A 54,054-nucleotide genomic window follows, 5' to 3' on the forward strand; every position below is an offset into this window, starting at 1 on the left:
TCCCCTTCCTCTACAACGTGTGGAAGACGGCCAAGTACGGCAAGCCGGTCGGCGTCGACGACCCGTGGGGCTACGGCCGTTCGCTGGAGTGGGCGACCTCCTGCCCGCCGCCGCGGCACAACTTCCTCACCCTGCCGCGCATCCGCAGTGAATCCCCGGCGTTCGACCTGCACCACCCCGACATCGCGATGGCCGAGGCCGCGGCGCACGGACCCCGGCAGGCCGACACGAGGGCACAGTGAACGGCCTGCCGGGACAGGCGGCCGACAGCCAGCCGGGCGACCTCGCCAACGAGGTCGAGGGGTACCTCCTGTGGCAGGCCCGGGTGGCGGAGGCCGAGGCACGCGCGCGGGCCTTCGCCGAGGAGCTCGACTGGCTGACGACGGGACAACGCGAGCAGGTCGAGCAGCACTACGTCACCGACAGCCTCCACCGGGCCCGGGACGACCTGGAGCGCATCGTGGCCCGGTGCCACTCGCTGCGCGCCGAGTACGAGCACCGGTACCGCAGGCTGCGCCGGCGCTGTGTGGGGTGGGTGCTGGCGATCTGCGCCGGCGTGACCACGGTGACCGGTCTCTACCTGCTCCTGTGACCCGCGCGGGCGGCCCGGGAGCCCGGCGCCCCCTCAGGGCACCAGCACGATCCGTCCGCGCACCCCTCCCGCGGCGAGGCGTGCGTGGGCCTCGGCCGCGTCGTCGAGGGCGTACGTCCCGGCGACCCGCAGGGTCAGCGCGCCCTCGTCCACCAGCCGGACCAGCTCCGCCAGCCGGGCCCCGTCCGCGGCGACCTCGACCGCCGAGGTGCGCACCCCGCGGGCCGGGGCGGGCTGGGCCTGCGGGATGACACCGGCGTACGCGCCGCCGTCCCGCACCCACCGCAGGGCCCGCTCGCCGAGCACGGCCGCGTCCAGCACGGCGTCGAAGCCGCCCGTCGGCGGCTCACCTGCGGCCGGCGTGGCGCCCAGGGAGCGTACGAACTCCTCGTCGGCCGCCCGGGCCAGGCCCGTCACGGCCACCCCGCGCCGGGCGGCGAGCTCGGCGGCGAAACCGCCGACCGCCCCCGCCGCGCCCGTGACCAGCAGTGACCGGCCCTCCTCCAGCTCCAGCAGGTCGAGGGCCTGGGCGGCGGTCAGCGCGTTCAGCGGGAGCGTGGCCGCGTGCACGGCGTCCACCGTCGTCGGCGCCAGCGCGACCGCGTCGGCGTCGACCACGGCGTACTCCGCGTGCGTGCCCAGGGCCTTCACCATGCCGTGGTCGAGCGCCACGACCCGGTCGCCCGGGCTCCACGCGGTGGCCACGCCGGTCGCGTCCACGGTTCCGGCGACGTCCCAGCCGAGCCCGATCTGCTTGCCCGCACCGCCGAACGCCCCGGTGCGCACCCCGGCGTCGACCGGGTTGAGCGCCGCCGCGGCCACCTTGATCCGCACCTGGCGGGCGCCCGGCTCGGGCAGCTCGCTCTCCACGACCTCCACCGACTCCGGTCCGCCGAAGGACCGCACCACGGCAGCACGCATCACAACTCCTCTGAGACATAGGGGATTCGGGGCGACGGCCGCTCCTGCGGCGGCCGTCCCGGACTGCTCACGACCCTACGAAGACGTACTATCTGCGGGTAAGTAGTTACCCGAAGGTGCGTACGTCCCCCGGAGGTGAGTGCCATGGCCACCCTGACCGCGGCCCAGAGGCGCGAGCGGGCCCGCGTCGAGTACGACGCCTTCATCCGGAGCTGTCCCACCAACCAGCTCCTGGACCGCATCAGCGACAAGTGGGTCAGCCTCGTGGTCTCCGCGCTCGCCGGCGGCCCCATGCGCTACAGCGACCTCGCCCGCAAGATCGCCGGGGTCAGCCCCAAGATGCTCACCCAGACGCTGCGCTCCCTGGAGCGGGACGGGCTCCTGACGCGGACGGTGACGCCGTCCGTCCCCGTGCGCGTCGACTACGAGCTGACCCGCCTCGGCCACAGCCTGGCCCACCTGCTGACGGCGGTGAAGGACTGGGCGGAGACCCATTTCGACGAGGTCCACGCTGCCCGGGAACGGTACGACGCGGTCGCCGACGAGTGACCGTCCGGGTGACGTGAGGGGCCCGTTCGGGGCGGCCGCATCCGTGCGCGGCGTGACGGGGGAAGTATCCGCCGTCCTCACCGGACAGCGCCGTCACCCGGAGGAGAGTCGAAGCCATGCACGTCTCGGTCGTCCTGTTCACCGCCGATCTGCGGCTGCACGACCATCCGCCGCTGCGGGCCGCGCTGGACGCCTCGGACGCGGTGGTGCCGTTCTTCGTGCGCGACCGCGCCGTGACGGCGGCCGGCTTCGACCCGCCCAACCGGCGCGCGTTCCTCGCCGACTGCCTGGCCGACCTCGACGCCTCGCTGCGCGAGCGCGGCGGTCGGCTCGTGGTGCGCTCGGGCGACCTGGTCGAGGAGGTGTGCCGGGTGGTGACCGAGGCGGACGCCGACGAGATCCACATGGCCGCCGGGCAGACCGCCTTCGCCGCCCGCCGCGAGGAGCGGCTGCGGCGCGCGCTGGAGGCGGACGGCCGCCGTCTGTTCGTGCACGACACCGTCACCGTGGCGGTGCCGCCGGGCACGGTGACGCCCGCCTCCGCGGACCACTTCGCCGTGTTCACGCCCTACTTCCGCCAATGGGACCGGCTGGTGCTGCGCCCGGTGGCCCCGGCGCCGCGCCGGGTGCGGGTCTCCGAGCACGTGGCGGGCGAGGCGCTGCCCGCCCGCGGTGACGTCACCGGTGTCTCGCCCGCCCTCGCGGCCGGCGGGGAGGGCGCGGCCCGCAGGCGGGTGGCGGCCTACTGGCGCAGGGGGCTGGACGCCTACGACGACACGCGCGACGCCCTGGCCGCCGACGCCACCTCGCGGTTCTCCCCGCACCTGCACTTCGGCACGCTGTCCCCGGTGGAGCTGGTCCACCGGGCCCGCCGGCAGGGCGGCCCGGGCGCCGACGCCCTCGTCCGGCAGCTCGCCTGGCGCGACTTCCACCGCCAGGTCCTGGCCGCCCGCCCCGGTGCGGCACGCGCGGACTACCGCACCAAACGGGACTGCTGGCGCACGCGGCGCACCGCCGCGGCCGACATCGAGGCGTGGGAGACGGGCCGGACCGGCTATCCGGTGATCGACGCCGCGATGCGGCAGCTCCGCCACGAGGGCTGGATGCACAACCGGGCCCGGCTGCTCACCGCGAGCTTCCTCGCCAAGACCCTGTACGTCGACTGGCGCATCGGCGCCGCCCACTTCCTGCACTGGCTGGTCGACGGGGACGTGGCGAACAACCAGCTCAACTGGCAGTGGGTGGCCGGCACGGGCACCGACACCCGGCCCAACCGGGTCCTCAACCCGGTCACCCAGGCCAAGCGGTACGACCCCGACGGCGCGTACGTGCGCCGGTGGGTGCCGGAGCTGGCCGGGGTCGGCGCGCCGGCCGTCCACGAGCCGTGGAAGCTGCCCGGCCCGGACCGGGCGGCGCTGGACTACCCGGACCCGGTGGTGGAGCTGTCGGCGGGACTGTACCGGTTCCGGCAGGCCCGCGAGCGGGCCCGCTGAGGCGCTCCTGACGGGGGCCGGGAGGCGGGTGCCGGAGGCCGGGTGCCGCTCGGACGCCCGGCCTCCGCGGCCTTCTCAGGCGCCTCCCGCCGCGCCGGCCGCCCACCGCAGCAGTGCCGTACGGCCGCCGTCCGGCACGGTCCACAGCGGGTGCCCGCGCAGGCCCCAGCCGTTCAGGAGGGCGTTGGCGGCGAGGAAGCCACTGGTGGCCGCCCGTTCCATGAGGGCCACGGGCAGTCCGGTGCGGACGGCGTCACCGGCGAGGACGAGGCCGGGGGTCGGGGTGCGCACGGCGGGCCGATCCTCGTAGCCGCCGACGGGGAACAGCGGGCAGTCCGCGCGCCACTCGTGGCGGACGTCCACCACCCGGGCGGGCCCGGTCTCGGGGTAGACGCGGTGCAGTTCGGCGACGAGCTCCTTCTGCCAGGTCTCCCGGTCGCCGGAGTCGGGCAGGGCGTAGGCGTGCAGTTCGAGGACCGAGCCGCCGGTGCGGGCGGCCCAGCGGGCGGCCTCGCCCTCCCAGCGGTCCAGGACGCTGACGTTGTCCAGGGGGCCGTAGCCACTGGTGCCGAGGAAGCCGGGCCGGTCGGCGCGGACCGGCCGGTCCAGCCACAGGCGGGTGACGAGGAACGGCGGCGCGGTGCGCAGCCGGGCCAGGCGCTCGCGCCACGCCGGGTCGCCGAGGCCGGCGGAGCGGTGCACGAGGTCGCGCAGGGCGCCCGGGTCCAGGGCGAGGACGACGGCGTCGTGGTGGTGCTCGGTGGTGGCGGTGGCCACGGTGAAACCCGCGGACCCGGCTCCGGGGCGGTCCGGTGTGACGGCCTCGACCGGGGCCGACGTCAGCAGGCGCGCCCCGAGGCCGGTCAGGTGGGCGGCCAGCGGGTCCCACAGGGCCTGCGGGAAGGGCTCGGACGGCACGTCGAACAGCAGGCCCTCGGCCGAGCCGAGGAAGTAGATGTGGAACATCAGCGCCATCTCGGCGGCCGACAGCAGGCGCGGGTCGGCGAAGAAGCTGCGCGAGAAGACCTCGAACGCCAGGTGCCGTGCCGCCGGGGGGAAGCGGATCGCCTCCAGGAAGTCGTGGGCGCTGGTGGCGTCCAGCCGTTCGTACACGCCGGGCACGCGCACGTCGAGCAGGGGCAGCGCCGCGCGGGCGTTCATCCGGGTCAGGTCGCGCAGCCCGAACGACGGGCTCAGCGCGACGAAGCCGAGGGCGCTCAGCGGTGGCGTGCGGGGCACGTGCCGGAAGCTGTCCTGTCCGCCGGCGGAGTGCCGCAGCGGGTAGTCGGGCAGGCCGGTCAGGCGGGAGAGGCCGGGGTCGGTGCGGCGCAGCAGGGCGCGCAGGTTGTAGTACTGCCGGAAGAACGCGTGGAAGCCGCGGCTCATGGTCGCCGTGCTGCCGTCGGCGAGCCGGGTGGGCCAGCCGGCCAGCCGCCCGCCGAGCACCGCCTCGCTCTCGTACAGCGTGACGCGCACGCCGCGCTCGGCCAGCGCGGTGGCGGCCGTCAGCCCGGCGATGCCGCCGCCGACGACGGCGACGTCCGGGGCGGTGAGCGGGTCGGCGCGGTCGGCGCCGGGTGCGGCGGGCAGCAGCCGGGCCAGCCGGTCGCGGCCGGGGCGGGAGGGGGCGGGCCGCGAGGGCTCGGGGTGGGAGGTCATCGCCGGCCGGCTCCCGTCCGGCGGGTGCCGTCCGCGCGGCGGGCCACCATGGTGTGGGTGATCCCGGTCTGCCAGCCCGGCAGGGGCAGCACGCGCACCCGTTCGAACCCGGCCTCCGTCACCCGGCGGGCGAGGGCGCCGGCGGTGTCGAAGGCGAGCACGCTGTGCCACAGGTGCCGGTAGAGGGGGCCGTCGCCGAGCAACGTGGCGACGGGCAGGACCATCCCGCCGCACACCGCGTTCCACACGGCCCGGTGCGCGGGGTGCCCGCTGAGCGCGTACTCGTGCAGGGCGAGCCGCCCGTGCGGGGCGAGCAGGCGGTGGGCGGCGGCCAGCACGGCGTCCGGGTCGGCGGTGTTGCGCAGCAGGTACGCGGCGAAGACGGCGTCGAAGGGGCCGCTGACCCCCGCCTCCGCCAGGCGCTCCACGGGGGCGTGGACGAAGCGCACCGACGCCGACCAAGGGCGGAGCGCGGCACGGCGCAGCATGCCCTCGCTGGCGTCGACCGCAGTGATCCGCGCGGCGGGCAGGACGGCGGCCAGGGCGGCGGTGGACGCCCCGGTGCCGCAGCCCAGGTCGAGGACGCGCAGCTTGGTGCCGTGCCGCGGCAGGCCGAGCCGCCGGACGGAGCGGCGCAGGTGGGCGTGGTAGCCGGGGTTGGCCGCCACGAGGATGTCGTAGCCGCGGGCGGCGTGGTCGAAGGCGTCGGCGAGACGGGCGTCGCGCAGGAGCGGCATGGGTTCGGGCTCCGGGGTCAGGCGGCCGGACGGGTCCGGCGCGGGGTGAAGGGCAGGCGGAGGGCGGAGCTGAGCATCGCGGCGGTGGGCACGTGCGCGCCGACGGCGAGGTCCTCGGGCAGGCTGGTGGCGCCGTCGAGGAAGCGCAGCAGCCGCACGGGCGGCACGCGCGCGAACAGCCGGCCGAAGAAAGCGGGGCCGTCGACCCGCCCGCTGTCCAGGGCGTGCAGCAGGACGGCGTCCATCAGCCGGGCCCGCGCGGAGTGCGGGCGGGGCGGCAGTGGCCGGCGGCCGGCGTGCAGGGCGGCGGCCACGGCGCGGGTCTGCCGCTGCACGGCGCTGAAGGTGTAGCCGGTCGAGGGCCGGGTGGCCCCGGCCGAGGCGCCGATCCGGAAGACGTGGGGTGCGCACTGCCGGGGGAAGTCGGCGTCCGTCATGGGGATCACGCCGTGCTCGGTGGCGCTCACCCGGTAGTCGTCCAGGCCGATCACGTCGTCGACGTACCGGCGCAGGAGGCGGTCGTACTGCCCGCCGGGCAGGACCTGCCGGGAGAACTCCGTGTACTCGACCAGCGCCTCGCACGGGCCGACCGGCAGCACGTACCCGAAGGACAGCCCGTGCGCGGGCTGCGGGGTGCGGAAGTCCATCAGTTCCACGGCGTGCGGGTCGAAGACGGGCGTCCGGGTCCGTACGAACCAGCCGCGGAAGTGCTGCAGCAAGGTGGTGCGCGCGGGTGGCAGGGACGGCAGCGGGCGGGAGTCGAAGACCCAGCGGGCGCGGACCGTGACGCGCCCGCCGTCGGGCAGCCGTCCGTGCACCCGGGCGCCGTCCGGCACCGGCTCGATCCGCTCGACGGCCGCCTCCACGCGCCGCGCGCGGCCGCCGACCGCGATCTCGTCGGCGACCAGGCTCTCGAACGCGTCGGACGACAGCATCTTGTACGTCAGCGGCGCGATCCGGCGGGTGACGGCCGTGCCGTCCGGGGTGCGCACGCGCAGGTGCTGCCAGCGCGCCGTCAGCGCCTCGTCGTAGGGGCCCGCACCCCGCTCCCAGAAGCACCAGGTGCGCGGCGCGGCGCGCGCCGGGCCGGGCGGGGCGGCCAGCAGCACCGTGTCCAGGGGCCGCGCCCCCGCCGGTGGCCGCGCCAGGCCGAGCACCAGCGACAGTCCCGCGGCGCCCGCCCCGACCACGGCGACGTCGGTCTCCAGATCCACGCCCGCAGCTCCCTCGCCCAGCTCTCGCCCCCGCCGACGGCGGGCTTCCCGGAATACGGCTCTTCGACCGGCGCCGTCCCGTGCGGGGGCGTCGTGCCGTCCAGTGTTTCCGGCCGACCGTGCCGCGCGGATGCACCGCGGGGCGTGTCGTCCGGTCCGTCCGGCGGGTGACCGGCCCGCCCGACAGCACCGCATGTGCCCGAACGGCGCATCCGCTCATGCCTTCCGCGCGGAATGACTCGTACGACACGGCGTGCGGCCCGCACGGACCCGACAGCCGTACCCGGACCACGGACACACCCACCACGGGCGAGAGGATCCGCGATGCGTTTCACCCAGGCGACCGTCCGGCACACGGCCCGGCCGGACGAACCGCCCGGCGCCGGAGCCGCTCCGCAGCAGACCCGCCAGCCCGCGCACCCGTCCCCCGGGTTCGCCGCGCCGGCCGGCGCGGGCGGGTCCTTCGACGGCCCGCTGTACGACGACCCCGGGGCGGTGGACGCGGACGTGGCCGGCGCGGTCGGCGCGCGTCTCGCCCGGCTCCTCGCCACCCGGGTGGACGACACCCGGGTGCTGGACCCGCTGTTCGCCCGGGACGTCGCCGAGCGCGTCGCGGACTTCACCCTGCGCGGCGGTCGCCGGCTGCGGCCCCGGCTGCTGTGGTGGTCGCTGCGCGCCTGCGGCGGCGGGGACGGGGCGCAGGTCCGGGCGGCCCTGCGCGCCGCGGCGGCCCTCGAACTGCTCCAGACGTGCGCCCTCGTCCACGACGACGTGATGGACGCGGCGGCCACCCGGCGGGGCAGGCCCGCGCTGCACACGGCCGTCGCCGCGCAGTACGGCGACAGCGCGCCCGCCACCGCGCGGCGGCTCGGGGAGTCCGCCGCCGTGCTGGCCGGCGACCTGGCCCTGGCCTGGGCCGACGACACGATGACGGAGCTGCTGACGGACGGCGCGGACCTGCCGCCGGGTGCCGCGCGGCGCGTGCACGAGGTGTGGCGCACGACGCGCACCGAGATGGTCGCCGGGCAGTACCTGGACGTGCAGGGGCAGGCGACCGCCCGGCACACCGTCGCCCGCGCGGTCCGCGCCGCCTGCCTCAAGAGCGCGCTGTACACGGTCGAGCGGCCCCTGGAGCTGGGCGCCGTCCTCGCCGGCGCCGAGACGTCCGTGGTGCGGGCGCTGTGCCGGGCCGGGCGCTGCGCCGGGCTCGCCTTCCAGCTCCGGGACGACCTGGACGACCTGTTCACCGACCCGGGCGTGACCGGCAAGCCGTCCGGCGGCGACGTGCGGGAGGGCAAGCCGACGTACCTGATGGCCCTCACCCGGGCCCGGGCCGTCGGCACCGGGGACCGGCCCGCGCTGGAGGTGCTGGACACCGCCGTGGGCCGGGCGGACCTGACCGGGGCCGGGCTCGACCGGGTGCGGGAGGTGGTGGTCGCCACCGGGGCGCGGGACGCCGTCGAGACGCGGATCGCGCGGCTGTCGCGGCGCGCCCTGCGGCACGTCGCCCTGGCCGAGCTGCCGCAGCCGCGGGCGGCGGCCGCCCTGCGCGAGCTGCTGGCCGGGATCAGCGGGCCGCGGGACGGCGCGGCGGCACCGGGACACCGCCCGGCGCCCGCGCCGTCACCACCGGTGGCAGTCGCGGCCGCCGACGCCCTGCCTGTCGCCGTGCCGGAGGTGGCGCGATGACCCGCACCGTCCAGGGCCCCACCGATCACGTCGTGGTCGTCGGCGCGGGTCTGGCCGGGCTGTCGGCCGCCCTGCACCTGCTCGGCGCGGGCCGCCGGGTGACCGTCGTGGAACGCGACCCGCTGCCCGGCGGCCGGGCCGGCCGGCTCGTGCGCGGCGGCTACTCCATCGACACCGGGCCGACCGTGCTGACCATGCCGGAGATCGCCGACGAGGCGTTCGCCGCGGTCGGCACCGCGCTGCGCGACCACGTCGACCTGATCCCGCTCGACCCGGCCTACCGGGCCCGGTTCGCCGACGGGACGTGGCTCGACGTGCACACCGACGGCGACGCCATGGCCGAGGAGGTGACCCGGTTCGCCGGGCCCGCCGAGGCGGCCGGCTACCGCGCGCTGCGCGAGCGGCTCACCCGCCTGTACCGGGCGGAGCGCGGCCGTTTCCTCGACGCGGACTTCGACTCGCCGTGGCAGCTCCTCACCCCGGACCTCGCCCGGCTGGCCGCGCTCGGCGGCTTCGGCCGCTGGGAGGCCGGGGTCGGCAGGTACCTGAAGGACGAGCGGCTGCGCCGCGTCTTCACCTTCCAGGCGCTGTACGCGGGCGTGCCTCCCGAGCGCGCATTGGCCGCGTACATGGTGATCGCCTACATGGACACCGTCGCCGGGGTGTACTTCCCGCGCGGCGGGATGCACGCCCTGCCGCAGGCGATGGCCGACGTGGCGGCCGCGGCGGGCGCGACGTTCCACCACGGGCAGACGGTGACCCGGCTGGAGCGCTCGGGCGGGCGGATCACCGCCGTGGTCACCGAGGACCAGCGCATCCCGTGCGACGCCGTGGTGCTCACGCCCGACCTGCCGGTGACCTACCGGCTCCTGGGCCGCAGCCCGCGCCGCCCGCTGGGGCTGCGGCACGCGCCGTCGGCGGTGGTCCTGCACGCCGGCTGCGACCGCACCTGGCCCGAACTGGCCCACCACACGATCTCGTTCGGGCACGAGTGGCGGCGCACCTTCGACGAGCTGACCCGTACCGGGGAGCTGATGAGCGACCCCTCGCTGCTGATCACCCGGCCCACCGCCACCGACCCGTCCCTGGCCCCGCCCGGCCGGCACCTGCACTACGTCCTCGCGCCGTGCCCGCACACCGGGATCGGTCCGGACGCGGCCCAGTGGCAGGACCTGGGGCCGCGCTACCGGGACAGCCTGCTGCGCGAGCTGGACGGCCGCGGGCTGACCGGCATCGCCGAGTCCATCGAGGAGGAGTGCCTGGTGACCCCCGCCGACTGGACGGGGCAGGGCCTCGCGGCGGGGACGCCGTTCTCCGCCGCCCACACGTTCGCCCAGACCGGCCCGTTCCGCCCGCGCAACCTCGTGCGCGGCACCGCGAACGCCGTCCTGGCCGGCTGCGGCACCACCCCGGGCGTCGGCGTACCGCCGGTCCTGTGGTCCGGGAAGCTGGCCGCCACCCGCATCACCGGGGCGGGCCGCACGGCCGCGGCCCGGCGCCCACGCACGATTCCCCTCGCCGAAGGAGCCCGGTCGTGACGACCCGAGAACTGGACGCCGCGGGCGTCACCGACCCCGGGCTGCGCGCCGCCTACCTGCGCAGCCGGGAGCTCAACGCCCGCCACGGGCGCACCTACTTCCTCGCCACCCGCCTGCTCACCCCGGACCGGCGCCCCGCCGTGCACGCGCTGTACGGCTTCGCCCGCTGGGCCGACGACATCGTCGACGCGCTCGACGGAGCACCCGACGACGAGCGCGCCCGCGCCCTGGACCGGCTGGGCGACGACTTGGCCCGCACCCTCGCCCACGACGACGGGCCGGGCGCGCGCGAGGCCCACCCGGTGGCCCGCGCGCTGGCCGACACCGCCCGCCGCCACGCGATCGCCCACGATCTGTTCACCGACTTCCTCGCCTCCATGCGCAGCGACCTGACGGTCACCTCGTACGCCACGTACGACGACCTGCGGGGCTACATGCACGGCTCCGCGGCGGTGATCGGCCTGCAGATGCTGCCGGTGCTCGGGACGGTCACGCCCCGGGAGGAGGCCGCGCCCCACGCGGCCGAGCTCGGCGTCGCCTTCCAGCTCACCAACTTCCTGCGGGACGTGGGCGAGGACCTCGACCGCGGCCGCGTCTACGTGCCCGGGGACCTGCTGGCCGCGCACGGCGTGGACCGCGCGCTGCTGCGGCACTGCCGCGACACCGGCCGCACCGACGGCCGGGTCACCGCGGCGCTGCGGGAGTTCGCGTCCCTGACCCGGGCCGCGTACCGGCGGGCCGCGCCCGGCATCGCGATGCTCAGCCCCGTGTCGCGGCCGTGCATCCGCACGGCGTTCGTCCTGTACGGGGGCATCCTCGACGCCGTCGCCGCCGACGGGTACGCCGTCCTGCACCGGCGCTCGGTGGTGCCGCGCCGGCGCCGGGCCCTGGTCGCGGCCGACGGACTGGTCCGGGTGGCCGCGGCCCGCCTGACGGATCGGCGCCGCTCCCCCGGTGCCCCGGTCGAGGCGGCCCCGGCGGACCGTTCGTACCAGGAGGTGGCATGAGTCCCCGGCCCGGACGGTACCGGCCGCCGCTGCGGCTGCGGCGCTCGCCGGTGCGCTGGGAGCGGCAGCGGCCGACCTGGCGCGACGCCAGGCCCGCGCTGATCGCGGAGGCCCTGAAGCGGGCGCAGGCCCGGCCCACCGGCAACTGGTACGTCGTCGGCGCCTCCCGCGACCTGCGCGCGGACCGGCCGCTCGGGCGCACGGTCGCCGGGCGGGAGCTGGTGCTGTGGCGGGACGCCGAGGGGCGGCCCGTGGCGGGGCCCGGCGCCTGCCCGCACCTGGGGGCGCCGCTGCGGGACAGCCCGGTGCGCTGCGGCACCCTGGTGTGCCACTGGCACGGACTGGCCCTGGACGGGAGCCCGTCCGCCGGGTGGGAGCCCTGGCCGGTCCACGACGACGGCGTGCTGCTGTGGGTGCGGCTCGACGGGAGCGGCGGTGAGGAACCGACCGACGTCCCCCGGGTGCCGACCCGCCCGGCGGAGGCCGGGGCGCTGTCCGCCGTGTACACCACGGTGGGCGTGTGCGAGCCGGAGGACGTGGTGGCCAACCGGCTCGACCCGTGGCACGGCGCCTGGTTCCACCCGTACTCGTTCGTCGACCTGACGGTGGTGCGGGCGCCGGGCCGCGCCGACGAGGACGACTCCTTCACGGTGGACGTGTCGTTCAAGGTCGCCGGCCGGCTCGTCGTGCCCGTGCGCGCCGAGTTCACCGCGCCGGGTCCGCGCACGGTGCTGATGCGGATCACCGAGGGCGAGGGCGTGGGCTCGGTCGTGGAAACCCACGCCACCCCGCTCGGCCGGGACGCCCTGGGCCGGCCGCGCACGGCGGTGGTGGAGGCCGTGGTCGCCGGCTCCGGGCGGCGCGGCTTCGCGGCGGCCCGGCGGGCGGCGCCGGTGCTGCGGCCCCTGGTCCGCACGGCCGCGGCCCGGCTGTGGCGGGACGACCTGGCGTACGCGGAGCGGCGCTGGGAGCTGCGCTCCACCGGACGCTTCCCGGGCTGAGCGCGGCGGGCCCCGCTCAGTGGCCGCGGGCCGGAGTCCTGGCGTCGTCGCCGCAGAGCCGGCTCAGCGTGTCCACCGCCTCGCGCAGCCCCGAGCAGCGCGGGAAGCCGGCCGACGCCCGCCGGTCCCAGCCGGGGCCGGCGGGCAGCACCGCGGGGCGCCTGCGGGCGCCCGCGGTGCCCCACTGCAGGCCGGCGACGTGCCGGGCCAGGGGCAGGGACGCGGTGGAGCGGGTCTGCGCCCACAGCACCACGGCGGCCGGTCCGGTCCGCCGCACGCACGCCAGCAGTGCCTCCGTCGGCACCGCGGCACCCAGGGTCCGCGTCGGCAGGCCCCGCTCGGCCAGCGCCGCGGTCAGCACCTCCAGCGGCAGCGAGTGCTGCTCGCCCGGCGTGCAGGCCAGCACGACCGGGGACGCCCCCGCCACGGGTTCACGGCGCGGGAAGAGGAAGGGCACGCCGCGCAGGGTGCTGGAGATGTGCCAGGACAGCAGGTGCTCGACCTCCACGTACCGGTCACCGGACGACTCCCACTTGCGGCCGACCGCGCGCAGCGTCGGCACCATCACCTCCTCCCAGGCGACGACCAGGCCGTGCCGGTCGACCGCGTCGAGCAGGCGCTGCTCCAGCTCCGGCGCGTCGAGGCGCACCGCGGCCCGGGCCAGGCCCCGGCACTCCTGCCGGACGTCGCCGCCCAGCGGCAGCCCGCCGCCGGCACCGCCGCGCCGGCCGGGGCCCGGGGGGCCGGGCCGGGTTTCGGCATCGGCTTCGACTTCGGCTTCGGCTTCGGGACCGGCGGCTGCCGCACCGGTATCCGCATCCGTCGCCGTACCGGCGTCGGTGAGGGCGTCGGCGTCGGCCGGGTCACGGGGCTCGGCAGTGGGGGGCGCGGGGGGCGGCACGGCCCCAGGGGCTGCGGGCGGGTCGGGCGTGAGGTGGCGCAGGCGGGCCACCCGGGCCGCCTCGGCGGGGGGCGCCCCGGCCGAGGTCAGGCGGCACATCTCCTCCACCATGGCGATGTCGGTGGGGCTCCAGCGGCGGTGCCGGCCCTCCGCGCGCACCGCGGGTCCGAGGCCGTAGCGGCGGTCCCAGGAGCGCAGGGTGGTCGGCGACACGCCGAGCCGCCGGGCGACCGCGCCCGTGGTCAGCCCCGCCGCGTCGGCCGGGGCCTCGGGCTCGGGCTCGGGCTCGGGCTCGCTCATGACGGCCATCGCGGTCTCCCTCCTGAGTCCTCGTGCTCCCTCCAGCCTATCCGATGCACAATCGGTGCAAGTTGTTGCCGCACGGTCCTGCGGAGCCCAGGCTGGACGGCACACCGGGAGCAGCGGCCTCGCGGTGGTCCGGGGACGACGCATCGACGTGGACCGTGTGACCGACGACTGGGCGGTGCTGCACCGGCGGTGGGCGGGGCTCGTGTACGGACCGGCCCGGCAGGCCCTCGGGGACCCGCGGGACGCGGAGGACGTGACCCGGCAGGTGTTCGCCGCCGCCTGGCGCGGCCGCGCCGGATGACGGCCTGCGGGCGGCGTGACGCGCGGAATCGATGCGCGCAGCGACGCGCGCCCCGCACGCCGGGTCCGGCGCGCGGATCGGCCCCGGCTCGCACCCCGCCCCGATCTCTTCAAGCAAGGCCCACACCCCCCGCACAACTGGCATCTGGTCGCTGAGCCGGAGACGACCGAGCGGCGTCAAGCGGCGGTGGCCCGCTGCCGGCCGCCGGCCCCTTCAGGGGCGCCGCAACCAACTCCGATCAACGGCGCCCGCCGACCACACCGTCGTCTGTCCCGACCTGCACGGCTACGGCGCCAGCGGCGAGCCCGTCGCGAACAGCCCGGAGGTCCAGGGGTGTCGGAAGTCTGTCAGCAGTGTCCGTGATCTGTCGGCGGTATATCGGTGGAGGTTGCGACCCTGGGCGGGTTGGTGCTTCCCAAGAGCACGCTGCCCCAGACCGCTAGGAGCCTGTCATCGTGTCTTCCGCATCCCAGAGTCGACCGTGGGACGTTCACCGGCTGCCGTGTGCCGAGGGCAGGATCTTCCTGATCACTGGGGGTAACGCCGGGATCGGCTACTTCGCCGCGGAGCAGCTCGCCGCCACCGGCGCCGTCGTCATACTCGGCAGCCGGGACGCCACGAAGGCCAAGGCCGCCATCGCCTCGATCCGCTCGCACGTCCGCGGCGCGCACGTGCGGCACCTGCAACTGGACCTCGCCGACCTGTCGTCCCTGAAGACCGCCGTGGACAGGCTGGACCTCGATCAACTCGACGCGGTGGTCTACAACGCAGGGGTCGCGCTCGACGACCTGCCGCGCCGAGAGACCAAGGACGGCCACGAGCTGATGTTCGGCACCAACCACCTCGGCCACTTCGTGCTCACCCAGTGGCTGGCCCCCCTGCTGTCCGCGGCGTCGGCGGGCCGCATCGTGACGGTCGGAAGCTTCGCGGCGCGGTCCGAGCGACTGGACCTGGGCGACCTGCAGTCGACCCAGGACTATCGGCCCAAGCGCACCTACGGACGATCGAAGCTGGCGCAGATGTGCTTCGGTTTCGAACTCGACCGCCGCCTGCGTGCTGCCGGCAGCACGGTGCTCAGCGTCGTGGCCCACCCCGGAGGCGCACTGGACTCCCTCACCCCGTCCCGCCCCCCGCTCCACGCGACAGCCCCCGGTGAGCGGCTGCGAGCCCTGCCCACCGGGCTCGTAGTGCAGGGCAAGGACGCCGGAGCATGGCCCGTCGTCCGTGCCGTCCTCGACCCGGAGGTGCAGGGAGGACAGCTGTGGGGGCCGAGGGTCTTCGGCCTGCGCGGCAAACCACGGCGTGAGCCCGTCCCCTCTCACATGGCCGACCCAGCCGTCGCCGCTCGCCTTTGGGCCGCCAGCGCTGAGCTGGCCGGCACCGATGCGCACCTCGGCTTTCGGTAGGCCAAAGCCGCACCCAGGACGCTGTCCGGTGACCAAGTGCCATGTCCGGCCCGCGCAGGGCGCACCTGCCGAACACTGTCCTGCCCCGGCAGGTCAGGGAGCGCCGAGCCGTCCACGCCGCTCGCCCCTCCCCCGCCCACCCCGCCGGACGCTCCCTGCTCACCCTGACCTCCAAGGCAGACGCCGGAACCGGCGTCCAAGCCGTACACCCCGACCAGCAACCGTCACCGCTGCGTGCCCCGTGCATGGATCTGATGGCGGCCAGGCGGTATGCCGCGTCGGGGAACATCCGGCGTGCAGAGGGGAGGCGGCAGCGGGGGCGGGCACTCGGGACAGCATGGACGACAACGACAGGCAGAAGATCGGCGACCAGCAGCGCGGGACAGTGGAGCGGCTGGTGAGGGCCTGGCTGTCCGAGACCGAACAGCACGACCATGACGCCGCCGGCGCGGCCCGTGCCGGCTGGGAACAAGGCTCCCTTCCTGAACCGGCTGCACAGGACCTGGCCACGTGGGTCACCGCACGCGTCACGGACACGGCATTCAATGAAGACGAGGGCCCGCACGTCGAAAGCGACGTGCGGATCACCCCGGCGGACAAGGACACCGTGCACCGCTGGCTACGGTCGCAAGGGCACTCAGTCTGACCGACCGCGGCGACGGCGATCCAACCGATGACACTCGCCTCCGCCCTCGGCTATTCCGCCTGAGTGGGCATGATGTGCGCGAGGTCCTCGAAGAGACTGCGGAGGCAGGCGGCGTGGTTGGCGTGTAGCGGCAATGGCCTCGTTGTTCGAGTCGTACAAGGCCGCGGCGGTCGTGTGGTCCGGGACCACCGCGACTTCCCCACCAGGCTCAGTGGCCGGCGCCTTGGCCACCGTCTACGGGAAGGATGACGCCAGTCACGAACGGAGCGTTCTCAAGGTAGATCACAGCATCGACGACATCGTCGACTTCGCCCATGCGGCCCAGGGGATTCACAGTGCCGCGGGACTCATGCGTCTCGACGTCATGCATGGGAGTCTTGATGACGCCGAGGGCGACGGCATTGCTGCGGATGCCCTGCTCGGCGTACTCGGTGGCGAGGGCCTTGGTGACGGAATTCAGACCTCCCTTGGTCAGCGCGGCCAGAGTGGCTTTGGACGCGCCAATCGCGTGCTGGGCGGTACTGGCCGTGATCTGGACGATGTGCCCGCCGCCCTGGGCGAGGATGTGAGGAACACTCTGCTGCGTGATGTGAAAGAAGCCATGCACATTCACTGAGAGCACCCTGGCGAAGTCGTCCTCGGTGAACTCGGTGAAGGGCTTGCCGATGAAGATTCCGGCGTTGTTCACCAGAGTGTCGATGCGCCCGAACTTCTCGATACCGGCTTCGACAACGCGCTCGGCGGTGGTCGGATCGCCGATGTCACCCGGAACGGTCAGTACGCCTGAGTCCTCGGAAGGAGCGATGTTCCGAGACGTGGCGACAACGTTGTACCCGAGCTTGCGGTAGGCGACGACCAGCCCGGCTCCGATACCCTGTGACGCACCCGTAATGACTGCGACCTTCTCAGTCCGAATGCTCATGACGGTCTCCTTCGAATCATTTTGGTTTCGTGCCATGTGCGGCATGGATTACGCATATTGCCTGAGTGAAGCCTGGTCGACGGCTACGACGCAGTAAGCTCTCTTTTTGACCTGGCGGCTGGGGCGCCCCCTGTCATTGCAGGCTCCATGGGCTTGTCTGCCCTTCGCTGTCCATAGACCGCATCACTGCGGCCCGCCCACCCATTCCGGCAAAGAACAGAAAACACGGGACGAACGTGCAAGCCCTGCCCATCAGTCCCGGGCTCAGGCGCCGGCGCCTGCGGCTTCCTCGATGAGGTCGGTGACGGGGCCCGGCTGGGAGGCGAGGGATGCGTGGCTGGCATCCAGCTCGATCGTCTTGCGCGGGTTCATGCGCTGGGCCATGCGGCGCTCGTTGTCCGGGTGGATCATGCGGTCGCTGGTGGAGACCTGGTACCAAGTCGGCTTCACGCGCCAGGCCGGCGCCGTGACGGCATCTCCGAACGTCGATCCCAGCGGCGCCTTCTGCGTCACCGCCATGATCAGCGCCTCCTCGTCCGACAAGTCCTGGGCGAAGCTCTCGTGGAACTTGTCCTGTTTTACCCACAGGTATCCATCGGAGTCGGCCGTGATGTTCTCAATGGCCGCAGGGGGCGCCTCCTGGCTTATCCGACCAGGGCTTTCCCCAGCGTCCGGCGCGAACGCAGCCACATAGACCAGTCCGGTGACCTGGGGCAGGTCTCCGGCCTCGGTGATGACCGCTCCTCCGTACGAGTGGCCGACCAGCACCACGGGGCCGTCGATCTGACGGACCATCCTGCGCGTGCGCTCGGCATCGTCGGCCAGGGAGGTCAACGGATTCTCCACCGCGTGCAGCGAGGTGAACCCGCGGCGGCGAAGCTCGGTGATGACTTTGCCCCAGTGGGCAGCGCCGCCCCAGAATCCGTGAACCAGGACGATCGCAGGCTTGTCAGGCACAGGGCTACCTCTCGCAGAAACCAGCATGATCTGTTTTCACGCACTGTCCGGAAACGGCCACACCGGCGATCCTTCGCCACAGCGTCCTCCTCAAGGGAGTTGAACGGCTGCCTTCCGGGCCTCCACCCTCCCCTCACCAGCCATCCCGGGGTCACGCCCCGATGGCCAGGATGCCCACGGAAACGGCCACGGCGTGCGGCGCGACCGCCCGCCTCAGACCGTGACACGCCGGTCATCGCGATGGAGCGGCAGTGCGGGCAGCTGTGCCCGTCATCGCGACTGCTGTGAGTCTCCCGATTCGCTGTCCGGCCGTCACCACGATCGTCATGGGCTGCCGGCCCTGCTCGACGGCCGAGTGCAACGCGGTGTAGAACCCGACCGACAGCGTGCCGCCGACGGAGAGTTCGAGGTAGTCGGTGAAGACCGGCGGGGTAAGGCTGTGCGCCAGGGTCGCCCTGGCGACGTCTGTGCGCGGCACCGCATCCCGGTCGCCGCACGCGGCCAGGGGCATGCGCCGAGCGGGCAGGCACAGGTCCGGGGCGGACTGGTCGTCGAGACTCGTGCACCGGCGCCCGCTCGCCGTGCTGCGGCCGGGCTCCGTCCGCGACGTCGCCGCCATGGTCCGCTTCTGCGCGCGGCACCGCACCCCGGTCGCCGCACGCGGCCAGGGGCATGCGCCGAGCGGGCAGGCACAGGTCCGGGGCGGACTGGTCGTCGAGACGGCCCCGCTGGCCGCGATCGGCGCGCTCGGCCCCGACAGCGCCACCGTCACCGTCGGCGCGGGCGCAAAGTGGAGCGACGTCGCCAGGGGGACCCTGGCGCACAGCCTGACCCCGCCGGTCTTCACCGACTACCTCGAACTCTCCGTCGGCGGCACGCTGTCGGTCGGCGGCATACCAGCTCTACCCGATCCGGCGCGACCGTCTCACGAGGCCGCTGTTCCGCACGCCCGACGACCCGGCGCCGTACCTCTTCGGTCCTCGGCGCCGTCCCCGCCCGACGACACCGCGGCCGTGCGGCGCACCCTGGCCGCGAACCGTGCCGCCTACGAAGCCGCGGCCGCCGCGGCCGGCACGCAGTACCCGGTGGGCCGCGTCCCCTTCGACGGGCGGACTGGCACACCCAGTTCGGGGCCGCGTGGCCGCAACTGGCCGCCGCCCAGCGGACGTACGACCCGCACGGCATGCTGACGCCGGGTCAGGGTGTCTTCTGAGGCGTGCGGGAGGGCATTTCGGGGGATTGAGGGCGTCGTCGGGATTCCCCGCGGCCAGCGCGCGCACCGCTGCGTGCCGGCCTATGGCGGACGCGCGTAGAACTCGGGCATCATCGTCGCGCACCACCTGCACGGTCGCCCCACAGGTCGCCTGACTCACCGCAGGGAGGATCACCCGTGAAGACCCTCATGAAGGTCTTGCGCAGCGTCCGGATCCGATCGGTCCTGACCGCTCTCGCCCTCGTCGTCGCCCCCGGTGCCGTAGTGATCGGCGGAGCCGGCGAGGCGTTCGCCGTCACCAAGATCAGCCACGCCACCGCCACCTCGATGTTCCGCGAGGTCGGCATCACCTGGTCGTCGTCCGGCAACTGCTCGGACCGCTACAACTCCACCTGTACGTCGTTCGAGCAGCTCAACCTCGCCACCGCCCAGGGCGCCCAGACCCTGAAGCGGGCCACCGGGTGCGCCCTGAACATCACCGGCGGGACCGAGACCGGCCACGCCTCGGGGACGTACTCGCACTGGAACGGCTACAAGCTCGACTACGCCAAGTCCACCTGCCTCACGAGCTACATCAAGAACACCTTCACCTACATCGGGGTGCGCGGGGACGGCGCCCCGCAGTACCAGTCGGGCTCGGGCAACGTCTACGCCGACGAGGGCAACCATTGGGACGTCCTGTACTACAACTGCGGCGGCTGCTGACCGCCGGCTGCCGCGGCCGGTGACGACGGCGGCGGCCGGGGGTGCGCGACGGTGGTCGAGTCGGCGAGATTCCGTCACCGGGCTGTGAAGAACCCGAGGGATGCTGGTGCCCAGTCCGGCGCGCACCGGCGCCGCTCACTCGGGGGAAGCACACCATGAACACCGTTCGCACCGCCGCCGTCGTCCTCGCCGCCGTGTCCGCGCTCGCACTGTCCGCGTGCGGTCCGTCCGAGGACGGCGCCTCGGACGCGGGGAGCACGGCACCGTCCGCCGGCACTACCCCGTCCGGGGCGCCGTCGAAGCCCTCCGCCGCGCCGAAGGCCCCGTCGGCCTCCGCCACCCCTCCGGCTCCTTCCGCGTCGTCGTCCGCGACGGATGCCGACTTCGACGTCTTCCCGTGCAGCACGTACGACGTGACGTTCACCGCGCACCTGGCGGAGCCGACGACCAGCAGCTACCTGCTGAAGATCACCAACAGCAGCGGCAAGGCGTGCCGGGCCCTCGGCCACCCCGTCGTGACGTTCGGCGACCTGGACGGGCAGGCCACGCAGCGCGGCGGGGCCCCCGGCATCGAGGACGCGCTGCGGCTCGAGCCGGGCGAGTCGGCCTACGCCGGCCTCCTGGGCGGCACCCACGACGGCACGGGCAGCACGGTGGACTCGATCGCGCTGACCATGGACACCGAGTCCGACCTGGAGCAGAAGCCCCTGACCGCCTCGACGCCGGGTCTGTACGTCTCCCCCACCGTCAACTCCGTGACCCCCTGGGTGGACAACGCGGAGGACGCCCTCAGTCTCTAGCCCGTCGTCTCCCCCGCGGCCGCGCGCGTCGGCGACAGCACCCAGCGCAGGCCCGCGGTCACGGCCGTGCCGAGGGGGCGGACGCACAGGTCCTCCGCGACGGGCAGCCGGGGCAGCCGCAGCTCGCGGGAGGCCCAGCCGGGCAGCAGGGAGACCGCGCCGGCGGCGAGGGCGCCGTAGGGCAGGCGGGCGACCAGGGGCACCGGCGGGTTGAGGAGGAGGTAACGGGCGGTGCTGCGCGCCTCGGCCGTCGCCCGCAGTTCGCCGCGGTAGGCGGCCAGGCGCTCGGCGAGTTCGGCCCGGTCGGCCGGCGGGTCCGGGATGCCGAGCTCACGGGCGATGCGCGCCATGTCGGCGACGTAGCCGTCGCAGCCCTCGTCGTCCAGGGGGTGCGCACCGTAGCGCTGGTGGGCGCGCAGGAAGGTGTCGACCTCGGCGACGTGGACCCAGCACAGCAGGTGCGGGTCGGACGCGGCGTACGGCAGGCCGTCGGCGGTGGTGCCTCGGACCGTCTCGTGCACCGCGCTGACCCGCTCGCAGGCGGCCCGTGCGCTGTCGGCGGTGCCGTACGTCGTGACGGCGAGGAAGGTGCTGGTGCGCTGCAGCCGTCCCCAGGGGTCGCCGCGGAAGCCGGAGTGGGCGGCGACCGCCGCCATGGCGAGGGGGTGCAGCGACTGGAGGAGCAGCGCGGACAGGCCGCCGATGAACATGGACGCGTCCCCGTGGACGCGCCGGACGGGACGGTCGGGGCCGAACCAGCGCGGGCCGGGGGTGCCGTGGATCGCGGCGCGGTTGCGGGGGCCGTCCGGACCGGCCACCCGGGCGAAGATCGCGGCACCGATCCGGTCGCGCACCGTCGACGCGCCCGGCGGAAGGAGATTCATGAGCGCTCCGGCCTCCTTCTCCCGCGGATGTCCCCCGGTTCCCCCGTCCTCACGTCTGCCCCGCTGCCCCGACGCGACACCTCGCGCCGGGGCGGCGGGGTGCGGAAGGACGATTGCGTCCGGTCAGCTCGGGCACGCGTCCGCTGTACGTCTCCCCGATCCGAGGACGGTGACGCGATGAGCGAGTACGAGCGCTCCCGCACGATGCCCGCCCAGCCCGAGCAGGTGTTCGACCAGGCGGCCCAGGTCGAGCAGATGGACACCTGGCTGCCCGACGCGCTGCACGTGCGGGCGGAGGAGCCGCCGTCCGTCACGGTGCACGAGGACCGCACGGACGAGGACACCTCCGCGACCCTGCGGGCGCGGCCCGACCAGATGCGGATCGAGTGGGGCACCCGCGAACGCGGCGGTTACACCGGGTGGCTGCAGGTCGCCGGGGTGGACAGCGGCGCCAGCGAGGTGATCGTGCACCTGTCGTTCTTCGACGAGGCCCACGACCCGGGCGAGGACGCCGTGCGGGACGCCCTGGACAGCAGCCTGCGGCGCCTGGAGGAACAGGTGCGGCTGCGCGTCGACAACGCGGCCGGGTGAGGTGCGGATCATGCGCGGCAAGGGACGCGGCAAGTCGTACGCCGTCGCCGCCTCCGGGCAGTGGACGGACGAGGAGGAGGGCCGCCGCCGGCTGCCGGCCGGGGAGGTGCACGCGTGGGAGCCGGGACGCAACGAGACGGTGTGCGGGCTGTCGCTCAGCCGCTCGCGGCTGATCCGCTTCGCGGGCGTCACCTGGACGGACACCTTCCCCGAGTCGGGCGGCGCGGCGGACCGGGTGCAGCGCCAGTGCCCGCGGTGCGCCTCCGTCGCGGGGCGCCGCGGGAGCGACGCACGGCCGGTCTGGCACCGGACGAACCCCCGGCCCTGACCCGGTGACCGGTACGCCGCTCAGCGCTCCCGGTGCAGCAGCAGGAGCGCGATGTCGTCGGTGCGCTGGGCGGTGGTGCTGGTCCGGCTCAGGAGGACGTCGACGAGGCGGTCCAGGTCCCCGTCGTCGGCGTCGGCGAGGTGCCGGGCGAGCGCGGTGATGGAGTCCCCCAGGTCGGTGCCGGGGGTCTCGACCAGGCCGTCGGTGTAGAAGACCAGGGTCGCGCCGGGGACGAGCGGGAGGTCGGTGACGGGGAACTCCGCGACCGGGTCGATGCCCAGCAGCGGTCCCGGCCGCAGGGGCACGGGGCGTGCGGTGCCGTCGGGAAGGCGCAGCACGGGCGGCGGGTGGCCGGCGCCGGCGAGCCCGAGGCGTCCGCGGGCCACGTCGACGTGGGCGTAGAGGCAGCTCGTGAACAGGTCGGAGCCGAGGTCGGTGAGCAGCCGGTTGGTACGGAAGAGCACCTGGTCGGGGGTGGTGCCGGCGGCAGCGTGCGCGTGGACGGCGGTGCGGACCTGGCCCATCAGCGCGGCGGCGGCGACGTTGTGGCCCTGCACGTCGCCGATCACGGCGGCGGCCGCGCCGTCGGCGAGCCGGATCAGGTCGTAGAAGTCGCCGCCGATGTCCATGCCGCGGGTGGCGGGCAGGTAGCGGGCGGCGACCCGCAGGCCGCTGAACCGCGGCAGGGCCCGGGGCAGGAGCGCCTGCTGCAGGCCGTGGGCGAGCGCGTGCTTGGTGTCGTACAGGCGGGCCCGGTCCAGCGCCTGGGCGACCAGGCCCGCCAGCGAGGTCATGACGGCGCGCTCCTCGGCCGGGAAGTCGTGCGGCCGGTCGTAGGAGAGCACGCAGATGCCGACGGGCCGGCCGGAGATGATCAGCGGCAGGAAGGCCCAGGCCTGCTTGCCGCTGACCTGGGGGGCGTCGGGGTAGATGCGCCGCATCTCCTCCGCGTCGTGGAAGAAGGCGGGGATGCCGCTGGCGAGGGCGCGGCCGGCCGGGGTGAAGCTGGTGTCCAGGGGCAGTCCGTCGAGCCGTTCGACGGAGAACCGGCTGTAGCCGCGGTGCCCCATGATGCGCAGCCGGCCGGCGTCCGCGGAGGACAGCACCAGGCCCTGGGCGTCGAACGCGGGCATGATCTGGTCGGCGACCAGGTCGATGACGTCCTGGACGCTGACCACCTCGGTCAGCGCGGCGGCCAGGTGCGTGAGCTGGTAGAGCCGGCCCGCGCGGGCCGGGGTCACCGTACGGCCGGACCGGCGGGGCGCCGGCGCGGCGGGCAGCGGGGCGCCGCTGTCCACGATCCGGACGCTGATGCCGCTGGCGTCCGGGTAGAGGTGGAAGTCCAGCCACTGGCCCGGTGGGCGGCAGGCGGTGAACGACACGGGCTCCCGGCTGAGCACCGCCGCCCGGTAGCGGTCCTCGTAGGTGGGGTCGTCGAGCCAGCGCAGGGACTGCCAGGGCAGCGTGCCCAGCAACTGTTCGGCCCCGAGGCCCAGGAGGTCCGCGGCGCCCGAGCTGACGTAGGTGAAGCGGCCCTCCAGGTCGAGGGCGACGCTGCCGCCGGGCAGCCGTTCGGCGAAGTCGGCCGCGGCCAGGGCCGGGCTCACCGACCGCCGCTCGTCGGTGACGGGGACGACGCGCGGCCCGCCGTCACACACCACGGGGCCGCCGTGCTCGGAGGTCTCCTCCAGCAGCCGGGCCAGGCGGTGGCAGCTCGACGCGATGTTGCCGCGCTCGCGGGCCGTCATGTACGGCGGACGGGTGGCCGGCCACATCAGCAGCAGCGTCCCCCAGCGCCGTACGCCGGTGACCGGGGCGGCCGCCATGGCGAGCGGGTACGGCAGGGCCAGCGCGGTCCGCGGGTACAGGCGCGCCAGCTCCTCCTGGTCGCCCAGCCAGATCAGGCGGTCCTCCCGGGCCGCGTGGGCCACGGGGGCGGGGGAATTGAGGCGCACCCGCGCCCAGGGCAGGGCGAACTCGGCCGGGGCTCCGCACAGGGCGTCGATGCACAGCATCTGCTGGTCCGGCGCGAGCAGGTACAGGGCGCCGATGGACGCGCCGGTACGGCGGACCGTCTCCGCGAGCGCGGCGTCCCGCTGTGGGGTCCCGTCGGCCCGATCGGCCGGGCCGGTCACGGGACACCTCCCGCGGGACGGCCGGCGGCCGCACGGCACCGCCCGCGGTCGCGCACCGCTGCTCCGCCGTACCCGGCACCGTCCATAGGGCGACGCTACGCCTGTGCGGGGGCGCGGGCACACCGTCGTCGCCCGGGGAACCCCGCCGGGGTCACGGCGCTGATTCGGCACGTCCATTTCCGCATCGCGCAGCAATAGCGGCGAGCAGCAATTACACCGTGCGGACATTGAACAAGTAATTTCCGCCGATTGATATTTTTCTGCATTATTCGGACGCAATCGGACACTAAAAGGGGTGAGCCCAACCGCAGCTCAATCACAGGGAGATGGTTGGTATGGCTTCCGTAGAGAAGACCGTCGAAGAAGTCCGCATCCGCGACGTCGACCTCGAGGCGGTGCTCGACCCCGCCGAGGCGGACGGCGTCTTCCGGGACAGCAGGGAATGCGCCGCGCTCGCGCTGATCCAGGGTGAGGGCAGCCTGCTCCTCTCGCCGCCGACTCCGCGCCCGAAGAAGCGCTGACCGGCTGACGGGAACGTTCCCCATGAAGCAGTCAGGCGCTTCCGCCCTCTTGCAGGGCGCTGTGCAGGACCTCGCTTCGGGTGTGGCCTCCGCCCTTCGGGGCGGGGGCCGCACCTCGCGGGAGGACCTGCACGCAACGGTCCGGTCGACGAGCGATCTCGACCTCGCGGCGGCCCGGGTCCTCGGAGCCGACCTGCTCCTGCCGGCCGTCCTGGACGGCACCGCGCCCACCGGCCCCGAGGTGGACCTGGCGCGCCGGGCCTTCGACGCCTACCCGCCGCCGGTCACGGCGGCGCCCACCGTGGCGTGGAGCCACTGGGCCCTGGGCCACACCCTGCGCCGGGTCGGCGCACCCTCCGGGCCCGTCCCGGAGCCGGGCCCGGAACCCGACGCCTCCTGGCTGACCGGCGCACCGTGGCCCTCGCTCACCCACCACCTCGCGGTGCTCGCCCCGCTGGCGCTGCCCGGGCAGGACTGCGCGGTCGCCCGCCTCGCCCGGGGCCGCACGCTGGACGTCGCCCGGGGGTTCGTGCGCGCGATCCGCCGCCGCGACTGGTACCAGGCGGCCGGCGCCGGCCGCTGGCTGGCGGTGCTGCCCGATGTGCCGCACACCCTGGGCCTGCCGAGCGGACTGGACTTCGTCGAACTCATGGGCGGCGGGGACGCCCGCGTGCTGCTCCAGGTGCGGGCCGCGCGGCTGATCGGCAGCGGGGTGTCCGTGTGAGCGCGGCCGACGTGCGGCAGGTGGCCGGGTCGGACCTGCGGCGGACGGCGCGGGCGGTTCAGGAGGCGGCGCTGCGCTGGCTCTCCCGCAACCGGGCGCACTTCCTGCTCGGCGACGGCGCCCTCGCGCCGGACGGCCGGGTGAACGACAGTTGGAAGCCGCTCGGCGAACTGGCCCAGGTCTGCTCGACCCTGTGCGCCCGCACGCCCCCGTCGGACCCGGTCCACTCGTGCGCGCGCGAGCTGCTGGCCTTCGCCTGGCGGGAGACCGGGGAGGGGGCGCTGTTCCTCCCTCTGCAGCGGGGCGAACCGTTCGCCACGTACCCGCTGGAGGTGTACGCGGCCTTCGCCTCGGCCGGGTTGCGCCACCCCGGCTACGAACGGGCCGCGGCCACCGTCGCCGCGACCCGCGGCTGGCGGCTGACCGAACAGCACCCGACCCGCCGACTGGGCGTGCTGTGCGCCGAACGGCAGATCGGGCTCCACCGGGACGACCACGAGTCCGAGCTGCTCGCACGGACCTGGCTGGGCGGGCTGCCGGAGCCCTGGACGTTCGAGCGGGCCTCCGGCTACGCCCTCACCCACGTCGTGTTCCACCTGACCGACTGGGGCCGCGGCGGACCGGGCCTGCCCGCGGCGGTGGCCGACCACCTGGCGCACTGGTCGCCCGCCTGGCTGGTGACGTGTCTGGAGGCCGGCCTGTGGGACCTCGCCTGTGAGGTGGCCGCCGTGGCGGCGCTCGTGCCCACGGCCAGGACCGATGCCGCCTTCGAGGCGGCGCTGGGCGAGACCTGGCCCCGGATCGCGAGGGCGCAGTACACGTCGGGAGCCCTGTGCGAAGTCGACACCCGGATGCCGCAGGCGGCCCCGTCCCAGGAGGCCGTCCCCCGGGACGAGGGCGCCCCGGGGCCGGACGGGCACGGCTTCCGCACCTGTTACCACTCCACTCTCATGGCCGCTTTCGCCGCCGGGCTGACGCTCGCCCGGTGGGACGGCGTGTGCGACGAGCCCTCGCCGTCGTGGATGACGACAGGAGTCCCCGGATGACCGACACGCGTCTCCTGCACACGGTGGGCGTGCGCGCCCTGGAATGGCTGTGGGCCCACCGGGACGGCTTCCGGCTGGAGTCCGGCGTGGACCCCGAGATCGGCTTCCTGGAGCGGTTCAAGCCGGTGGGAGAACTCGCCCAGATCTGTGCCGTGCTGTTCCGCGAGGGCGTCGCCGGGTCGCGGCAGGCCGAACTGGCACGCGGCCTGCTGGACCACGCCTGGCGAGAGACCCTGGACGGCGGCCGGATGCTGGTCCGCGGCCAGCGCATCGAGCCGCTCTCACCGATCCCCGGCGAGGTGTACCTGCCGTTCAGGGAGCTGGGACACCGCATGCCCGACCTCGAGCGGTACGTGCTGCTCAACCACCGTCTGGCCAGCTCGACCGCCTGCGAGACGAAACCCAACCGGCGGCTCGGACTGTCCGCGTTCCAGCGGCGCTTCGGCCTGACTCCGCGCCCCCAGGAGCACGAGGTGCTGCCGTCGACCTGGCTGGCGCGCACACCCGAGCCGTGGACGGTGGAGGGGCACATCGCCTACGACGTGACGCACACCGTCTTCCACCTGACCCGCTGGGGCGAGGACCCGGACGGGCTGCCGCCGCGCCTGGCCGACTACCTCGCCGCCTGGCTGCCCGTGTGGCTCGACGACTGGCGCGACCTGCGCCGGTGGGACCTGCTGGGCGAACTCCTCGTCGTCGACGCCTGCCTGCCCCGGCCGACCCTCGACGAAGCGGCCTGGACGGCGTTCGCCGGGGCGCAGCAGCCGGACGGCGCCGTGCCCGCGGTGGGCGACCTGCCCGCGGTGGACGACCCCCAGGACCTGTTCGACGTCGTGTACCACCCGACGCTGGTCGCCGCCTTCGCCTCCACGCTGGCCACGTCCCGGTCCCTCAGCGCACTGGCCCGGGCGTCATGAGCGGCCGGACGGTCCTCTGGCCGGGCCAGGACCGCGATCCGGATCCCGTCCCGGCGCCGGGCGAACGGGAGGACGCACCCGACGAGGGAACCCTCGCCGAGCTGCTGACGGAGGCCGTGGACACGGCCGACGCCCCCGACGTCGTCTTCGCGCTGTCCCGGCACGGGCGACGACTCGTGCGGTGCGGCGGCACCGCCCCTCCCCCGGCGCTGCCCCGGCAGGACCTGCGCTACGAGATCGGGTCGGCCACCAAGTCGTTCACCGGGCTGCTGCTGACCGAGCTGATCCGGCGCGGGGTCCTCACCGGCGGCGAGCGGGCCGCCGTCCTGCTGTCGCCGGAGAACGTCCCGCACGCGTCCCGCGCCACGCCGGCGCACCTCGTGACGCACACCGCCGGACTGCCCGGACTGCCCGGGGATTTCTACCGCAGGGCCCTGCCCGCCTGGTCCACCGCCCCGTTCACGCGCTACCCGTCCGAGCGGGTCGTCGAGGCGTTCCTGCGGTACCGCCCCCGACGCGAGCCCGGGACGCACTGGCACTACTCCAACTTCGGGTTCGCCGTCCTCGGCCACGTCCTGGGCGCGGCCACCGGGGTGCCCTGGGAGGACCTGGTCGCCGAGCACCTCCTCGGCCCGCTGGGGCTGAGCGGCACCTCGCTGCGCCCCGGGGACACGGACCTCGACGCGACCGGCCGGCGCAAGGACGGGGTGACGCCCACGCCGTCCTTCGACCCGGGCGGCTTCCAGGCGGCCGGCGCGGTCCGGGCCACCCCGCACGACCTGCTCACGTTCCTGGAGGCCCACCTGCGGCCCGGCGACACGCCGTTGGCGGGCGCGCTGCGGTCGGTGCGCCGGCCGGTGCTGCGGCGCGGCCGGGGGCTCCTGGAGGAGCACACGGTGAGCTGGTTCCGGCACCGGGTCGGGGGCGGGGCGATGTATTTCCACAGCGGCGCGACCCTCGGCCAGCAGGCGTTCCTGGGCTTCCGGCCGGACCTCGGGACGGCCCTGGTGGCGGTGTGCACGCGCCGGTTCCGCGCCCGCGATCCGTTCGTCGCCACGGCGTACGGGCTGCTCGCGGACCTGTGAGCGGACCCGTGAGCGGACCTGCGCACGGTTCTGTGCGGCGAAGCGCCCGCCGGCCGGCCCCCGAACGGCCCGCTGACACGCCGGTGCGCCCGGGCGCGCAGGTGGTGTCACCGCGCGCCCGGGCCGTGCGACGGCCGGGCCGGCGTCTCCTCAGAGACGCTGCCACAGGGCCGGGGTGACGTCCGGCGCCCAGGAGTTCTGCGCCTGGTGGGTCTGCAGGCAGCGGTAGCGGACCTGGCCGTGGGTGACCGTGGTGCCCACCTGGTACACCCGGCCGGAGCTCCAGCCGTCGGCCGCGCCGCTGTTGTCGGCCGGGACGGCGGTCGTCTCCCCGGTGGTCTTCAGGGTGAGGCCGAACGCGTCGAGGATCGGGTTGACCGGCTGGAAGAACGTGGTGCCGCCGGCCGTGCAGTCGCCGGAGCCGCCCGAGGTCACGCCCTGCGCCTGGGACCCGCTGATGTAGGAGCCGCCGGAGTCGCCGGGTTCGGCGCACACGTCGGTCTGGGTGAGCCCGTTGACGGTGCCCTCGGCGTAGTCGACGGTCGTGTCGCGCTGCTGGATGGTGCCGCAGTGCCAGCCGGTGGTGGAGCCGGAGCGGCACACCGCCGCGCCGACGACCGCCTCGACGGAGCCGGCGACCGGCACCAGTGCCCCGCCGTCGCCCTTCACGTTCGGCGTGGCGGTCCAGTCGGCGTTCGTGGCGATCCAGGACATGTCCTCGCCGGGGAACGTGGAGGCCTGGAACACGCCCTGGTCGGTCTGGTCGGCGCCCTTCGTCGTGGAACCGGCCTGTCCGCAGTGCCCGGCGCTGACGAAACCCTGCTGGTCGGCCTTGGTGATGGAGAAGCCGATGGAGCACCGCGCCACGTCGTCGATGTAGTAGGCGTCACCGCCGACGATGTCCGCGAACAGGCGGGGGCGCTGGGCGGACACGCGGACGGCCGTGTGGTCGCCGGGGGCGTCGGCCGCCTTGACGAACGCGGCGGCGGCCGCACGGGTGGTGGCCTGGACGACGACGCGGTTGGAGCGGACGTCGACGTACCAGACGGGCGTGGCGGCGGCGTCGACGCGCTGGGCGGCGGCGTCGAGCTTGTGCTGGACCGCGCGCAGTTCGTCCAGGTTCCAGCGGACGACCACGGCCTTCGCGCCCTGCGCCTCGATGGCGGGCACGTCCGCGCGGTCGGTGGTCGCCACGGTGAGGTCGGCCGACGTCGCGCCCTTGACCCAGGCGCCGGCGAACCGCTTGCCCAGGGCGTTGTGCAGGACACCGGCCCGGGTGCCGGCCTCGGCCTCGTTGGCCAGGCGGTCGCTCGCCTGGCGGGGCGTCAGGCGCAGGTCGCGCTGCAGGGCGCGCAGCACCTCGGCCGACGGGGTGTCGGCGCCGACGGTCCGGGCGGCGGTGGGCAGGGGGCCGCGGTCGTGCGGCGGTGCGGCCGGCTCGGCCGACGCGGAAGGGTGGAGCGCGGTGAGCGCGAGCGTACCGAGTGCCGCCAGGGCGGCTCTGTGGGCGACCGCACGACGTCTGCCTGCCATTCGGCGTACCTCCTTGGGGTGCGGTGAGCGGTTCGTCAGGCCACAGGCCTAGCCACGCGGGAGCGTGCGATGACGGGGCGCGCGCCGTTTTGGTTCCTTCGGGGTACGCCGGGCGGGCATGTGCAGTAGTTCGCGCGGGAGTGTGCTGCGCGGGCCGCGCGGGCGGCGCCGCGCACGGCCGAGCGGGCCGCCGGAACGGGTGCCCGGCGGCCCGGGTCGCCTGCGTGCCGCGAGGGTCAGCCGGTCAGCAGGAGGCGGTCCACTGGTGCGAGGAGTAGTCGTTGTCGTTCATGCCCCAGTCGTAGTAGTCGCCGCGGACGACGCAGAGGTCCTCGTTGACGTAGTTGACGTCCATGTACACGCGGACGTCGTCGTACGTGGCCGGCGTGCCGTTGTTGTAGAGGGAGTCGGCCCGGTCGCCCCAGCCGTTGTCGTGCCAGTTGGGGTCGCTGCCGGTCCACCCCATCCGGGCGCCGGAGTAGTCGTCGTCGTCCCAGACGCAGAACTGGCCCTGGGGGCAGTCGCCGAGGGCGGCGGACGCGGTGGCGGCGGGCAGCAGCACGCCGGCCGCCGCCAGTGCCGCCGCCAGGGCCGTTCCGAGAAGGGCTCGTCGCATGGTCGTTCTCCTTCGTGAGGGTGTGCGGTGCGGGTGGTGCCAGGTCCGTCAGGGGTTCGGGGCGGGCGTGCGGAGGACGGTGGCCGCCTCCGGCAGCGCCGCCCGCTCCAGGCGGACCAGCTCGTCGAGTTCCTCGCGGAACCGGTCGCGGACGCGGGGGCGCCAGTACGCCTCCCGCTGCCGCAGGGTGCGGGCCAGGCCGGAGGACCGGGCACAGGTCGCCTCGACGACGGCCGTGCGGACCTCCCGTGCGTGGGCCTCGGCCGGTGTGCTGCCCGGGGTGCGCCGGTCGAGTTCCGCGCGCAGTTGCCCGGGCGAGGCGACGTCGTGCCCGCGGGTGCGGGCGCACCGGCTCCAGGCGGCGACGCCGTCCTTGAAGTCGTCGTCGTCGCGGACGCGCTGGCGGACGAAGACGTCGATGTTGTCCGAGAGCCTTCGGGCCGGGAACCAGCGTCCGAGGTCCCCGTAGAGGGTCTTGCGGGCGGAGGCGAGGCAGCCGCGGTCGCTGGTGCTGAGCCGGCCGCCGCCGGGCAGCTCCACCGACACCTGGCGGCCCGTGCCGTAGAGGGCGCGTGCCCAGTCCGCCGAGGGGCGCGCCGGGGCGGCCTGCCCCGTGCGGGCGGGTGCGGCGCGGCGCGCGTCCGGGGCGGCGCCGGCGGCCGGGGTGAACGCGTCGCCGTAGCCGTACGTCTCGGCCCACGCGACGTCGGTCACGAGGTACGGGAAGCTGCGCCCGGGGCCCCGGTCGCGGGCGGACGGGTCGTCGGGGGGCGTCTCCCGGTAGGCCCAGCCCCGGTCGTGCATGCAGCGGTGGACCAGGCGTTCCTCCGCGCGGTGCAGGGTCGCCTTCTGGGCGGCCGACAGGGGGGCTCCCGCGGGGGCGGGGTCGGCGGGCCCGGGCGAAGTGGCGTCGCAGGCGCCCAGCAGCAGGACGGCCGCCGTGACGGCCGTGGTGCCCAGCGCGCGTTTGGTGCGGCCCATGGTGCGGTGCTCCTTCGCGGGTGTCGTGACGCGGGTGGGGTGTCGCAGGGGTACGTGGGAGGCGTGCGTCGGAGGCGTAGGTGTACGGCGCTCGCCGCGCCCCGGCCGGCGGCGGGACCGGCCGGCCGGGGTGCGGTGGATCCAGCGAAGGGCACCGGGGAGTTGTCCGAAAGCCTCGTCGGCGGGGTCTGGACAACCCGACAATGCGTCGGCGCAGGTCAGGCGGTTTGTCGCGGGTCGGTGGGGCTGTCGTCCGGGGCGGGCTGGGCGGGCGCCGCGTCGACGAGGCGGGCGCCGATCGCGTGGGTCACGGCGTGGGAGCCGCCCCGCCGGTCGGCGGGGGCGTCGGGGTCGGCGAGGAGCGCGTGCAGCGCGAGTGCGCCGGCCAGTGCGGCGAGTACGGTCGCCAGGGCCACGAGCAGCACCACGGCCCACCGGCGGCGCCGCTCGGCCGCGCGCGAGGCGGTCAGGAAGGCGCGCTCGCGGGTGCTGAGGTCGTCCGGCTGCCGCCGCGCCCAGGACCGGGCGGTGGCCAGTCGCGCGCCGCGGTCCAGCGCGCCGGGGTGACGGCCCGACGTGTGCCAGTGGGCGGAGGCCAGGGTCAGGCGGCGGTGGGTACGCAGGCCCTCGCGGTCGTCGGCCAGCCAGTGGCGCAGCCTCGGCCAGGCGGTGACCAGGGCCGGGTGCGCGGGTTCGGCCGTGGACGCGTCGAGGACGACGAGGCGGGCGTCGGCCAGCTCGCCGAGGAGCCGGTCGAGGTCGTCGCGCGGTGCCAGGCCGACCAGTTCGCCCCGGTCGACACGGCGCGGGGTGTCGTCGGTGCCGTCGCCCAGGGCGGTGAGGCGCAGGAACAGGGCGCGCAGCAGCCGTCGTTCGTCCGGCGTGGCGGCGGCGTACGCCCGCTCGGCTCCCTCCGCCACCCTCGCGCCGACGTCTCCCGCGGACAGGTGGTCGGACAGCCGGAGGACGTCACCGGTGCGCCGCGTCCACGTGTGGTGCAGGGCGTCCGACAGGAGCGCGGGTGCGCCGGGCCGGCCGGCCAGATCCGTCAGGAGGGCGTCCAGCAGGGCGGGTTCGACCGCGAGTCCGGCCGCCTCGGCGGGGCCCAGGACGGCCCGGCGCACCTCCTCGGCGCGCAGCGGCTCCAGCCGCACCCGGGCCGCACCCTCTGCCGGCAGCCCCGGCAGGGGGGCGTCGGACCGCAGCGCCAGGACGACGCGCAGGCGGTCGTCACCGGCCCGCGCGACACGGGCGAGTTGGTCCAGGAAGGCGTCCCGCTCGGCGGCGGGAACGCTTCGGAAGAAGGCGTCGTCGAGTGCATCGACGGTCACGAGCACCCGCGTGCGCGACGACCGGCACGGCAGCAGCGCGCTGAGCGTTCGGTGCAGCGCCCCGGGGGTCCGGGTGAACTCCTCGCGCAGCGCCTGAGGTTGGACGTCGCTCCTCAACGCTCCGATCTGCCGGGCGAGTTCGGCGAGCGGGTCGCGTGACGGGGTGAGGGCGAGGTGGTGCCAGTCCGCGCCGAGGGCGGGCGGCAGGCCTGCGTGCAGCAGGGAGGTCTTGCCGCTGCCCGAGGGGCCGGTCAGCAGCACCGGGCCGGGCGTCTCCCCCGCGGTCACCAGCCGCACCAGCCGGCGTACCGGCTCCTCCCGGCCGAAGAAGTACGGCGCGTCGTCCCCGGTGAAGGGCCGCGGCCCCGGGTACGGGCACCGCCGCGCCGTCGGCCCGGCCGGTTGCGGCATTCCCCGGGCGTGCCGGGCCTCGGCCCGCCCGCGGGCCGCCGCCGCGTGCCAGCGGGCCGCCCACTCCTCGCGGTCGCCGCCGCACGCCTCCGCGAGGGCCACCGCGACGTCGAGGGTCGGCAGCCGGCTGCCCTTCGTCGCCTCGGCCAGGGTGCTGGCGGCGTAGTGGGCGCGCTGGGCCAGTACCCGGTAGCTGGGCGCGCCCGCGTGGGTGCGCAACTGCCGCAGCTCCCACGCGAACCGGGCCACCGGCCCGGCCTGGGGGTCCAGTGCGCGCTCCGGCCGTCCCGCGCGCCGTCCCCGTGATCCCCGTTCGTGTCCTGTCACTCGCAAGCCTCGCTCCCCGTGTCCCCGGGGGCGGGTCGGTCATCCCCGCCCGACCGGGCCGACTCGCCGCCGGGGTGCCGGGCGGTCGGCCGCCCGGACCGGCCCGGCGGCCGTTCACCGACGGGACGGTCGGCCGGGCGCGCCGGTATGCCCGTACGACGGTGGTGTCCGGCCCGCGGAGACGACGGCGGGCGGGAGCGGCGGCGGACGCGGCACGGCTCCGCTCCCCGGACGGGGGAACGGAGCCGTGGTCACGTCTCGGGCGGCGCGCGGCCGCCCCGGTCGCTCAGCGGGCGGCGAGCAGCTCCAGCGTGTCGATCACACGGTTGGAGAAGCCCCACTCGTTGTCGTACCAGGCGACGACCTTGACGTGGCGGCCGTCGACCCGGGTGAGGGCCGAGTCGAAGATGGAGGAGGCGGGGTTGCCGGTGATGTCGGAGGACACCAGCGGGTCCTCGGAGTACTCCAGGACGCCGGCCAGGGGCCCCTCGGCCGCGGCGCGGTAGGCCGCCAGCACGTCCTCGCGGGTCACGTCGCGCGAGACGGTCGTGTTGAGCTCGACGATCGAGCCGACCGGGACCGGCACGCGGATCGAGTCGCCGGACAGCTTGCCGTCGAGGTTCGGCAGCACCAGGCCGATCGCCTTGGCGGCGCCGGTCGTGGTCGGCACGATGTTGACGCCGGCGGCGCGGGCGCGGCGGGGGTCGCGGTGCGGGCCGTCCTGGAGGTTCTGCTCCTGGGTGTAGGCGTGCACCGTCGTCATGAACCCGTGCTCGATGCCCGCGAGTTCGTCGAGCACGGAGGCGAGCGGGGCCAGCGCGTTGGTGGTGCAGGAGGCGTTGGAGACGACGGTGTGCACGTCCGGGTCGTAGGCGTCGGTGTTCACGCCGTACGCGAGCGTGACGTCGGCGCCGTCCGAGGGGGCGCTGACGAGAACCTTGCGCGCACCGGCGTCGAGGTGGGCGCGCGCGGCCTTGGCGGCGGTGAAGCGGCCGGTCGCCTCCAGCACGAGGTCGACCTCCAGCTCGGCCCACGGGAGCTGGGCCGGCTCGCGCTCGGCGAGGACGCGGATGCGGCGGCCGTCGACGACCAGGGTGTCCCCGTCCACGGTCACCGGGCGGCCCAGGCGGCCGGCGGTGGAGTCGAAGGCCAGCAGCCGGGCGAGGGCGGTGGGCTCGGTGAGGTCGTTGACCGCGACGACCTCCAGGGCGCTGTCGCGCTCCAGCAGGGCGCGCAGCACGTTGCGTCCGATGCGGCCGAATCCGTTGATGGCGATACGCGTCATGAGTGTGATGTCCCTTCGGTTCCCCACCAGGTTCGCGCGGGCTCCGGGGGCGGGCCAGCGGCGCGATCGCCATGGTTCGCAAGGATCGCGCCAGGGGTGGCGGGCGGGCGGCGGCGCGGGTGCCGACGGGTGGGCCGGCCGGTGTCCTGCGCGGATGGGACGTACTGGTCGGAGCCGTCGGGGCGGGGCCTACTCGCCCCGGGTGAAGGTGCTGCGGTACTCGCTGGGTGTCGTGCCGAGGATGCGCCGGAAGTGCAGGCGCAGGTTCGCTCCGGTGCCGAGGCCGACGTCGGTGGCGATCTGCTCGACGCTGAGCTGGGAGCGCTCCAGCAGTTCGCGGGCCGCGTCGATGCGGGCGCGCATCACCCACTGCATGGGCGTGTAGCCGGTGTCCTCCACGAAGCGCCGGGAGAACGTGCGCGGTGAGACCGCCGCGTGCTCGGCCAGCGCCTCCAGCGTGAGGGGTTCGCCGAGGCGGCGCAGGGCCCACTCGCGGGTCGCGGCGAACCGCTCGCCGAGGGGTTCCGGCACGCTGCGCGGCACGTACTGCGCCTGGCCGCCGCTGCGGTAGGGGGCGGCGACCAGGCGCCGGGCGGCGTGGTTGGAGGCGGCGACTCCCAGGTCGCCGCGCAGGATGTGCAGGCACAGGTCGATGCCCGAGGCGGCGCCGGCCGACGTCAGCACGCTGCCCTCGTCGACGAACAGCACGTTCTCGTCGACCCGCACGCGCGGGTGCTTCGCGGCGAGGGCGCGGGTGTAGTGCCAGTGGGTGGTGGCGCGCCGGCCGTCGAGGAGGCCGGTGGCGGCGAGGGTGAAGGCGCCGGTGGAGATGGCGGCGAGGCGTGCGCCCCGCCGGTGGGCGGCGCGCAGGGCTTCGACGACGGCGGGCGACGGGTCGTCGCGGTCGGGGAAGCGGTGGCCGGGGATGAAGACGACGTCGGCCCAGGCGAGCGCGTCCAGGCCGTGGGCCACGTGGTAGGCGAGCCCGTCGCCGCCGGTCACGAGCCCGGGCGCGGCGCCGCAGACGCGGACCTCGTACGGCATGCTCGCGCGGGTGGTGAACACCTGGGCGGGGATGCCGACGTCGAGGGGTTTGGCGCCCTCGAGGACGAGGACGGCGACGCGGCGGAGGCGGGGGGACGGCGCGGGCATCGGGCGGGTCAGCGGGTGGTGACGTTCTCGGTGAGCAGGCGCAGCAACTGCTTGGCCAGGGCGTCCTGTTCGCGGGTCAGGCCCATGGCGTCGCCGATGGCGAGCGGCACGGCCCGGGCCCGCTCGCGCAGTGCGGCGCCGGTGTCGGTGAGCCGGATGGCGACGGACCGCTCGTCGTCGCTGCGGCGCTCCCGGCGCAGCAGACCGTGTGCCTCGAGGCGCTTGAGCAGCGGGGAGAGCGTGCTGGACTCCAGTTGGAGGGCGGCGCCCAGCTCCCGCACGGAGATCTCGTCCTGCTCCCAGAGCACCAGCAGCACCAGGTACTGCGGGTAGGTCAGCCCCAGTTCGTCGAGCAGGGGGCGGTAGCGGGCAATGACGGCCCGGGAGGCCGCGTACAGGGCGAAGCAGAGCTGGTCGTCCAGGAGCAGCGAGCCCTCGGCCGGGTCGGACGGCACTGGGTTCATGGCCGGCTCCTGTCCATGGGGGTCATTGGCGGTCATCGGGTGTCATTGGAGGTCATCGGCGTCGTGGCGCCGGTCGCCGCGCCGTTCTCTCCGGCGCCGGAGCGTTCTCGATTCTATCGCCCGGACTTTAGTTGCGCACGATCTAATCGCGCGCTACTTTATTGCTGTCGCCGCTCCCGCCGGGACCCCCGTCGGCCGAGCTCGCCCGCGGCACCGATCCGAGGAGATCGCCATGACCGACAGCACCGCCCCCCGCCCCGTGCTCGAACCCGCCGCCCAGGCGTTCGCCGAGGCGACCGCGAACCCCCCGTACCTGTTCGACCTGGGTCCCGTCGAGGGCCGCAAGGCGGTCGACGAGGTGCAGTCCGGCGACATCGCCAAGCCCGAGGTCGACGAGGAGTGGATCACCGTCACCGGCGGCCCCACCGGCAGCGTGCGCGCCCGCGTCGTCAAGCCCGCCGGAGCGACCGGCACCCTCCCCGTCGTCCTCTACATCCACGGCGCCGGCTGGGTCTTCGGCAACGCCCACACCCACGACCGCCTGGTCCGCGAGCTCGCCGTCGGGGCGAACGCCGCCGTGGTCTTCCCCGAGTACGACCTCTCCCCCGAGGCCCGCTACCCGGTGGCCATCGAGCAGAACTACGCCGTGGCCCAGTGGATCGTGCGCGAAGGGGCCGGCAAGGGCCTGGACGCCACCCGGCTGGCGGTCGCCGGTGACTCCGTCGGCGGCAACATGACCGCCGCCCTCACCCTCATGGCCAAGGAGCGCGGCGACGTGCCGCTGGTCCAGCAGGTGCTGTTCTACCCGGTCACCGACGCGAGCTTCGACACCCCGTCCTACCACCAGTTCGCCACCGGCTACTTCCTGCGCCGCGACGCCATGCAGTGGTTCTGGGACCAGTACACGACCGACGAGGCCGAGCGCGCCCGGATCACCGCCTCCCCGCTGCGCGCCACCGTCGAGCAGCTCACCGGCCTGCCCCCGGCCCTGGTCATCACCGGCGAGGCCGACGTGCTGCGGGACGAGGGCGAGGCGTACGCCAACAAGCTCCGGCAGGCCGGTGTCCCCGTCACCGCCGTCCGCTACCAGGGCGTCATCCACGACTTCGTGATGCTCAACGCCCTGCGCGAGACCCACGCCGCCGACGCCGCGATCACCCAGGCCGTCACCGTCCTGCGCCGCGCGCTCCACACCGCCTGACCCGATCGGCCCACGACCCCGGGCGTCCCGTCACTCCGCGGGGTGCCCGGGGTCGATGTCGTGGGCGTCGCCCAGGCGCAGCAGCGGTCCGGCCGCCCGGTCGCCGGCGTCCCACTGCACCGGGTCGAGCACGAACCCCATGTGATCGCCGCCGTCGACGCGCTGCACGACGGTGCCGACGAACCACGCTGCCGCGTCCGGCAGGACGACCGCGCCGCCGTGCCCCGTGGTCCACCGCACACGGGCGAACTTGTCCACCTCGTCGCCCGTCTCCCCGCCGAACAGCTCGGCCAGCTCGTGCTGGTCACGGCCGAGCAGGTGGACGGCGAGGCAGTCGGCGTCCCGGGCCACCCCGAAGGTGTGGTTCGCCTTGGACAGCCACACCGCGAACCGCACCGGCCGCAGGGAGCACTGCGAGGAGAAGCCCACCAGGCACCCCGACCGCTCCTCCCCCACCGCCGCGGTGACCACGCACATCTCCGGATCCAGCCGGTGCATGAACGCATCGGCATCGGCGTCGGCCACGCCCCCCACTCCCGTCCACGTCGTCACTGCGCACTCCCGTGCCCGCTGGCACACACGTGCCCCGCATCGTCACCGCCACTCACCGGGCGGTCCGTACGAGGGCACCGCGCGGCCCGGACGGGCGGTGCCGGCCGCGGCGCCGATTGGCCCCTTCCCGGACGGGGAACCCGGTGGCCACGCTCCACCACCCATCCGGTCAACCCTCTGGAGAAGGTCCATGACTTTGTTGCGCCTGGTCGGTCGTCCTCTGCTGGCCTCGATGTTCGTCTCCGGCGGCCTGCAGTCCCTGCGCGCCCCCGAGCAGGTCTCGCCGGTCGCCGAGCCCGTCGTCCGCCCCGTCACCGACCAGGTGACGGCGCTGCCCGACCGGACCGAGGACGTCGTACGGCTGACCGGGGCCGTGCAGGTCGCGGGCGGGCTGCTGCTGGCGACGGGCCGGGTCCCGCGGGTGGCCGCCCTGGCCCTGGCCGCGACCCTGGTGCCCACCACCTGGGCGGCCCACCGGTTCTGGGAGGCGGAGGACGCCGAGGAGCGGACCCAGCAGCGCCTGCACTTCCTGAAGAACCTCTCCATGCTGGGCGGTCTGCTCATCACGGCCGCGGACACGGGCGGCAGCCCGTCCCTGGCGTGGCGCGGCCGGCACGCCGCACGGGGCGTGCGGCGCGAGGCGCGGCTGGTCCGGCGGTCGGTGCGGGCCACCGCGCGCCCCGCCGCTGCCGTCGGTGCGGTCCGCGCCAAGCTGCCGGGCTGACCGCACCACCGGCCGCACGGCGGCGCGCCCCCCCCTTGCGCCCACGTGCGCTCCGGGCTCCCTGTCGCCCGCGCGACGGCGCCCGTACACTGCCAAGTCTGCGGCGTGCGGGCGTAGTTACGGGGGGAGCCAGCCATGTCCGAGGGTCGGTCCGGCATGTACGACGGCACGTACGGTCAGCCTTTCGTCCCGCCGATGCCCTCGGCACCGCCCCCGGCGCCGGCCGACCCCGTCCGGGCCCTCGCCGTCGCGGTGCTCAACCTCGGCGGCCTGGGCCTCGGGTACGCGGTGGTGCGGCGCTGGGCGCTCGTGGCGCTGTGCTGGCTCGCCACCGGCATCCTGCTGTTCGTGGCGCTGCCCGCCGACCCGGGCGGCGTCCCGGTGGCCGCGCTGGTGCTGTACGCCCTGTTCCTGCTCGCGGTCGCCGCGCACGGCGCGCGCGTGGGCCTGCGCACCCGGCTGTCCGGCCCCGGCCCGGCGCCGCTCGCGCTCGCCCTGGGCCTGGTGCTGCTCGCCGTTCCCGCCGGGGGCGTGGTCTGGTACGACAGCGCCCGCGACGAGGCCGTCCAGCAGATGCTGCTGGACCGGCTGGAGCGGGCCGACCGGCTCGTCGCCACGGCCGGCGGGAAGCCGTTCGGCAGTGGCGAGTCCGACTACCGGCGGGCCCTCGCGGCCTACGAGGACCTCAGCGCCGCGCACCCCGGCTCCCGCGCCGCTCGCCGGGTGCCCGCCCGGATGCGGACGTACTACACGACCGTCGGCGCCCCCTACGCCCAGGGGCAGTACTGCGACGCGATCGCGCCGCTCACCTACCTGCGCACGGTGCCCGGGCACATGCCGAGGACCCGCCTGGGCGAGCTGGCGTCCTGGCCCGACGACCGGCTGGCCGCGTCGCTGTACGCGTGCGCGTCGAGCGGGCTGGCCGGCGGGCAGTCCACCTGGCCGCAGCAGTTCGGGCAACTGCTCACCACGTTCCCGCAGTCGCAGCAGGCCGCCCAGGTGCGGCCGGCCGTCGCGTCCGCGGTCACCCGGGCCGCCGCCGGCCTCGGCGGCACCGACCCGTGCGGGGCGATCGACCGGCTGCGCGCGCTCGGGACGGACATCGAGGGCATCCAGGCGGGCGGCACGGGCGCCGGCGACGCGCTCGGCGCGGAGGCCCGGCGGGCGACGGCTTCCGCGGACGCGGGGACGTACGCGTGCGGCGTCGACCAGTACCGCGACGGTGACTTCGCGGCCGCGCAGCGCACGATGGACGACTTCGTGAAGGCCAATCCGAAGCACAGGAACCGGTCCCTGGCCCAGAAGATCGCGATCGCCGCCGAGATCGCGCAGACCGTGCCGGCCGCCGGGAAGCGGCTGCCCACCACACGCAGCGGCGGCGGCATCGCGGTCACCGTCCGCAACGACAGCCCCGACCCGGTCACCGTCCTCTACACCGGCCCCGTCACCGGCAGCTTCACCCTGAAGGGCTGCTCCGGCTGCACCGCGTACTCCCTGGTCAGCACCCTCTCGCCGGGATTCAGGCCGTGCCACGGCGGCCGCTCCTACCCGCAGCGCACGATCAGCCTGCCGGCCGGCACCGTCTACTTCCTGCACAAGCCGAACGGGAACAGCTCCGCCACGCCCGCGTCCGACACGGCGAAGCTGTCCCCGGGCTACGTCTACACGGAGTGCGCCTACACCACGCAGACGCTCGGCAGCGGCACCTGACCCGGCGCGGGCACGCCGCGCGGCGTCACTCGACGGGCCAGGTGTGCACCGGGGCGTTGAGGTGCATGTAGGCGATGTACTGCTCGGTCATGCGGCGCAGCGCCTCGTGGCGGCCGCAGTGGGCGCGGGACTCGATGTGGTGGACCATCTCCTTCTGCCACACCGCGCCGTTGCGCGCGGTCACGCACCGCTGCTCGATGATGCCGAGCAGCGGCTCGCGCCAGGCCTCGTCCATGCCGGAGCGCTCCAGGCCCTGGTGGGCGAGCGGCAGCAGGCGGCGCAGCACCAGCTCGTTCGCCGGGACCTCGCCGGTGCCGGGCCAGTACAGGCGGGCGTCGATGCCGTGCCGGGCGGCCGCGTGCAGGTTGTCCTCGGCCGCGGAGAAGGACATCCGGGACCACACCGGGCGGTCCTCCTCGACGAGCGCGCGGGTCAGGCCGTAGTAGAAGGCGCCGTTGGCGAGGGTGTCGGCGACGGTGGGCCCGGCCGGCAGCACCCGGTTCTCCACCCGCACGTGGGGCTTGTCGTGGGCGATCGCGTAGACCGGCCGGTTCCAGCGGTAGATGGTGCCGTTGTGCAGGGTCAGCTCGGACAGCTCCGGGACGTCCCCGCGCTCCAGGGTCTCCCCGGGGTGCTGGTCGTCGCACAGCGGCAGCAGCGCGGGGAAGTACCGCACGTTCTCCTCGAAGAGGTCGAAGACGCTGTTGATCCAGCGTTCGCCGAACCACACCCGGGGCCGCACGCCCTGCACCTTGATCTCCTGCGGCCGGGTGTCGGTGGCCTGTTCGAAGAGCGGGATCCGGGTCTCGTGCCACAGCTCCTTGCCGAACAGGAACGGCGCGTTGGCGGCGAGCGCCACCTGCACCCCGGCGATCGCCTGGGCGGCGTTCCAGTAGGGGGCGAACTCCTGCGGGGAGACCTGGAGGTGGAACTGGGTGCTGGTGCACGCCGCCTCGGGGGTGATGGTGTCCGCGTAGGTGCGCAGCCGGTCCTCCCCGTCCACCTCGATCAGCAGGTCCTCGCCACGGGCCGCGAACACCTGGTCGTTGAGCAGGCGGTAGCGGGCGTTCTCCGACAGCGCCCCCTCGCCGACGTCCTGCTGGCGCAGCGTCGGGAGGATGCCGATCATGATCAGGTGGCTGCCGACCGACCGGGCGCGCTCGTCGGCGTGGTTGAGCGCGGCGCGGATCTCCGACTCCCAGGCGTCGGGGCCGCCGGCGATCAGCCGGCGGGGCGGGACGTTGATCTCCAGGTTGAACCGGCCCAGCTCGGTGGACCAGGCGGGGTCGGCGATCGCCTCCAGCACGTCGACGTTGCGCATCGCGGGCTCGCTGCGGTCGTCGACCAGGTTCAGCTCGATCTCCAGGCCCACCTGGGGGCGTTCCGCGTCGAAGCGTGCCTCGCGCAGCATCTGCGCGAAGGCGTCGAGGCACTCCTGCATCTTGATGCGGTACCGGCGGCGGTCCTCACGGGTGAAGACCAGCGCCGGGACGTCTCGTCCCATCGGCTCTCCCGGCTCCTCCTGGGGCCCTTGTCCCTCCAGCCTCGCACCGGCCGGCCGCCCCGACCAGGTGGGACCGCCACCGGTGGCGCGGGCGCGGGACCGCCCGGCCGGGTGGTGTCCGCACTGCGGCGGCCGCGGCCCGGTGTGAGACTGCTGCCCAGCAGTCCCCTGATCGTCGTGGCGCGTGCTGCCGAGGAGGCGGGTCCGTGTGGTGATGCCGGAGACCGGTGACAACCTGCTGCAGGAGTTCCTGGCCGACCCCGCCAACCGCACCGTCGACCTCGCCACCGCCCTGGCCCGCTGCACCCGGGCCCTCGGACTGCCGCACGCCGTGGCCTACCTGGTCGACATCCAGCAGCGCCACCTGGTGCCGCTCACGGACGTGGCGTCCTCGCTGCCCGTCGACGAGTCGCTGGCGGGGTGGGCGTACCGCACGCAGTCGCTGCGGGTGGAGTCGTCCGAGGCGGGCGCGCTGACCGCCTGGTTCCCGCTGGTGGACGGGGCGGAGCGGCTCGGGGTGCTCGCGGTGCACACCCCCACCCTCACGGCGGCCGCGCTGAGCCGCGGCCGGGCCCTGGCCACCCTGGTGGCGATGATGGTCACCTCACGGCGCTCGTTCAAGGACACCTACGTACGGCGCACCCGCACCGAACCGATGCGGCTGCCCGCCGAGATGCTGCGCGCGTTCCTGCCGCCGCGCACCATCGGCGACGGCACGGTGGTGTCGACGGCGGTGCTGGAGCCGGCGTACGAGCTCGGCGGGGACGCCTTCGACCACGCGCTGACCGAGACGACCCTGCACGCCACCGTCCTGGACGCCATGGGCCACAACCTGGCCTCGGGGCTGACCAGCGCCGTGTCGCTGGCGGCCTGCCGCAACGCGCGGCGGTGCGGCACCGACCTGCCGGAGCTGGTGTCCAGCGTCGACGAGGCGCTGGCGGAGTGGCTGCCGGACCAGTTCTGCACCGCCGTACTGGCCGAGATCGACCTCGCCACGGGGGTGCTGCGGTGGAGCAACTGCGGGCATCCGGCGCCGCTGCTGATCCGCGACCAGCGGCTGGTCGTGGACGCGCTGGAACGGGACGCGGACCCTCCGCTGGGTCTGCCGTCCCTGCTGACGGACCGCCCGCGGCAGGTCCACGAGACGCCGCTGCAGCCCGGTGACCGGGTGCTGTTCTACACCGACGGCGTCACCGAGGCCCGTACCCGCGACGGCGAACTGTTCGGCCTCCAGCGGTTCGCCGACTACGTCATCCGGGCGACCGCGGCCGGGGAGTTGGCGTCCGAGACGCTGCGGCGGCTGATCCACTCGATCCTCGACGTGGAGACCAGCCGACTGCGCGACGACGCGACGATCGTCATGGTCGAGTGGCGGCCGCCCCGGCCGTGACCCGGGGCACGGGACACCCCTACAGGGTGCCGAACGGGAGGAAGCCGCGCGGGGCGGGCGGCAGCGACTGCTGCGCGGGCAGGCCGGCCGACAGCGGGGCGGCCATGATGCGGCCGAGCTCCCGCTGGATCCGTTCCGCCTCGGCGCGGACCTGGGTGGGGATGTCACCGCGTTCGGTGACGAGACGGTCGTAGATCGGGGTCTGCGTGAACAAGGGTGACGGGCCTTCGGTAGGGACGGGGACCGGGGCGGCACCCGCGGGGCACCGCGGGAGCCGTCGGACCTGGTGGACTGTCAACGCGACTGCCCCGCAAGGCTACCGCCCGGCCCCGCGGGCCCGGCACGTCAGCCCCGGACAGACCCCCGCCGACCCGCCGGAAACGCGAACTGATGTGTGGGACCGCGGTGTTCGCCAGTAGGTTGGGCACGCAAAGATCCAGCCTCGGCCGAAAGACGGACACGACTCATGACCGACCCCGCGACGACGCCCGACCCCTCGACGCACCAGAAGATCGACACGTCGGTGCCGCACTCCGCCCGGATCTGGAACTACTGGCTGGGCGGGAAGGACAACTACCCGGTGGACGAGGAGGCCGGCGACGCGTACACCGCGGTCTTCCCCGGCATCGTCACCATCGCGCGCAGCAGCCGGGCCTTCCTGCGTCGCACCATCACCTACCTGGTCAACGAGGCGGGCATCCGTCAGTTCCTCGACGTCGGCACGGGGCTGCCGACCGCCGAGAACACCCACGAGGTCGCCCAGGGGCTCGCCCCCGAGGCACGGATCGTCTACGTCGACAACGACCCGATGGTCCTGGCACACGCGCGCGCCCTGCTGTACTCCTCCAAGGAGGGCGCGACCGCGTACATCGACGCGAACGTGACCGAGCCGGACGTCATCCTGGAGTCCGCCGCGAAGACGCTGGACCTCAGCCGTCCCACGGCGCTGATCCTCAGCAACATCCTGGGCCACGTCGCCGAGTACGAGCAGGCGCGCTCGATCGTCGACCGGCTGGTGGGCGCCCTCCCGTCGGGCAGCTACCTCATGGTCAACGACGGCTCCCTGGGCATCGACCCGGTCTTCGAGGAGGCCCAGGAGGGCTACAACCGGAGCGGCGCGGTGCCGTACAACCTGCGCACGGTCGAGCAGATCGCCTCGTTCTTCGACGGTCTGGAGCTGGTCGAGCCGGGCGTGGTCCCGGTCACCCAGTGGCGCCCGGACCCCGGCTCCCCCGCGGAGGTCGTCGCCGAGCACGGCGGCCTCGCCCGCAAGCCCTGACCCGCGGCCCCGGGCCCGACGTCCCGACGCCCCCCGCGCCCACCCGTGGCACGGGGGGCGTCGCGCTGTCCCGGCCCGGCGGGGCGCCTCGTCGCCGGGCGAGGGGCGTTCTCCGGCGTGTCAGCCGCGGTCCGTTCCCGCGGGGTACTCCAGCGCGCCGAGGTACGGCAGCCCGGTCAGGGGGTGATCGGTGCAGAAGCTGCGGATGAGGTCGACGTGCGCGGCGACCTGCTCCAGCGGGAACATGTGGTCCGCGTCGCGCAGGGTCGCGAACGGCGCGCCCAGTTCACGGGCGAGCCGGCGCCCCTGGGCGGGCGTCGTCAGGTGGTCGTGCTCGCCCGTGTACACCAGGGTCGGCACCTCGGGGACCTCGGGGCGGCGCCAGGCGTGCCGCTCCATACGGGCGTTGTGCTCGCAGGCCTTGGCCAGGTCGTCCGGGGTCTGCGTGCGGAACTGGTGGTTCAGCAGCCGCCACACGACCGCGTGGCGGTGGATGCGGCTGTCGGGCGCCACGACGAACGTGGACAGGAGGCTGTCGGCGAGTTCGGCGCGCCGGTCCTCGGCGACCAGCCTGCGCCACTCGGGGATCATCTCCAGGTAGGACGTGGGCAGTTCGCCCGTCATCGCCCCCAGCATCAACCGCGCCACGTGCTCCGGGTGCCGCTGGGCGCAGCGCAGCGCGACCGCGCCGCCGTAGCAGGTGCCGAGCAGGTTGACCGGGCCGGTGTCCAGCTCGGCCAGCAGGTGGCCGAGGGCCGCGGCGAGGAAGTCGTAGCCGTACTCGGCGGGGAGCGGGTCGGCCGCGCCGAAGCCGGGCAGTTCGACCGTGAGGACGGAGGCGTGCGCGCGCAGCGCCCGCTCGTGCGAGGTCCAGGAGTTGCGGTCCTGCATCATGCCGCCGATCACCACCAGTGGCTCGGTGACGGCCGTGGGGGACGGCGCGACGCGGCAGACGTAGCGGAAGCCCTCGTACTCCAGCCAGTGCTCCTGCGCGTCCGCCGGGCGCTCCGGCCCGGCGCCGGGTCCGTGGTGCTGTCTGGGACGGGGCCGCAGGGCGGGCAGCGGCGGGGCGGCGACCGTGTGTCGGGCTGTGCTCATGCGTCGTTCAACGGCCGCCCGGCAGGTGTCGTCACGGTCTGTCCGCCCCGGTCTGCGGCCCCGCCCGAACAGACGGCCGGAGGGGCCGGTGGCCCGCCCGCCATGGGGCCAGCCGGAGGGCCCGCCCGGGGGCTGCTCCCCTGGCCCGCTCGTACGGCCGCCGCTTGACTGGTGCGGTCACCCACACGGAGGAGGACCGATGAGACGCGCGAGCCGCAGGGGCCGGGCCGCCGCGACGGCCCTGGCACTGGGGGGCGTCACCGCTGCGGCCCTGTGCGCCCCGGGTGCCGCCCACGCCTCGCGGGGCGGCGGCTACGGCACGGCCGACCTGCGCCACGACCTCGCGGCCGTACGGCGCGTGGCCGGCGGCGACGCCACCGTGCTGGCCCGCGTGGACGCCCCCGGCGGCCGGGTCGTCCGGGCCCGGATCGGCACCGCGACGGCCGGGTCGGCGGCACCCGTGCCGTGGGACGCCCGGTTCCGGGTCGCCAGCACGACCAAGACCTTCACCTCGGTGGTCGTCCTCCAACTGGCCGCCGAGCGGCGCCTGTCGCTCGACGACACCGTGGAGCACTGGCTGCCCGGGCTGGTCTCCGGCCACGGCAACGACGGCCGCCGCATCACCGTGCGCGACCTGTTGCGGCAGACCAGCGGCCTGTTCGACTACGTCGACGACCCCGAGTTCCAGGAGAGGCTCGCCGGGCACTTCGAGGAGATCCGCTACGACGCGACCCCGGCCGCCGACCTGGTCGCCGTGGCCCTGCGCCACCCCCCGCTGTTCGTGCCGGCCACGGACGGGCCCGTGCGGTGGGCGTACTCCAACACCAACTACCTGCTGGCCCAGTCGATCGCGGAGAAGGCGAGCGGTACGGGCTGGCGCGAGCTCGTGGAGCACCGGCTCGTGGCCCGCCTGGGCCTGCGCGGCACCGACGTGCCCGGGCTCGACCCGTTCCTCACCGGGCCGCACGCCTCGGTGTACCTGAGCGGCCCGGACGGCACCCGCCTCGACCTCACCGACCACAGCCTGCAGCACACCGCCGACTCGGGCGTGGTCAGTACCGCCGCCGACCTCGACACCTTCTTCCGCGCGCTGGCCGCGGGCCGGGTGCTGCCGGCCGAGCAGTGGCGGCAGATGCGCGCGACGGTCACGCGCACGGACGACCCGGCGGACGTGGAGGAGCAGCCCACCGGGACCTACGGCCTGGGCCTGCGGAAGATCCCCCTGTCCTGCGGCGGCTCGTACTACACGCACGAGGGCGACGGCCTCGGCGTGTACACCCGTCCGGCCGTGACCGAGGACGGACGGCGGGCCGTCACCGTGTCGATCACCACCAGGTCGGCCCTGCCCGACCTGCCCACGCTCAACCGGGCGACCGGCGCCCTCGTCGACCACGCGCTGTGCGCGGGGGCGGCCGGCCACGACTGACCGCGCCCGGCTCGTGATCTCCCGCGTGCCAGGGGCCCGTTGAGTACGGGTACTCAGGCCCGCCCGGCCCGCACCGGCGACGATGGGGGCACCAGGACAGGGAACGGGAGAACCACATGCTCAGCCGTCTCGCCGACGCGCTCACCCCGGCCGCCGGACGCCTGACCGTCACGGCGGACGCCGGCGCCGTGTTCGCGCCGGGCAGCGTCGTCGTCGCCAACCACACCTCGCTCGCCGACCCGGCGGTGGTGCTCGCGGCTCTGCACCGGCTGGACGTGCGGCCCGTCGTGATGGCGACGGCCGGGCTGTGGCGGGTGCCCGTGCTGGGCCGGCTGCTGTCCCGGGAGGAGCACATCCCCGTCCACCGCCGCGACCGCCGCGCCGCGACCGCCCTCGACCTGGCCGCCGGGGCGCTGGAACGGGGCCGGCTGGTCCTGATCTACGCCGAGGGCGGCCTGCCCGTCCGCGGGGACGCCGCCGAGGAGGCGCCGCGCGCCTTCCGCAGCGGACTGGCCCGGCTCACCGAGCACACGGGGGCGCCGGTGGTCCCGGTCGGACAGGCGGGCGCCCGCCGCATCACGTCCGGCGGGCGGACCAAGCAGGTGGCGGGGCTGGTCACCGCGCCGCTGCGCCGGCCGCGGCTGCACGTCCACGCGGGCCGGCCGGTCGTTCTGGCCGGCGACCGGCGGACGCGCACGGCGCAGGCGCGGGCCGCGGTCACGGAGGCCTGGCGTACGGCCGCCGCGGCGCTCGGGGAGCCCGCCGCGCGGGTGCTCCGGGCAGCACCCCCGTCCGAACAGGGCCGTTGAACACGCGGGCGGTGCGGCGCGGACCGTCCGTCCACGCCGCACCGGCCGGTCAACCAGCGCTGCAGGAGACGGTGGGCCAGGTCCAGTTGCCGTTGTGCTGGATCGTCACGCCCCAGGTGTTGCCGCTGCCGTTGGGTCTGGCGACCAGTTGCTGACTGCTCGGGAAGCTGGCGCTGACGTTCCAGGTGGACAACACCTTCGCCGGGGAGGGGACGTTCATCGTCACGGTCCAGTTGCCGGAGCCCGACACCGCGACGTTGAGGTTGTACCGGTCGCTCCACTGCTGCCCCGCCGACAGGGTCGCCGTGCACGTGCCGGTACCGCCACCGCCACCGCCACCGCCGCCGCCCGAACCGCCGTCGGGGGCCACCGCACGGCCGCTCTGCGGGGAGATCATCCCGGCGCACAGGCCGCGGGCGGCCAGTGTCTGGGCGATGCGCGGGATGGCGGCGATGGTGTTGGCCGGCCAGTCGTGCATGAGGATGACCTGGCCGTTGGTGAGCCGGCCGGCGGCCTGCACGATGGCGTCGGTGCTGGCGCCGTTCCAGTCCTGCGAGTCGACGTCCCAGATGATCTCGGTCAGACCGTACTTGGCCTCGACGGACTTCAGCGTCGCGTTGGTCTCGCCGTACGGCGGGCGGAACAGCTTCGGCGTGCCGCCGCCCGCGTTCGCGATGGCCTGCTGGGTCCGGGAGATCTCGGAGTCGATCTGCGCCTGGCCCAGTTGGGTCAGGTGCGGATGGGTGTAGCTGTGGTTGCCCACCCACATGCCGGCGTCGACCTGGGCCCGTACCAGGGACGGGTTGGCGGCGGCGTACTGCCCCTCGTTGAACATGGTGGCCCGCAGGCCGTTCTGCTTGAGCGCGTTCAGCAGGGACTGGGTGGTGCTGGACGGGCCGTCGTCGAAGGTGAGGCCGACGTAGCCGTTGCAGGTGGCGGCCTGCGACGGGGCCGCGCCGACGGTGAGGGTGCTCACGGCGGCCAGGGCGGCCGCGGCGAGCGTGGAGAGCAGGGTGCGCAGCGCGGTGCGCTGTGTGCGTGCCATGGGGAGGGTTCCTCCTGCCGGGGGTGGGGGGTCAGCTCGCGCTGCAGGAGACGGTGGGCCAGGTCCAGTTGCCGTTGTGCTGGATCGTCACGCCCCAGGTGTTGCCGCTGCCATTGGGTCTGGCGACCAGTTGCTGACTGCTCGGGAAGCTGGCGCTGACGTTCCAGGTGGACAACACCTTCGCCGGGGAGGGGACGTTCATCGTCACGGTCCAGTTGCTGGAGCCCGACACCGCGACGTTGAGGTTGTACCGGTCGCTCCACTGCTGCCCCGCCGACAGGGTCGCCGAGCAGGTGCCGGTGCCACCGCCACCGCCGCCACCACCGCCACCGCCACCGCCACCGCCGGAATCGGTGCCGCCGACCGTGATGTCGGAGCTGCCGCTGCTCTGGTAGCCCTTCGTCGCGAGGATCATGTAGTAGTTGAAGCTCCCGAGGTTCATGCCGGCGCGGGCCCAGGCGTCGAAGTGGTTGCCCGTGGTGATGGTCCCGCCGGTACGCCGGGTCTGCCGGACGCTCCAGTACTGGTCGAAGGTGCGGGTGCCCTCGACGGACGGGGCGTTGTACCGGGTGGTCTTGTAGATGTCGTACGTCCCGCCGTCGCTGGTGACGGTGCCCATGAACGTGCCGGTGGGCCGGTAGGTGCCCCAGTTGTCGACGATGTAGTACTCGACGAGCGGGTTCGAGGTCCATCCGTACAGCGCCAGGTAGGCGTTGCCGGACGGGTTGAAGGTGCCCGAGTAGGTGACCGCGCGACGGCCGCCGTTGCTCCAGCCCTTGCCGGCGACGAAGTTGCCGCTGTTGCTCCAGGAGGTGCTGTAGTTGCCCCCGGAGCCGAGGTTCATGGAGACGCGGCCGCCGCCGTCGGTCCAGAACGAGTAGTAGTAGCCGTTGTTCGTGCCCGTCTGGTTCGTCGTGATGACGGTGTCGGCGCCGGCGGTACCCGGCGCGACGAACGCCACGACAGCCGCGAGCACCATGACGCAAGCGCTCCTGAACATCAGGAGTAGGCGCATGGACGTGGTCCTTCCAGGTGAAGGCGTGCGGGGCCTTGACGGCGAACAGTGTTGGTCTGCCCCTGACAACTGTCAACACTTTCGGTAATTGTTTCGAAAGATTCGCCAACCTATGGACACCTTCAGGGGGAGCAAATGCCCAGTTCAGAAGGTGCGCAGGACCCGCCGTCGCGGTAATGATTCAAGGGCGCACTCCGGACCGAATCATGGAGGCTCATCTAAACGCCGAATGTTTCGAAGCTCATTCCGGGAAAATGACTCCTTCCCATTCAGAAGCGACACCGCTGAATGCGATGCGCAGGAAGGGTTGGACTTCCTGATCATGTCGGAGCAAGGTGGGCATCCCGCCCCCGCACCACCCGGAGACCTCCCGATGAACCACGTGGCGAACCCCGAGCGCTACGACGGGCCCATGCGTTACCGGCGCACCGGACGCTCAGGGCTCGACCTGCCCGTCCTGTCCCTCGGCTACTGGCACAACTTCGGCGACGACCGCGCCTTCGAGACCCAGCGCGAGATCGCCCTGCGCGCCTTCGACCTCGGGATCACCCACCACGACCTCGCGAACAACTACGGGCCGCCCTACGGCGCCGCCGAGAGCAACTTCGGCCGTCTGCTCCGGCGGGACCTGGCGCCGTACCGGGACGAGCTGGTGATCTCCACGAAGGCCGGCTGGGACATGTGGCCCGGGCCGTACGGGCAGGGCGGCGGCTCCCGCAAGTACCTGCTCGCCTCGCTGGACCAGTCACTGCGCCGGACGGGCCTCGACTACGTCGACATCTTCTACTCCCACCGGCTCGACGCGAGCACGCCGCTGGAGGAGACGATGGGCGCGCTCGACACCGCGGTCCGCCAGGGCAAGGCCCTGTACGTGGGCATCTCCTCCTACGACGCCGAGCGGACGCGGGAGGCCGCCGCGATCCTCCGGGACCTCGGCACGCCCCTGCTCATCCACCAGCCGTCGTACAGCATGCTCAACCGCTGGATCGAGACCGAGGGGCTGCTCGACGTCGCCCAGGAGGAGGGCTTCGGCGTCATCGGCTTCACCGCGCTGGCCCAGGGCCTGCTGACCGGCCGCTACCTCGACGGCGTCCCGGAGGGCTCGCGGGCCGCGCGGGGAACGTCCCTCGACCCGGCGTGGCTGACCGACGAGATGCGCGCCCGGCTGAACGCCCTGAACGACATCGCCGGCCGCCGGGGCCAGACCCTGGCCCAGATGGCGCTGGCCTGGGCGCTGCGCGACCCGCGCGTGACCTCCCTGGTCATCGGCGCGTCGCGGACCGAGCAGCTCGAGCAGAACGTGGCCGCCCTGGACCGCCTCGACTTCACCGCCGAGGAGCTGGCCGAGATCGACCAGCACGCCACCGACGGCGGCGTCGACCTGTGGCGCGACGCGCGGCTGGGCAACCTCGGCTGACGGGCTGACGGGCTGACGCGCTGACGCCTTGGGGGCGCCCCTCGCTTTGGGGGCGCCCCGTGCCGCCTTCCGTGGTCAGCCCTGCGCGCCGTCCGGTGCCGTGACCAGGCTCAGGTGGGCCATGTCGCCGGGCGGCGGCGTGGTCACCGACCAGAAGGGCGTGGGGGTGCCGTCGGCGACCGCCGCCGGGGCGTCCGTGAGGTTCATGCGGTCGCGCAGGCGCCCGTAGAAGTCCATGGGGCCGAGGCGCACCGCCCGCAGCCGGCGCTGGGCGGCGTAGACGCCGATCCAGTCGCCCGGCTCCAGGACGCCCCGCACCTGGCCGTCGATGCTGACGGCGGCCCGGCCGGAGCGTTCGAGGACGCGCAGGCCGACCGGCTCGTCGGGGGCGGTGACCACCGACCGGTTGAACGTCATGTGCGCGGCGACCGGGGTGAAGACGAGCGCCTCCGCCCGCGGGGAGACGACGGGGCCGCCGGCGGCGAAGCTGTAGGCGGTGGAGCCGGTCGGCGTGGCCACCAGCAGCGCGTCGGCGGAGTACGAGGCGAGCAGCCTGCCGGAGACGTAGACCCCGACCGACACCTGACGGTCGCGGGCCAGCTTCTCCAGGACGATGTCGTTGAGCGCGGTGACGTGCAGCGGGATGCCCCACTCGTCGTCCACCACGCAGTCGGTGCGCACGGCGGGCGGCGGCAGCAGCGGGCCGCGCCCGTAGCTCATCAGCGACTCCACGTCCGGCGGCAGCTCCAGGCGGCGTGAGGCGCGCAGCGTGAGCAGCATCCGGCTGTCCGGCTCGAACCGGTCCTCGCGCACGGCGTCCAGCGCCTCGCGCACCGCCGAGGCCGACACCTCGGTGAGGAACCCCACCCGGCCCAGGTCGACCCCGAGGACCAGCGCGTCGTTCTCGGCGGCCAGCCGCGCGCCGCGCAGGAACGTGCCGTCGCCGCCCAGGGTGACGACGAGGTCGGGGTCGCCCGCGGCGGCGACCTCCTCGCGGGCGCTGCGCCGCCCGCCGTCGTGCCACACGTCGATGTCGGTGCACTGCACGGCGTACCGCGCGCACCAAGCGCGCACCACGTCGGCCGCCTGCACGGCCTCCGGCCGTCCGCCGTGCACGACCAGTCCGAGCCTGTTCACTGCCACCACTGCCTCCCGGGCCGCTCGTCGTGTCGGTGCGCGGGTGCCCGTCACGTCGCCGTTCATCTCTGCCCGCGCGGTATCGCCGGATCACCGGGGCGCGGCCGACGGGTGGACGCGCGTCCGGTGCCGTCCGCCCGCGGTGCGCGCCCGGTCGTGTAGCAGACTGATCGCATGCGGCCCGGCGGCAGGACGTACGGGCCGGGCCCCGACCGGCGAGAGGTGTCGACGTGTCCGTCGTGAAGATCAATGTGCTGACGGTTCCGGAGGAGCAGCGCGAGGTGCTGGAGAAGCGGTTCGCGTCCCGGGCCGGCGTCGTGGAGTCGCAGGACGGGTTCGAGTGGTTCGAGCTGCTGCGGCCGGTGGCGGGCACGGACCAGTACCTGGTGTACACCCGCTGGCGCAGCGAGGAGGACTTCCAGAACTGGATGTCCGGCCCGATGCAGGCGGCGCACCGCGGCGGCGGCGAGGGCGGCGAGCGCCCGCGCCCGGCCGCCTCGGACTCCTCCGTCTGGTCCTTCGAGGTGGTCCAGCAGGCGGCACCGAAGAACGGCTGACCGCCCGCGGTGGACCGGTCGCCGGCCGGCGATCGCTCGCGGTGGAGCGGTCACCGGCCGGTGATCGCTGACGGTGGGGGCCGACGGCCGGAGCGTGGCCCCGTCGGCGAGCGCCCGGTAGCCTCCGTGCATGTCCGAGCCGGCCGGCGACCCGTCCGCGGTCCGCCGCTTCTACGACGCCCTCGCCGACGACTACCACCTGATCTACCCCGACTGGGAGACCAGCGTGCGCCGGCAGGGCGCCGCACTGGACGCCCTGATCGGCCGCGCGGGGGCGGCGGTGCTGGACTGCTCCTGCG

The 54,054-nt window shown here is 74.7% G+C and carries 54 protein-coding genes and 2 pseudogenes (1 of these 56 only partly in view); 32 read left to right on the forward strand and 24 right to left on the reverse strand.

The window, feature by feature from the left end:
* Both E4U92_RS32735 and E4U92_RS32740 read left to right on the forward strand, forming a co-directional pair.
* Window positions 1-242: pseudogene (locus E4U92_RS32735) on the forward strand (aa3-type cytochrome oxidase subunit I); the annotation flags it as partial.
* The gene (locus E4U92_RS32740) at window positions 239-592 is read left to right on the forward strand and encodes a cytochrome C oxidase subunit I (protein WP_174864120.1); all 354 of its coding nucleotides are present in this window, start codon (window positions 239-241) and stop codon (window positions 590-592) included. The pseudogene E4U92_RS32735 and the gene E4U92_RS32740, both read left to right, overlap by 4 nt.
* A gap of 33 nt (window positions 593-625) precedes the next feature.
* On the opposite strand, the gene E4U92_RS32745 is transcribed toward E4U92_RS32740, so the two are convergent.
* Window positions 626-1,513, reverse strand: a complete 888-nt coding sequence (locus tag E4U92_RS32745; RefSeq protein WP_137304070.1) for an NADP-dependent oxidoreductase — start codon at window positions 1,511-1,513, stop codon at window positions 626-628.
* 144 nt (window positions 1,514-1,657) lie between these two features.
* Here E4U92_RS32745 and E4U92_RS32750 point away from each other — a divergent pair, with 144 nt between their 5' ends.
* Window positions 1,658-2,062 carry a winged helix-turn-helix transcriptional regulator gene (locus tag E4U92_RS32750; RefSeq protein WP_137304071.1) on the forward strand — a complete coding sequence of 135 codons (405 nt, stop codon included), beginning with the start codon at window positions 1,658-1,660 and terminating at the stop codon, window positions 2,060-2,062.
* 116 nt (window positions 2,063-2,178) lie between these two features.
* Window positions 2,179-3,555, forward strand: coding sequence for a cryptochrome/photolyase family protein (locus E4U92_RS32755; RefSeq protein WP_137304072.1), 1,377 nt, complete (start codon window positions 2,179-2,181; stop codon window positions 3,553-3,555).
* A gap of 75 nt (window positions 3,556-3,630) precedes the next feature.
* Here E4U92_RS32755 and E4U92_RS32760 read toward each other — a convergent pair whose 3' ends face one another.
* Genes E4U92_RS32760 through E4U92_RS32770 form a run of 3 tightly spaced genes read right to left on the reverse strand, consistent with a single transcriptional unit; the run spans window position 3,631 to window position 7,165 of the window.
* Complete coding sequence (locus E4U92_RS32760; protein WP_137304073.1) at window positions 3,631-5,214, reverse strand: FAD-dependent oxidoreductase; 1,584 nt, start codon at window positions 5,212-5,214, stop codon at window positions 3,631-3,633.
* Window positions 5,211-5,951, reverse strand: coding sequence for a class I SAM-dependent methyltransferase (locus tag E4U92_RS32765; protein WP_137304074.1), 741 nt, complete (start codon window positions 5,949-5,951; stop codon window positions 5,211-5,213). The genes E4U92_RS32760 and E4U92_RS32765 overlap by 4 nt, the downstream gene beginning before the upstream one ends.
* Before the next feature lie 17 nt (window positions 5,952-5,968).
* Complete coding sequence (locus E4U92_RS32770; protein ID WP_137304075.1) at window positions 5,969-7,165, reverse strand: lycopene cyclase family protein; 1,197 nt, start codon at window positions 7,163-7,165, stop codon at window positions 5,969-5,971.
* A 324-nt stretch (window positions 7,166-7,489) separates the two neighbouring features.
* Between E4U92_RS32770 and E4U92_RS32775 the strand changes: the two genes are divergently transcribed.
* The 4 genes from E4U92_RS32775 to E4U92_RS32790 are packed head-to-tail and all read left to right on the forward strand — an operon-like array spanning window position 7,490 to window position 12,400.
* Window positions 7,490-8,854, forward strand: coding sequence for a polyprenyl synthetase family protein (locus E4U92_RS32775; protein WP_137304076.1), 1,365 nt, complete (start codon window positions 7,490-7,492; stop codon window positions 8,852-8,854).
* Window positions 8,851-10,392 (forward strand): phytoene desaturase family protein, encoded by a 1,542-nt coding sequence (crtI, locus tag E4U92_RS32780; RefSeq protein WP_137304077.1) that lies wholly within the window; start codon window positions 8,851-8,853, stop codon window positions 10,390-10,392. The genes E4U92_RS32775 and crtI overlap by 4 nt, the downstream gene beginning before the upstream one ends.
* On the forward strand, window positions 10,389-11,399 hold the full coding sequence (locus tag E4U92_RS32785) for a phytoene/squalene synthase family protein (RefSeq protein ID WP_137304078.1): 1,011 nt from the start codon (window positions 10,389-10,391) through the stop codon (window positions 11,397-11,399). The genes crtI and E4U92_RS32785 overlap by 4 nt, the downstream gene beginning before the upstream one ends.
* Window positions 11,396-12,400 carry a DUF5914 domain-containing protein gene (locus tag E4U92_RS32790; RefSeq protein WP_137304079.1) on the forward strand — a complete coding sequence of 335 codons (1,005 nt, stop codon included), beginning with the start codon at window positions 11,396-11,398 and terminating at the stop codon, window positions 12,398-12,400. The genes E4U92_RS32785 and E4U92_RS32790 overlap by 4 nt, the downstream gene beginning before the upstream one ends.
* Before the next feature lie 16 nt (window positions 12,401-12,416).
* On the opposite strand, the gene E4U92_RS32795 is transcribed toward E4U92_RS32790, so the two are convergent.
* A complete protein-coding gene (locus E4U92_RS32795; RefSeq protein WP_373311594.1) occupies window positions 12,417-13,610 on the reverse strand; it encodes a MerR family transcriptional regulator in 1,194 nt (397 codons plus the stop codon).
* 148 nt (window positions 13,611-13,758) lie between these two features.
* Here E4U92_RS32795 and E4U92_RS36105 point away from each other — a divergent pair, with 148 nt between their 5' ends.
* The 3 genes from E4U92_RS36105 (at window position 13,759) to E4U92_RS32810 (ending at window position 15,963) form a co-directional block, all read left to right on the forward strand.
* Window positions 13,759-13,911 carry a sigma factor gene (locus E4U92_RS36105; RefSeq protein ID WP_168725247.1) on the forward strand — a complete coding sequence of 51 codons (153 nt, stop codon included), beginning with the start codon at window positions 13,759-13,761 and terminating at the stop codon, window positions 13,909-13,911.
* Between the two features lie 455 nt (window positions 13,912-14,366).
* Window positions 14,367-15,317, forward strand: coding sequence for an SDR family NAD(P)-dependent oxidoreductase (locus E4U92_RS32800; RefSeq protein WP_137304080.1), 951 nt, complete (start codon window positions 14,367-14,369; stop codon window positions 15,315-15,317).
* Between the two features lie 337 nt (window positions 15,318-15,654).
* A complete protein-coding gene (locus tag E4U92_RS32810; protein WP_137304082.1) occupies window positions 15,655-15,963 on the forward strand; it encodes a hypothetical protein in 309 nt (102 codons plus the stop codon).
* A gap of 208 nt (window positions 15,964-16,171) precedes the next feature.
* On the opposite strand, the gene E4U92_RS32815 is transcribed toward E4U92_RS32810, so the two are convergent.
* The 3 genes from E4U92_RS32815 to E4U92_RS36275 form a co-directional block, all read right to left on the reverse strand.
* Window positions 16,172-16,885: an SDR family NAD(P)-dependent oxidoreductase gene (locus E4U92_RS32815; protein ID WP_137304083.1), complete on the reverse strand. Its 714-nt coding sequence runs from the start codon at window positions 16,883-16,885 to the stop codon at window positions 16,172-16,174.
* Window positions 16,886-17,149: 264 nt separating this feature from the next.
* Window positions 17,150-17,842, reverse strand: coding sequence for an alpha/beta hydrolase (locus E4U92_RS32820; RefSeq protein ID WP_137304084.1), 693 nt, complete (start codon window positions 17,840-17,842; stop codon window positions 17,150-17,152).
* Between the two features lie 232 nt (window positions 17,843-18,074).
* Window positions 18,075-18,353 (reverse strand): hypothetical protein, encoded by a 279-nt coding sequence (locus E4U92_RS36275; RefSeq protein WP_174864118.1) that lies wholly within the window; start codon window positions 18,351-18,353, stop codon window positions 18,075-18,077.
* 106 nt (window positions 18,354-18,459) lie between these two features.
* Between E4U92_RS36275 and E4U92_RS36915 the strand changes: the two are divergent.
* From E4U92_RS36915 to E4U92_RS32840, 4 genes and pseudogenes are all read left to right on the forward strand, one after another.
* A pseudogene (locus E4U92_RS36915) lies at window positions 18,460-18,675 on the forward strand (FAD-binding protein); the annotation flags it as partial.
* Window positions 18,633-19,055 carry a hypothetical protein gene (locus E4U92_RS36920; protein ID WP_241681790.1) on the forward strand — a complete coding sequence of 141 codons (423 nt, stop codon included), beginning with the start codon at window positions 18,633-18,635 and terminating at the stop codon, window positions 19,053-19,055. The pseudogene E4U92_RS36915 and the gene E4U92_RS36920, both read left to right, overlap by 43 nt.
* Before the next feature lie 189 nt (window positions 19,056-19,244).
* A complete protein-coding gene (locus E4U92_RS32835) occupies window positions 19,245-19,760 on the forward strand; it encodes a hypothetical protein (protein ID WP_137304171.1) in 516 nt (171 codons plus the stop codon).
* Window positions 19,761-19,915: 155 nt separating this feature from the next.
* On the forward strand, window positions 19,916-20,560 hold the full coding sequence (locus E4U92_RS32840; protein WP_137304085.1) for a DUF4232 domain-containing protein: 645 nt from the start codon (window positions 19,916-19,918) through the stop codon (window positions 20,558-20,560).
* On the opposite strand, the gene E4U92_RS32845 is transcribed toward E4U92_RS32840, so the two are convergent.
* Window positions 20,557-21,444, reverse strand: coding sequence for an oxygenase MpaB family protein (locus E4U92_RS32845; protein ID WP_137304086.1), 888 nt, complete (start codon window positions 21,442-21,444; stop codon window positions 20,557-20,559). The two genes, E4U92_RS32840 and E4U92_RS32845, sit on opposite strands and share 4 nt — an antisense overlap.
* A gap of 177 nt (window positions 21,445-21,621) precedes the next feature.
* Here E4U92_RS32845 and E4U92_RS32850 point away from each other — a divergent pair, with 177 nt between their 5' ends.
* The gene (locus tag E4U92_RS32850; protein ID WP_137304087.1) at window positions 21,622-22,035 is read left to right on the forward strand and encodes an SRPBCC family protein; all 414 of its coding nucleotides are present in this window, start codon (window positions 21,622-21,624) and stop codon (window positions 22,033-22,035) included.
* 10 nt (window positions 22,036-22,045) lie between these two features.
* On the forward strand, window positions 22,046-22,363 hold the full coding sequence (locus tag E4U92_RS32855) for a hypothetical protein (protein ID WP_137304088.1): 318 nt from the start codon (window positions 22,046-22,048) through the stop codon (window positions 22,361-22,363).
* A 20-nt stretch (window positions 22,364-22,383) separates the two neighbouring features.
* Here E4U92_RS32855 and E4U92_RS32860 read toward each other — a convergent pair whose 3' ends face one another.
* The gene (locus E4U92_RS32860) at window positions 22,384-24,498 is read right to left on the reverse strand and encodes a SpoIIE family protein phosphatase (RefSeq protein ID WP_229862920.1); all 2,115 of its coding nucleotides are present in this window, start codon (window positions 24,496-24,498) and stop codon (window positions 22,384-22,386) included.
* A gap of 335 nt (window positions 24,499-24,833) precedes the next feature.
* Between E4U92_RS32860 and E4U92_RS32865 the strand changes: the two genes are divergently transcribed.
* The 5 genes from E4U92_RS32865 to E4U92_RS32885 are packed head-to-tail and all read left to right on the forward strand — an operon-like array spanning window position 24,834 to window position 28,791.
* Complete coding sequence (locus E4U92_RS32865) at window positions 24,834-25,019, forward strand: hypothetical protein (protein ID WP_137304089.1); 186 nt, start codon at window positions 24,834-24,836, stop codon at window positions 25,017-25,019.
* Window positions 25,020-25,041: 22 nt separating this feature from the next.
* Window positions 25,042-25,743 carry a hypothetical protein gene (locus tag E4U92_RS32870; RefSeq protein ID WP_137304090.1) on the forward strand — a complete coding sequence of 234 codons (702 nt, stop codon included), beginning with the start codon at window positions 25,042-25,044 and terminating at the stop codon, window positions 25,741-25,743.
* Window positions 25,740-26,789 carry a DUF6895 family protein gene (locus E4U92_RS32875; protein ID WP_229862918.1) on the forward strand — a complete coding sequence of 350 codons (1,050 nt, stop codon included), beginning with the start codon at window positions 25,740-25,742 and terminating at the stop codon, window positions 26,787-26,789. Before E4U92_RS32870 ends, E4U92_RS32875 begins: the two co-directional genes overlap by 4 nt.
* The gene (locus E4U92_RS32880) at window positions 26,786-27,706 is read left to right on the forward strand and encodes a DUF6895 family protein (protein WP_137304091.1); all 921 of its coding nucleotides are present in this window, start codon (window positions 26,786-26,788) and stop codon (window positions 27,704-27,706) included. The genes E4U92_RS32875 and E4U92_RS32880 overlap by 4 nt, the downstream gene beginning before the upstream one ends.
* Window positions 27,703-28,791 carry a serine hydrolase domain-containing protein gene (locus E4U92_RS32885; RefSeq protein ID WP_137304092.1) on the forward strand — a complete coding sequence of 363 codons (1,089 nt, stop codon included), beginning with the start codon at window positions 27,703-27,705 and terminating at the stop codon, window positions 28,789-28,791. Before E4U92_RS32880 ends, E4U92_RS32885 begins: the two co-directional genes overlap by 4 nt.
* Window positions 28,792-28,941: 150 nt before the next feature.
* Here E4U92_RS32885 and E4U92_RS32890 read toward each other — a convergent pair whose 3' ends face one another.
* The 7 genes from E4U92_RS32890 to E4U92_RS32920 all read right to left on the reverse strand — a co-directional run bounded on the left by E4U92_RS32890 (window position 28,942) and on the right by E4U92_RS32920 (window position 36,891).
* Window positions 28,942-30,324 carry an alpha-lytic protease prodomain-containing protein gene (locus tag E4U92_RS32890; protein WP_137304093.1) on the reverse strand — a complete coding sequence of 461 codons (1,383 nt, stop codon included), beginning with the start codon at window positions 30,322-30,324 and terminating at the stop codon, window positions 28,942-28,944.
* A gap of 244 nt (window positions 30,325-30,568) precedes the next feature.
* A complete protein-coding gene (locus tag E4U92_RS32895; RefSeq protein ID WP_137304094.1) occupies window positions 30,569-30,940 on the reverse strand; it encodes a peptidase inhibitor family I36 protein in 372 nt (123 codons plus the stop codon).
* 48 nt (window positions 30,941-30,988) lie between these two features.
* Window positions 30,989-31,921 (reverse strand): hypothetical protein, encoded by a 933-nt coding sequence (locus tag E4U92_RS32900; protein ID WP_137304095.1) that lies wholly within the window; start codon window positions 31,919-31,921, stop codon window positions 30,989-30,991.
* A 218-nt stretch (window positions 31,922-32,139) separates the two neighbouring features.
* On the reverse strand, window positions 32,140-33,912 hold the full coding sequence (locus E4U92_RS32905; RefSeq protein WP_137304096.1) for a helix-turn-helix domain-containing protein: 1,773 nt from the start codon (window positions 33,910-33,912) through the stop codon (window positions 32,140-32,142).
* Window positions 33,913-34,276: 364 nt separating this feature from the next.
* Complete coding sequence (gene gap, locus E4U92_RS32910) at window positions 34,277-35,275, reverse strand: type I glyceraldehyde-3-phosphate dehydrogenase (protein ID WP_137304097.1); 999 nt, start codon at window positions 35,273-35,275, stop codon at window positions 34,277-34,279.
* A gap of 189 nt (window positions 35,276-35,464) precedes the next feature.
* Entirely contained in the window at window positions 35,465-36,427 is a 963-nt protein-coding gene (locus tag E4U92_RS32915) for a GlxA family transcriptional regulator (RefSeq protein WP_137304098.1), read from the reverse strand.
* An 8-nt stretch (window positions 36,428-36,435) separates the two neighbouring features.
* Window positions 36,436-36,891, reverse strand: coding sequence for a MarR family winged helix-turn-helix transcriptional regulator (locus E4U92_RS32920; RefSeq protein WP_174864123.1), 456 nt, complete (start codon window positions 36,889-36,891; stop codon window positions 36,436-36,438).
* A 232-nt stretch (window positions 36,892-37,123) separates the two neighbouring features.
* Between E4U92_RS32920 and E4U92_RS32925 the strand changes: the two genes are divergently transcribed.
* The gene (locus E4U92_RS32925; RefSeq protein WP_137304099.1) at window positions 37,124-38,092 is read left to right on the forward strand and encodes an alpha/beta hydrolase; all 969 of its coding nucleotides are present in this window, start codon (window positions 37,124-37,126) and stop codon (window positions 38,090-38,092) included.
* Between the two features lie 30 nt (window positions 38,093-38,122).
* Here the strand turns inward: E4U92_RS32925 and E4U92_RS32930 are convergent, their stop codons facing one another.
* Window positions 38,123-38,590 carry a flavin reductase family protein gene (locus tag E4U92_RS32930; RefSeq protein WP_137304175.1) on the reverse strand — a complete coding sequence of 156 codons (468 nt, stop codon included), beginning with the start codon at window positions 38,588-38,590 and terminating at the stop codon, window positions 38,123-38,125.
* A gap of 244 nt (window positions 38,591-38,834) precedes the next feature.
* Here E4U92_RS32930 and E4U92_RS32935 point away from each other — a divergent pair, with 244 nt between their 5' ends.
* A complete protein-coding gene (locus E4U92_RS32935; protein WP_137304100.1) occupies window positions 38,835-39,368 on the forward strand; it encodes a DoxX family protein in 534 nt (177 codons plus the stop codon).
* A 135-nt stretch (window positions 39,369-39,503) separates the two neighbouring features.
* Entirely contained in the window at window positions 39,504-41,078 is a 1,575-nt protein-coding gene (locus E4U92_RS32940; protein ID WP_174864126.1) for a hypothetical protein, read from the forward strand.
* A gap of 25 nt (window positions 41,079-41,103) precedes the next feature.
* Here the strand turns inward: E4U92_RS32940 and E4U92_RS32945 are convergent, their stop codons facing one another.
* The gene (locus tag E4U92_RS32945) at window positions 41,104-42,582 is read right to left on the reverse strand and encodes a glutamate-cysteine ligase family protein (RefSeq protein ID WP_137304101.1); all 1,479 of its coding nucleotides are present in this window, start codon (window positions 42,580-42,582) and stop codon (window positions 41,104-41,106) included.
* 214 nt (window positions 42,583-42,796) lie between these two features.
* On the opposite strand from E4U92_RS32945, the gene E4U92_RS32950 reads away from it, so the two are divergent.
* Window positions 42,797-43,972 (forward strand): PP2C family protein-serine/threonine phosphatase, encoded by a 1,176-nt coding sequence (locus tag E4U92_RS32950; RefSeq protein WP_137304177.1) that lies wholly within the window; start codon window positions 42,797-42,799, stop codon window positions 43,970-43,972.
* Between the two features lie 19 nt (window positions 43,973-43,991).
* On the opposite strand, the gene E4U92_RS32955 is transcribed toward E4U92_RS32950, so the two are convergent.
* Window positions 43,992-44,186, reverse strand: a complete 195-nt coding sequence (locus tag E4U92_RS32955) for a hypothetical protein (RefSeq protein ID WP_137304102.1) — start codon at window positions 44,184-44,186, stop codon at window positions 43,992-43,994.
* Between the two features lie 252 nt (window positions 44,187-44,438).
* On the opposite strand from E4U92_RS32955, the gene E4U92_RS32960 reads away from it, so the two are divergent.
* Complete coding sequence (locus E4U92_RS32960) at window positions 44,439-45,251, forward strand: SAM-dependent methyltransferase (RefSeq protein WP_137304103.1); 813 nt, start codon at window positions 44,439-44,441, stop codon at window positions 45,249-45,251.
* A 120-nt stretch (window positions 45,252-45,371) separates the two neighbouring features.
* Here the strand turns inward: E4U92_RS32960 and E4U92_RS32965 are convergent, their stop codons facing one another.
* Window positions 45,372-46,349 carry an alpha/beta fold hydrolase gene (locus E4U92_RS32965; RefSeq protein ID WP_137304104.1) on the reverse strand — a complete coding sequence of 326 codons (978 nt, stop codon included), beginning with the start codon at window positions 46,347-46,349 and terminating at the stop codon, window positions 45,372-45,374.
* A gap of 199 nt (window positions 46,350-46,548) precedes the next feature.
* Here E4U92_RS32965 and E4U92_RS32970 point away from each other — a divergent pair, with 199 nt between their 5' ends.
* Both E4U92_RS32970 and E4U92_RS32975 read left to right on the forward strand, forming a co-directional pair.
* Window positions 46,549-47,775, forward strand: a complete 1,227-nt coding sequence (locus E4U92_RS32970; protein ID WP_137304105.1) for a serine hydrolase domain-containing protein — start codon at window positions 46,549-46,551, stop codon at window positions 47,773-47,775.
* A 116-nt stretch (window positions 47,776-47,891) separates the two neighbouring features.
* Window positions 47,892-48,584, forward strand: a complete 693-nt coding sequence (locus E4U92_RS32975; RefSeq protein ID WP_137304106.1) for a lysophospholipid acyltransferase family protein — start codon at window positions 47,892-47,894, stop codon at window positions 48,582-48,584.
* Between the two features lie 49 nt (window positions 48,585-48,633).
* Here the strand turns inward: E4U92_RS32975 and E4U92_RS32980 are convergent, their stop codons facing one another.
* Both E4U92_RS32980 and E4U92_RS32985 read right to left on the reverse strand, forming a co-directional pair.
* Window positions 48,634-49,629: a polysaccharide deacetylase family protein gene (locus E4U92_RS32980; RefSeq protein ID WP_137304107.1), complete on the reverse strand. Its 996-nt coding sequence runs from the start codon at window positions 49,627-49,629 to the stop codon at window positions 48,634-48,636.
* Between the two features lie 31 nt (window positions 49,630-49,660).
* Window positions 49,661-50,644 carry a glycoside hydrolase family 11 protein gene (locus tag E4U92_RS32985; RefSeq protein WP_137304108.1) on the reverse strand — a complete coding sequence of 328 codons (984 nt, stop codon included), beginning with the start codon at window positions 50,642-50,644 and terminating at the stop codon, window positions 49,661-49,663.
* Between the two features lie 373 nt (window positions 50,645-51,017).
* Between E4U92_RS32985 and mgrA the strand changes: the two genes are divergently transcribed.
* Complete coding sequence (gene mgrA / locus E4U92_RS32990; protein WP_137304109.1) at window positions 51,018-52,061, forward strand: L-glyceraldehyde 3-phosphate reductase; 1,044 nt, start codon at window positions 51,018-51,020, stop codon at window positions 52,059-52,061.
* 75 nt (window positions 52,062-52,136) lie between these two features.
* On the opposite strand, the gene E4U92_RS32995 is transcribed toward mgrA, so the two are convergent.
* Window positions 52,137-53,204 carry an NAD(+)/NADH kinase gene (locus E4U92_RS32995; RefSeq protein WP_229862905.1) on the reverse strand — a complete coding sequence of 356 codons (1,068 nt, stop codon included), beginning with the start codon at window positions 53,202-53,204 and terminating at the stop codon, window positions 52,137-52,139.
* Window positions 53,205-53,428: 224 nt separating this feature from the next.
* Between E4U92_RS32995 and E4U92_RS33000 the strand changes: the two genes are divergently transcribed.
* On the forward strand, window positions 53,429-53,755 hold the full coding sequence (locus E4U92_RS33000) for an antibiotic biosynthesis monooxygenase family protein (RefSeq protein WP_137304111.1): 327 nt from the start codon (window positions 53,429-53,431) through the stop codon (window positions 53,753-53,755).
* Between the two features lie 130 nt (window positions 53,756-53,885).
* Window positions 53,886-54,054, forward strand: partial view of a class I SAM-dependent methyltransferase gene (locus E4U92_RS33005; RefSeq protein WP_137304112.1) — the 5' end (the start) only. The gene runs 665 nt beyond the window's last position; only the first 169 of its 834 coding nucleotides appear in the window; it begins with the start codon at window positions 53,886-53,888; the stop codon falls past the right edge of the window.

The organism is Streptomyces galbus (genome assembly GCF_005280195.1).
In the GTDB taxonomy this organism is placed as follows: Bacteria; Actinomycetota; Actinomycetes; order Streptomycetales; family Streptomycetaceae; genus Streptomyces; species Streptomyces galbus.

What these genes read in the sequence shown, in the direction of transcription:
- E4U92_RS32745 (WP_137304070.1), bottom strand. Translation starts at nt 1,513, where the DNA reads ATGCGTGCTGCCGTGGTGCGGTCCTTCGGCGGACCGGAGTCGGTGGAG.
- E4U92_RS32750 (WP_137304071.1), top strand. Translation starts at nt 1,658, where the DNA reads ATGGCCACCCTGACCGCGGCCCAGAGGCGCGAGCGGGCCCGCGTCGAG.
- E4U92_RS32755 (WP_137304072.1), top strand. Translation starts at nt 2,179, where the DNA reads ATGCACGTCTCGGTCGTCCTGTTCACCGCCGATCTGCGGCTGCACGAC.
- E4U92_RS32760 (WP_137304073.1), bottom strand. Translation starts at nt 5,214, where the DNA reads ATGACCTCCCACCCCGAGCCCTCGCGGCCCGCCCCCTCCCGCCCCGGC.
- E4U92_RS32765 (WP_137304074.1), bottom strand. Translation starts at nt 5,951, where the DNA reads ATGCCGCTCCTGCGCGACGCCCGTCTCGCCGACGCCTTCGACCACGCC.
- E4U92_RS32775 (WP_137304076.1), top strand. Translation starts at nt 7,490, where the DNA reads ATGCGTTTCACCCAGGCGACCGTCCGGCACACGGCCCGGCCGGACGAA.
- crtI (WP_137304077.1), top strand. Translation starts at nt 8,851, where the DNA reads ATGACCCGCACCGTCCAGGGCCCCACCGATCACGTCGTGGTCGTCGGC.
- E4U92_RS32790 (WP_137304079.1), top strand. Translation starts at nt 11,396, where the DNA reads ATGAGTCCCCGGCCCGGACGGTACCGGCCGCCGCTGCGGCTGCGGCGC.
- E4U92_RS32795 (WP_373311594.1), bottom strand. Translation starts at nt 13,610, where the DNA reads ATGGCCGTCATGAGCGAGCCCGAGCCCGAGCCCGAGCCCGAGGCCCCG.
- E4U92_RS32810 (WP_137304082.1), top strand. Translation starts at nt 15,655, where the DNA reads ATGGACGACAACGACAGGCAGAAGATCGGCGACCAGCAGCGCGGGACA.
- E4U92_RS32815 (WP_137304083.1), bottom strand. Translation starts at nt 16,885, where the DNA reads ATGAGCATTCGGACTGAGAAGGTCGCAGTCATTACGGGTGCGTCACAG.
- E4U92_RS36275 (WP_174864118.1), bottom strand. Translation starts at nt 18,353, where the DNA reads ATGCCCCTGGCCGCGTGCGGCGACCGGGATGCGGTGCCGCGCACAGAC.
- E4U92_RS32835 (WP_137304171.1), top strand. Translation starts at nt 19,245, where the DNA reads ATGAAGGTCTTGCGCAGCGTCCGGATCCGATCGGTCCTGACCGCTCTC.
- E4U92_RS32840 (WP_137304085.1), top strand. Translation starts at nt 19,916, where the DNA reads ATGAACACCGTTCGCACCGCCGCCGTCGTCCTCGCCGCCGTGTCCGCG.
- E4U92_RS32845 (WP_137304086.1), bottom strand. Translation starts at nt 21,444, where the DNA reads ATGAATCTCCTTCCGCCGGGCGCGTCGACGGTGCGCGACCGGATCGGT.
- E4U92_RS32850 (WP_137304087.1), top strand. Translation starts at nt 21,622, where the DNA reads ATGAGCGAGTACGAGCGCTCCCGCACGATGCCCGCCCAGCCCGAGCAG.
- E4U92_RS32855 (WP_137304088.1), top strand. Translation starts at nt 22,046, where the DNA reads ATGCGCGGCAAGGGACGCGGCAAGTCGTACGCCGTCGCCGCCTCCGGG.
- E4U92_RS32865 (WP_137304089.1), top strand. Translation starts at nt 24,834, where the DNA reads ATGGCTTCCGTAGAGAAGACCGTCGAAGAAGTCCGCATCCGCGACGTC.
- E4U92_RS32870 (WP_137304090.1), top strand. Translation starts at nt 25,042, where the DNA reads ATGAAGCAGTCAGGCGCTTCCGCCCTCTTGCAGGGCGCTGTGCAGGAC.
- E4U92_RS32880 (WP_137304091.1), top strand. Translation starts at nt 26,786, where the DNA reads ATGACCGACACGCGTCTCCTGCACACGGTGGGCGTGCGCGCCCTGGAA.
- E4U92_RS32885 (WP_137304092.1), top strand. Translation starts at nt 27,703, where the DNA reads ATGAGCGGCCGGACGGTCCTCTGGCCGGGCCAGGACCGCGATCCGGAT.
- E4U92_RS32890 (WP_137304093.1), bottom strand. Translation starts at nt 30,324, where the DNA reads ATGGCAGGCAGACGTCGTGCGGTCGCCCACAGAGCCGCCCTGGCGGCA.
- E4U92_RS32895 (WP_137304094.1), bottom strand. Translation starts at nt 30,940, where the DNA reads ATGCGACGAGCCCTTCTCGGAACGGCCCTGGCGGCGGCACTGGCGGCG.
- E4U92_RS32900 (WP_137304095.1), bottom strand. Translation starts at nt 31,921, where the DNA reads ATGGGCCGCACCAAACGCGCGCTGGGCACCACGGCCGTCACGGCGGCC.
- gap (WP_137304097.1), bottom strand. Translation starts at nt 35,275, where the DNA reads ATGACGCGTATCGCCATCAACGGATTCGGCCGCATCGGACGCAACGTG.
- E4U92_RS32915 (WP_137304098.1), bottom strand. Translation starts at nt 36,427, where the DNA reads ATGCCCGCGCCGTCCCCCCGCCTCCGCCGCGTCGCCGTCCTCGTCCTC.
- E4U92_RS32920 (WP_174864123.1), bottom strand. Translation starts at nt 36,891, where the DNA reads ATGAACCCAGTGCCGTCCGACCCGGCCGAGGGCTCGCTGCTCCTGGAC.
- E4U92_RS32925 (WP_137304099.1), top strand. Translation starts at nt 37,124, where the DNA reads ATGACCGACAGCACCGCCCCCCGCCCCGTGCTCGAACCCGCCGCCCAG.
- E4U92_RS32930 (WP_137304175.1), bottom strand. Translation starts at nt 38,590, where the DNA reads ATGCACCGGCTGGATCCGGAGATGTGCGTGGTCACCGCGGCGGTGGGG.
- E4U92_RS32935 (WP_137304100.1), top strand. Translation starts at nt 38,835, where the DNA reads ATGACTTTGTTGCGCCTGGTCGGTCGTCCTCTGCTGGCCTCGATGTTC.
- E4U92_RS32940 (WP_174864126.1), top strand. Translation starts at nt 39,504, where the DNA reads ATGTCCGAGGGTCGGTCCGGCATGTACGACGGCACGTACGGTCAGCCT.
- E4U92_RS32945 (WP_137304101.1), bottom strand. Translation starts at nt 42,582, where the DNA reads ATGGGACGAGACGTCCCGGCGCTGGTCTTCACCCGTGAGGACCGCCGC.
- E4U92_RS32950 (WP_137304177.1), top strand. Translation starts at nt 42,797, where the DNA reads ATGCCGGAGACCGGTGACAACCTGCTGCAGGAGTTCCTGGCCGACCCC.
- E4U92_RS32960 (WP_137304103.1), top strand. Translation starts at nt 44,439, where the DNA reads ATGACCGACCCCGCGACGACGCCCGACCCCTCGACGCACCAGAAGATC.
- E4U92_RS32965 (WP_137304104.1), bottom strand. Translation starts at nt 46,349, where the DNA reads ATGAGCACAGCCCGACACACGGTCGCCGCCCCGCCGCTGCCCGCCCTG.
- E4U92_RS32970 (WP_137304105.1), top strand. Translation starts at nt 46,549, where the DNA reads ATGAGACGCGCGAGCCGCAGGGGCCGGGCCGCCGCGACGGCCCTGGCA.
- E4U92_RS32975 (WP_137304106.1), top strand. Translation starts at nt 47,892, where the DNA reads ATGCTCAGCCGTCTCGCCGACGCGCTCACCCCGGCCGCCGGACGCCTG.
- E4U92_RS32980 (WP_137304107.1), bottom strand. Translation starts at nt 49,629, where the DNA reads ATGGCACGCACACAGCGCACCGCGCTGCGCACCCTGCTCTCCACGCTC.
- E4U92_RS32985 (WP_137304108.1), bottom strand. Translation starts at nt 50,644, where the DNA reads ATGCGCCTACTCCTGATGTTCAGGAGCGCTTGCGTCATGGTGCTCGCG.
- mgrA (WP_137304109.1), top strand. Translation starts at nt 51,018, where the DNA reads ATGAACCACGTGGCGAACCCCGAGCGCTACGACGGGCCCATGCGTTAC.